Genomic DNA, 56,873 nt, shown 5'->3' with positions numbered 1-56,873 from the left:
GACGTTCCTGCTGGGCCGGATCGTCGGAGACGTCAAGGTGAGTTCGACGGGCTTCGAGGCGTCTCTGCGGGACGGCGCGGGGGAGAGGGCTCTCGCCGGGCTCGAACGCGTCGCGTCGGAGAACTCGGCATTGCTCGAGGTCACGCCCGGCACCGAAGCCGCGCTCCGCCTCGGACGACGCGCGGTTCCGGCGACGCAGGGGATCCATGTTCCCTTCGTCGATCTGCACATCCTCGCGGATGAGCTGGCGTCCTACGGCCCAGAGGTCCGCGTGGTCGAGCCCGCCCCGCTCCGCGATGCGGTGATCTCCCGGCTCGAAGCAGTCGTCGATGCGCATGCTGATGCGGAGGACGCAGGATGAATCCGAAGCCCAAGCCGCTTCTCGCCGCCGAACGGGTGCGGCTCTATCTGACGCTCGTTCCTTATCTCCTCGAACACGGCCAGGTCTCGCTCGCCGAAGCGGCGGAGGAGTTCGGCGTCACGCCGCACGAGATGCGCGGGATGGTGGAGAAACTCACCGTCATCGGGCTTCCCGGGGAGTCCGGGTACTGGCAGCAGCCCCAGGAGATGTTCGACATCAACTGGGATCTGCTCGATCTCGAGGACGTCATCGAGATCACGAATGACGTCGCGCTGCGGCGAGTGCCTCGGTTCACCGCTCGTGAAGCCGCGGCCCTGCTCGCAGGCCTCCAGATGGTCGCGGCCGTGCCCGCGGTGTCGGACTCCGGACTCGTCGCGGGGCTCATCTCGAAGTTGTCCCGTGGCGCCGCCGATGCGCCCGCAGATGTCGTCGTCGCGCCGAGCGCGGTCGACGAGGTCCGCGAAGCAGTCGCGCGTGGCCTTCACGACGGTGTCGCGATCTCCTTCACCTACCAGGCCCCTGACGCCGCCCCGACCACACGCACGGTCGACCCGATGCAGATCCTGATCACCAACGGGCAGTGGTACCTGCAGGGGTGGTGCCACCTGCGTCAGGCGATGCGCACGTTCCATCTCGATCGTGTGAGCGCGCCCCAGCTGACGCAGATCCCGATCACCCACGGCGGGGATCACGTACCTGAGGCGTTCGCCGGTCTCGACGACGAGCGCGAGGTCACGGTGCGCGTGCCGGAACGCCTCGCCCCGCTGCTGGCCGGATTCGTCCCCACGGGGGAGCTCGAGGTGGTAGACGGTTTCGTGGCCACGCAACTGCACCTCGCCGACCCGCGCGGGATCAAGCGGCTCGCGGCGCGCTTCGGCGGGGCGATGGAGGTCATCGATCCCGGTGTCGCACGCACGGCCACCAGGGAGTGGGCCGCCTCGGGACTCGCGCTGTATCACCAGCCCGATGCGAAGAATTGATCTGTAGACTGAATCGAACGCTCACCGACGACGGGAATCCTGACATGTTCGCTGGAATGCAAGGCTGGCACCTGCTTATCGTGCTCGCCGTGATCCTCCTTCTGTTCGGTGCCGCCAAGCTGCCGGCGCTCGCGAAGAGCATGGGCCAGTCCGCTCGCGTGTTCAAGGGCGAGATGAAGGCGATGAAGGAAGAAGACGCGACCCGCGCAGATTCGACCGTCGCCGACCCCACCTCGGCCAAGGACTCGGGCGCTGACCCTGAGACTCCGCCTCGCGCCTGACCGGCCGTGGCAGCCATCGAACCGTCCGTGATGCCGAAGGCGGATCGGGATCGACGGATGTCGCTCGGCGCGCATCTCGTCGAACTGCGCAAGCGTCTGATGTACGCGGCGCTGGCACTCGTGGTCGGGATGGTCATCGCGTTCATCGTGGCGGACCCCGTGATCCACTTCATCACGGAACCGATCCGCATCATCACGGAGAAGCGCGGCGATAGCTTCAGCGCCCTGAACTTCGGTACGGTCACGTCCGCGTTCGACATGCGCATGCGTATCGCCTTCTCCATCGGTCTGTTCATCTCGGCGCCTGTCTGGCTCTGGCAGATCTGGGCGTTCATCATGCCCGGACTGACCCGCAAGGAGATCAAGTACACCGTCGGGTTCGTCGTCGCGGCGGTTCCGCTGTTCTTCGCCGGCTGCTATCTCGGCGTGATGATCATGCCGCACGTGATCGAGCTCATGTGGAGCTTCACCCCGGACGGCGCAACCAACTTCTACTACGCGCAGGAGTACTACGACTTCGTCTTCAAGCTGATGATCGTGATCGGCGTCTCCTTCGTGCTCCCCGTGTTCCTGGTGGCGCTGAATCTTTCCGGGGTCATGTCGGGCCGGGCGATCCTGAAGGGATGGCGTGTGGCCATCCTCATCGCAACCGTGTTCGCGGCCCTGGCGACGCCGGCAGCGGACGTGGTCAGCATGCTGATGCTCGCCGGAATCCTGATCGTCCTGTTCTTCGCCGCCGCCGGACTGTCCCTGATCTTCGATCGGCGCAAGCGGAAGCGTGACGATGCGTCAGGGCTCCTGCCGGACGCGGTATGAGTTCACCTTCCGAGAAGTACGCCCGGGCGCGCCAGGCGGCCGAGCACCCGGAGTCCTCCGCGTTCGCAGCGTTGCAGAAGTTCCAGCTGGATCCCTTCCAGGTGGCGGGGTGCCACGCGCTGGAGAACGGACACAGCGTGCTCGTCGCCGCACCGACCGGAGCGGGAAAGACGATCGTCGGCGAGTTCGCGATTCACCTCGCGATGCAGACGCCGACCGACAAGGCGTTCTACACGACCCCCATGAAGGCCTTGTCGAATCAGAAGTTCCGGGAGCTGGTCGACGTCTACGGTGCCGATCAGGTGGGGCTGCTCACCGGCGACACCAACATCAACGGCAACGCGCGCATCGTGGTGATGACGACCGAAGTCCTGCGCAACATGATCTACGCCGACTCCACGGCGCTCCGGGATCTCCGTTACGTGATCATGGACGAGGTCCACTACCTCGCTGACCGTTTCCGCGGCGCCGTCTGGGAAGAGGTCATCATCCACCTGCCTGCGCAGGTGCGGCTGGTCTCCCTGAGTGCCACGGTCTCGAACGCCGAGGAGTTCGGGGACTGGCTCGACACGGTGCGCGGCGACACCGAGGTGATCGTCTCCGAGATCAGGCCGGTGCCGTTGGAGCAGCATGTGCTCGTGCGGGACGACCTGCTTCCCCTGTTCGATGACCGCGCCGGCCTCGCCACGGCCCAGGTCAACCAGGAGTTGATGCGCATCCGCTCATCGACCGCGTCGACGTATGACAACAACCGACAGGCGCAGGCGTATCGGAGCAACCGGCATGCGGGCCGACAGGCGCAGCGCCCTTCCCGAGGAGGTCGCCGTCCCGTCCGTGCCGCGAATGCGCGCCGGATCGAACGGATGGATCGTCCGGATGTCGTGCGCCTTCTGGAGCGCTCGAACCTCCTCCCGGCGATCTTCTTCATCTTCAGTCGCGTGGGGTGCGACGCGGCCGTGCAGCAGGTGCGTCGCTCCGGCGTTCGTCTGACGTCGACGGAGGAGAGAGCCGAGATCCGTGCCATCGTCGAGGACCGCACCCGCACCCTCCAGGACGAAGACCTCGACGTCCTGGGCTACTGGGAGTGGCTGGACAACCTCGAACGCGGTGTCGCCTCTCATCACGCCGGTCTTCTGCCCGCCTTCAAGGAGGTCGTGGAAGAGCTGTATCAGCGCAAGCTCGTCAAGGTGGTGTTCGCGACCGAGACCCTGGCTCTCGGCATCAACATGCCGGCACGTACGGTCGTGCTCGAGAAGATGGAGAAATTCAACGGCGAGGCACGCGTCGCGATCACGTCGGGGGAGTACACACAGCTCACCGGTCGCGCCGGACGCCGTGGCATCGACGTCGAGGGCCACGCCGTCGTGCAGTGGACCGAGGGGATGGATCCCCAGGCCGTCGCTGCCCTCGCGTCCCGACGCACGTACCCCCTGAACTCGAGCTTCCGTCCGACGTACAACATGGCCGTGAATCTGATCGACATGTTCGGCAAACCCCGAGCGCGGCAGATCCTCGAGTCGTCCTTCGCGCAGTTCCAGGCGGATCGTGCCGTCGTCGGCCTCGCTCGGCAGGTGCGCGAAGCCGAGGAGTCGCTCGCCGGTTATCAGAGCGCGATGGCTTGTGAACACGGGAGCTTCCCGGAGTACGCCGCGATCCGCCGCGAACTGAGCGATCTCGAGAAGAAGAACCGCCAGGACTCCCAGGCGCCGCGAGCGTCACGGGACAAGCGGATGAAGCGCATCCAGACCCTGCGTACGCAGATGCAGCGCCACCCGTGCCACCGTTGTCCCGACCGCGAGGCTCATGCCCGCTGGGCGGAGCGCTATTGGAAGCTCAAGCGCCAGACAGACCGGATCCGGCGCCAGATCGAGACACGCACCGGAACGGTCGCGCGGGTGTTCGACCGCGTCGTCGAGGTCCTGGAGACACTCGACTACGTGACGCATGATGGTGCGGACACGACGCTGACGGATGCCGGACGCACGATGCGCCGCATCTACGGCGAGCGGGATCTGCTGGTGGCCGAGTCCCTGAGACAGGGGCTCTGGGCGGGCTTGGATGCTCCTTCGCTGGCAGCCATGGCCTGCTGCCTCGTGTACGAACCGCGACGCGATGAAGCCAACTCAGGGGAACGCGGCCTGCCGCGTGGCGCATTCCGCACCGCCTACGAGAAGACCACCACGCTCTGGGCGGAGCTGGACGACCTGGAACAGGACCACCATCTTCCCGGCAGTGAGCCTCTCGCCGCCGGTCTGGCGGGTGCCATGCATGCCTGGGCGCGCGGGGGAGCACTGGACCGGGTCCTGATCGACGCCGACATGGCAGCGGGAGACTTCGTGCGCTGGGCCAAGCAGACCATCGATCTGCTGGATCAACTCTCGATCGTCGCGGAGGATGCCGCGCTGGCGCGTACCGCGCGGAGCGCTCTCGACGGAGTCCGCCGCGGCATCGTGGCCTACTCGTCGATGTGAGGGTGGACACGATGCCCGAACGCCCCGCTCCGCAGCGCGCCCTTCTCCCGCTCTGGGCGGCCGTCCTCACCTCGGGCGTCGCCGCCGTCCTCATGGACCTGGCGTATCCGGAGGCAGCCGTCTGGGTTCTCGCTTTCCCCGCCGTGGGGCTTCTGCTCGTCGCGCTGATCGGCCGTCGCTTCGGTGGTGCTCTGCTCGTCGGACTCGTGTACGGAATTCTCTTCTTCGCGCTCATGGTGTCGTGGACGTCGCGCTATCTCGGTCCCATCCCCTGGGGTGCGCTCAGTGTCGTCGAAGGCGGACTCACCGCGTTCGCCCTCATTCCGATCGCTCTGGCCTACCGGTGGCTGCCTCGCGCCTTCCCCGGCGCCGCAGGGCGCCTCCTGGGGCTCCCGGCTGTGGTGGCCGCTCTCTGGGTCGGCAGGGAGCTCTTCGTCGGCTCCTGGCCCTACGGCGGCTTCCCATGGGCCCGGCTCGGCATGAGCCAGGCCGAGAGCCCGCTCGCCCCTGTGTCCTCCTGGCTCGGGGTCAGCGGACTCAGCTTCCTGATGGTGCTGCTGGTCGCGATGCTGGTGGAGGTGGTGCGGCTGCGCCTGTGGCGGTGGCCGCTCCGATTGTCGGCACCGGCCGTGGTCATCCTCGTGCTGCTGTTCACCCCGCTCTTCCCGACCTCGCCCTCGGGCTCGATGCGGATCGCGGCGGTGCAGGGGAACGGCCCGACGGGATACTTCGATGAGCGCGAAGCGTTCGCCGTGATCCAGGCGCAGACGGACGCCACCGCACCTCTGTATGGAGAAGACGTCGACCTGCTCGTGTGGCCGGAAGGGTCCTTGGACGCCGATCCGTTCCAGAACGACGCGATCGCCCGGCGGATGACCCTCGTCTCGAACCGCATCGATGCGCCTCTGCTCGCCAACGCGGCGACGGGGCGTGACGACGTCTACTTCAACACGTCGATGCTCTGGACGGCCGACGGCACGGCTACGCAGCTGCACGACAAGAGACATCCGGTCCCGTTCGGCGAGTACGTTCCGGATCGTCCCTTCTTCAACGCGCTGGCGCCCGATCTGATCGGTCTGATCCAACGGGAGTACACGCCCGGATCCAACCCACCGATCGTCGAGGTGGACGGCGTCACGATCGGCCTGGCCATCTGCTTCGACGTCATCTACGACGACGTCATCTGGGAAGGGCTGAACGACGGTGCCGAGGTCCTGGTGTTCCAGACCAACAACGCCGACTTCCGCGGCACCGACGAGAACCTCCAGCAGCTCGCGTTCGCACGGATGCGCGCGATCGAGACCGGTCGCAGTGTCGTGAACGTGTCGACGGTCGGCACCAGCCAGGTCATCCGCGCGGACGGCTCGACCGTCACGAGCCTCGACGCAGGAGAGGCCGGTGCGATGCTCGACGATGTCGAACTTCGCACCGGCCTCACAGCGGGTGTGGTCCTGGGCCCCGTGATCCAGCAGCTGCTGCTCTGGGGCGGTGTCGGCGCGCTCCTCTTCGGGTGGTGGCGCGCCAGGGGGCGTTAAGCCCCGATCTTCTCCCGCGTCGGGTCTTCTCCTGCACCGCGACGGGCGCGGATGAAGGCGAGGCGCTCTTCCAGGAGCTCCTCGAGCTCCGCACGCGTGCGGCGCTCCATCAGCATGTCCCAGTGGGTGCGTGCGGCCTTCTCATCGCTTGCTTCGAGCGTCACGGCCTCGCCGTCGACGTTCAGACGGGCTTCCGCGCCGCACGCACGGCACTCCCACGTCTGGGGCGGCTCGGCGTCCGCTGCGAACATCAGGTTCGTGACGTGTCCGCACGTGTCACAGGTATAGGTCGTTTCGCGGCGCTCCATGAAAACGACGCCCTCTTCGCTCTGTAGGCTCTGGGCGCCGAGCCGGATGCCGCGCAGGCTGCGATCTGCCATTTTGTGGTCCTCTCGTCGCTGTCAGGTATAACGCTCCAGCCTGTGCGCTTCATCCACGCGGGCGACTTCGCGGCGGAATTCACAGCCGAATCCCAGCGCCGGAGGTTATGGGGCGCGTCGGCGACTAATCCGCAGAGAGCGTGGCCAGTGCGACGTCGGCACGGTCGGACACGATGCCGTCCACTCCGGCCGCAACGAGTCGGAGCATGTCGATGGGGTCGTTCACGGTCCAGACGTGGATCTCGACGCCGCGGCGGCGGGCGGCGCGGAGCAGGGCCGGGGTGAGTACGGTCAGCTTCCCGTGGCGCTCCGGGATCTGAAGCGCATCGATGTCTTCGAGCACACGACCGGGGGAGAGGTGCAGTGCGGAGAGTGCTCGGAGAGCGGCGATGGTGCGGCTCCCTGCGGAGGTGGCCGGTCGGAGCGCGGCGCCCGCCTTCAGCACGGACGCGACCGTTTCACGGCGGTTGGCGTCGGAGAAGCTCGTCACCAGCACGCGGTGAGTGTGGTCGGCGAGGATCGGCCCGAGTGGCTCGACAGCGGCGGACGTCTTCACGTCGACATTGAAACGGACCTCGGGAAACGAATCGAGTGCCTCCGAGACGGTGAGCAACCCGCCATGGTCGGCGAACATCTCGCGCAGTTCGCGCGTGCGCACGTCGCGGACGGCTCGCTTGTCGCCCAGGAGGCGATCGAGTGTCGAATCGTGGAACAGCACGACGTCACCGTCGGCGGTCACCTGGCAGTCGGTCTCGACGTACTCGGCGCCGGCGGCATGGGCGGCGGCGATGGCTGCGGCCGAGTTCTCCCAGACGCCCGAGTCCTCGCCGGCCGCGGTGATCAGACCGCGGTGGGCGAGGACTCGGGGGTGCCGTGCCTTCGAGAAGTACGGGTGCGTCACGCGCCCGGCAGTGTGTTGGTCGGGCCCTGGCCCGGCTTCGGCGTGAATGCGCTGCCGATGCCCTTGAGCGCCTCGGTGAGTTCGCTCGGGATGATCCACAGCTTGTTGGACTGGCCTTCGCTGATCTTCGGGAGCATCTGCAGGTACTGGTACGCGAGCAGCTTGTCGTCCGGCGCACCCTGATGAATGGCGCTGAAGACGTTCTGGATCGCTTCGGCTTCACCCTGGGCACGGAGCACCGCAGCCTGCTTGTCGCCCTCTGCCCGGAGGATCTCGGCTTGACGGGAGCCCTCCGCTTCGAGGATCGCCGACTGCTTGGTGCCCTCGGCGGTGAGGATCGCCGCGCGACGGTCACGCTCGGCGCGCATCTGCTTCTCCATGGAGTCCTGGATCGAGATGGGCGGGTCGATCGCCTTCAGCTCGACGCGTCCGACACGGATGCCCCACTTGCCCGTCGCCTCGTCCAGCACGACGCGCAACTGGCCGTTGATGTTGTCGCGACTGGTGAGTGCCTCTTCGAGGTTGAGCCCACCCACGACGTTACGCAGGGTGGTGGTGGTCAGCTGCTCGACGGCACCGAGGTAGTTCGCGATCTCGTAGGTGGCGGCGCGGGCATCGGTGACCTGGAAGTACACGACGGTGTCGATCGAGACGACGAGGTTGTCCTCGGTGATCACCGGTTGCGGCGGGAACGAGACGACCTGCTCGCGCATGTCGATGAGCGGACGAAGACGGTCGATGAAGGGGACCAGGATGTTCAGTCCTGGCGTGAGGGTCTTGTGGTAGCGCCCGAGGCGCTCGACCACGCCGGCAGTCGCCTGGGGAATGATGCGGATGGCCCGTGCGACGGTGACCACCACGAAGATGATCACGGCGATGGCGAGGATCCATCCGATCGCTGCGGGGATGAACGATGCGTCGTCCACGGGAACTCCTAGTCGTTGACGGGTCGGACGATGGCGGTGGCGCCGTTGATCACGCTCACGGCGATCGGCGCCCCCGAGGGAATGGGAACGGGGGTCGAAGTCCGCGCGGTCCAGGTGTCGCCGTTCGCGAGCTTCACTTGCCCGGAGATCTGGGTGACCTCACTCAGGGCCACACCGCGCAGGTCGAGAAGGGCATCGACGTTCGATTTCGTCGGATCCTCCCCGCGGTGCAGACGCTTGAGCAACGGGGGGCGCAGGAAAAGGATGAAGACCGCCGCAGCGGCCGCTGCGATGATCACCTGCACCCACACCGGCACACCCAGCAGATCGGTCACGAGACCGACGACGCTGCCGAAGGCGAGCATGAGGAACGTGAAGTCCAGCGAGAGCATCTCGATGACGAGGAAGACGGCGATCAGGACCAGCCAGCCGATCCAGGCCCATTGGTCGATGAACGTGACGAATGTCGTGAAGTTGTCCATGCGGCCTCCTTTCTGGTCAACGTACCACGCGGAGGCCCGCCCATCGGGGTGCCCCGGCGCGCGCTTGATAGTGTGAGAGGGCCGTGCGATCACGGCTTTTTCACGCATCATGAGGAGTCACCGTGACCGACGTTCTTCCCGCAGGATCCCTCGAAGGCAAGGTCGCGCTTGTCACCGGTTCATCACGCGGGATCGGCGCCGACACCGTGCGCTACCTCGCGGAGGCCGGCGCCGATGTGGTCATCAACTACCGCAACAAGGCGCCGCGAGCAGAGAAGCTCGCCACGCAGCTGCGCGAGCTCGGTCGCCGCGCGCTCGTCGTCGGCGCGGATCTCACCGATCCGGCCTCGGTCGCCGAGATGTTCGAGGCGGTCCGCGCTGAGTACGGACGCCTCGACGTGCTGGTGCTCAACGCGTCCGGTGGCATGGAGTCGGGGATGGCGGAGGACTACGCGCTCACGTTGAACCGTGACGCGCAGCTGAACGTGCTCGAGGCTGCGACGCCGCTGCTCGGAGACGGTGCACGGGTGGTCTTCGTCACCAGCCACCAGGCCCACTTCATCCGCACCACGCCCACGATGCCGGAGTACGAGCCGGTCGCGCTGTCGAAGCGAGCCGGGGAAGACGCGCTTCGTGAGCTCATCCCGAGCCTTGCCGAGAAGGGGATCGGCTTCACGGTCGTCTCCGGAGACATGATCGAGGGAACGATCACTGCGACCCTGTTGGAGCGGGCGAACCCCGGCGCGATCGCCGAGCGGCGGGAGTCGGCAGGCAAGCTCTACAACGTCTCCGAGTTCGCTGCCGAGGTGGCCAAGGCCACGGTCGATCCTGTGCCGGCTGACAACACACGCCTGGTCGGCGATGTGAGCGCGTTCGCCGCGGAGTGACCTCCGACCTACGGAACGGCCCCGTCCTGCTGGATGCAGGACGGGGCCGTTCTGTTCGCGGGGGAGATCAGCTGGCCGTGCCTCCCTGAACGGCGGCCACATACTCCTTCTCGTCCTTGCCGAGCGTGAAAGCACGCACGATCTGGATGATGCCGAGAACGATCAGCGAGATGCCGAGCAGCAGCCAGAATGCGAAGCCGGCGATCAGCGGCGAGAACAGGACGATGATTCCGGCGACGATGCTCAGGAGTGCGTAGAGAACGGTCCAGACGCGCGAGCCATCGCTGCCCAGAAGCGTCAAGGCCACGACGCCATCGACGATCCAGCTGATGCCGATGAAGATCACGACCACGAACGCGAGCGTGGCCGCGGCTGCATTCAAGTTGAAGAACGCGATGATGCCCGCCGCGACGTAGAGCAGTCCGAGGACGATGTGCCCCACGCGGGCCCATCCGCCCTTGGCGCTCGAGAAGATGCCCAGCCCGATGTAGACGAGTCCGGCGACGACCAGGTAGGAGGCGAAGATCGCCGTCACGATGACCGCGGACTTCACCGGCCAGACGAGGAGGACGATTCCGGCGACGAGCGCGAGAACACCGGCGACGGCGAGCGAGATGCGAATCGATTTGAACAGTGACTTCGCCTCGGTGAGTGGTTCAGACATGGTGGGGGACCCCTTTCTGAGAAGATCCTGTGAGGATGCTTCCTCAGGGTAGCGCCCTCGCCGCCCCAGATGGGGAGGAGTCGCCGTTCGCGTTTCATTCCGTCACACCAGGACACCCGGCGTCATGGCACTATCGACTTCGTGACGGGTCCGGATGATGCGCGCTTGCGCGAGCTCACAGTGATGCGAAGAGTGCGGGATCGCATCGATCGCGAGTATGCCCGGCCGCTCGATGTCGAGGCGCTGGCCCGGGGTGTGCACATGTCGGCGGGGCATCTGAGTCGGTGCTTCCGGGACGCATACGGCGAATCGCCGTACTCGTACCTGATGACGAGACGGATCGAGCGGGCCATGGCGCTTCTGCGCCGTGGCGACCTCACGGTCACCGAGGTCTGCTTCGAAGTCGGCTGCTCATCGCTCGGCACGTTCAGCACCCGGTTCACCGAGCTGGTCGGTGTCTCACCCCGCGTGTACCGTGAACGAGCAGCGCACGTCGAAGGGATTCCCTCGTTCCAGGCAAAGCAGGTCACACGACCGATCAGGAATCAAGAAGCACCCCGCATCGATGCCCATCTAACGTGAACACCATGAACATCAGCATCCACTACGCCTTCCTGCCTCACACCGACGCCGAAGCCGCGCTCGGGTTCTACCGCGATGCGCTCGGCTTCGAGGTGCGCAACGACGTCGGGTACGACGGTCTCCGCTGGCTCACGGTCGGACCGGAGGGACAGCCCGAGACATCGATCGTGCTTCACCCGCCGGCAACCGACCCCGGCATCACCGACGCCGAGCGGCAGACGATCCTCGAGCTGATCGCCAAGGGCAGCTATGCCGCGCTCACCCTCGCGAGCGACGACCTCGACGGGCTCTTCGAACGGCTCGTCGAAGGTGGGGCAGACGTCGTGCAGGAACCCATGGACCAGCCGTACGGCGTCCGCGACTGTGCTTTCCGGGATCCGGCAGGCAACCTGCTCCGTATCAACCAGACCGCCTGAGCCCTCCACCGAATCGACGAAGGACGCTGATGACCACCGAGCACCCCGCCGACACCCACGACCTGATCCGTGTTCAGGGCGCGCGCGAGAACAATCTGAAGGATGTCAGCGTAGAGATCCCGAAGCGACGTCTCACCGTGTTCACCGGAGTCTCGGGGTCAGGCAAGAGCTCCCTCGTCTTCGACACGATCGCCGCGGAATCCCGCCGGATGATCGATGAGACGTACAGCGCTTTCGTGCAGGGGTTCATGCCGTCGGTGCCGCGTCCCGACGTCGACGTCCTGGAGGGACTGACCACGGCGATCATCGTCGATCAGGAACGACTCGGAGCGAATCCGCGCTCGACCGTCGGCACGGTCACCGATGCCAACGCGATGCTGCGCATCCTGTTCAGCAAGCTCGGGCAGCCCTACATCGGCGGACCGACCGCGTTCTCGTTCAACATCCCGACGCAGAAGGCCAGCGGCGTCATGACCGGTCCCGGCGGCGAGAAGAAGATCGTGAAGGATGCGATCTATCTGGGCGGCATGTGTCCGCGTTGCGAGGGGAGGGGAGCGGTGTCGGACCTCGATCTCACGCAGATCGTCGACGAGTCCAAGTCGCTCGATGAGGGCGCCATCATGGTCCCCGGCTACACCGCCGACGGGTGGATGGTGAAGGGCTTCTCCCAGTCGGGGTTCTATCCGTCCGACAAACCGATCGCGGAGTTCACGGACAAGCAGCGGCATCTGTTCCTCTACGGCGAGGTCACGAAGGTGAAGATCTCGGGGATCAACATGACCTACGAAGGTCTGATCCCCAAGATCACGAAGGCGATGCTCTCGAAGGATCTCGACGCACTCCAGCCGCATATCCGAGCCTTCGTCGAACGCGTCGCCACCTTCGCGGTCTGCCCGGAGTGTGACGGCACGCGGCTCACTGAAGGTGCGCGCTCTTCGAAGATCGAGGGCATCAGCATCGCGGATGCGTGCCGAATGCAGGTGACCGACCTGGCTGAGTGGGTGCGCGGCCTGGATCTTCCCGGCGCCGGACCGCTGTTGCAGGCGCTCAGCGCCAACCTGGACGCATTCGTCACGCTGGGACTGGGATATCTCAGCCTCGAGCGGCCGTCGGGCACGCTGTCCGGGGGAGAGGCGCAACGCATCAAGATGCTGCGGCACCTCGGCTCCTCGCTCACGGACATCACCTACGTGTTCGACGAGCCGACGATCGGCCTGCACCCGCACGACATCCAGCGGATGAACGGCCTGCTGCTGCAACTGCGCGACAAGGGGAACACCGTCCTCGTCGTCGAGCACAAGCCTGAGACCATCGCGATCGGCGATCACGTCGTGGATCTGGGGCCGGGAGCCGGCAGCGCGGGCGGAGAGATCTGCTACGAGGGATCGGTCGAGGGGCTGAAAGCGAGCGGAACGAAGACCGGAGATCATCTCGAAGACCGCGCGACGTTGAAGGACGAGGTGCGAACGGGGTCGGGAACGATCGAAGTGCGCGGCGCATCGGCGAACAATCTGCAGGACGTCGATGTCGATATCCCCACCGGAGTCCTCACCGTCGTGACCGGCGTCGCCGGGTCGGGCAAGAGCTCACTCATCCATGGATCGGTGTCCAATCAGGATGGCGTCGTCGCGATCGACCAGGCCGCCATCAAGGGGTCCCGCCGCAGCAACCCTGCCACCTACACAGGACTCCTCGAACCGATCCGGAAGGCGTTCGCGAAGGCGAACGGCGTGAAGCCGGCGCTGTTCAGCGCGAACTCGGAAGGCGCCTGTCCGTCATGCAAGGGGGCGGGCGTCATCATCACCGAACTCGGTTTCATGGACACGATCGAGACGCCGTGCGAGGACTGCGGAGGTAAGCGCTTCCAGGCAGGCGTGCTGGAGTACAAGCTCGCGGGCAAGGACATCACCGAGGTCCTCGATCTGCCGGTCGCCGAGGCCCGGCTCTTCTTCGGTGACGGCGAGGCGAAGCTGCCCGCCGCAGCGGCGATCCTCGGTCGCATGGAAGACGTGGGACTCGGATATCTGTCGCTCGGGCAACCGCTGTCGACGCTGTCGGGCGGCGAACGCCAGCGCCTCAAGCTCGCGATCCAGATGGGGGAGAAGGGCGACGTCTACGTGCTCGATGAGCCCACGACAGGATTGCACCTCGCGGATGTCGACAAGATCCTGGGCCTGCTGGATCGACTCGTCGACGCGGGGAAGACCGTGATCGTCATCGAACACCATCAAGCAGTCATGGCGCACGCGGACTGGATCATCGACATCGGCCCGGGCGCCGGTCACGACGGCGGGAAGATCGTCTTCGAGGGAACTCCGAGAGATTTGGTATCCCAAAAGGCGACGCTCACGGGGGAGCACCTCGCGGAGTACGTCAGAGCGTGAGTCGGGCAGGGGGATAGTCCGCCCGGAGTTGCGCCCCGCTTCGTCGCGGTCTCAGTCCCGGCGGGCGATGATCGTGTACGTGCACGGCAGCTTGTCGCGCTCTGCATCGGGCCAGGCATAGCCGCCGGGAACCTCCACCATGCGGTCGCTGAAGCGCCACGGCAGCGTTCGGCCTTCGTCGAAGTGGATGAGTCGGAGACCAGCGCGCAACAGAGCGCCGAGGATCTCGGACAGGGGGTGCGGCCACTCGTACGTACGCGTGTGAGCGAGGCGTCCGTCGCCGACGTAGGTGCTGTCGTCATCCCACTGCTGCGCATGCCCGGTCGCGAAGTAGGAATAGCGGGTGGTGAGCTCAGCAGCGTTCTCATCGAGTGCGTAGAGCGCGGGATGGCCGTCTCGGATGAAGAACATGCCGCCTGGGCGCAGCAGGGCCACGATCTGAGCGGCCCACCGCTCCAGGTCGCTGAGCCAGGTGATTGTCCCGATGCTCGTGTAGACGACATCGAAGTCGCCGTCGACTGCGGCACGCGCATCGAGAACGTCGGTTTCCACCCAGGTGGCGTCGATACCCAGGCGCGCAGCAAGCTGGGCGGCAGCACGGAGCGCGGACGGCGAGAAGTCGACGCCGGTGACTGTGGCGCCCGCGCGAGCCAGCGAGACCGTGTCGGTGCCGATGTGGCACTGCAGGTGGCACAGGTCGAGCCCGGAGAGCGAACCGGACGGAAGGAACGACTTCATCGCGACCAGATCGTCGCGCACGACGTCGCTGAGATGAGCCGGGTCGTCGAACGCGTCGAGTCCGTACGCTTCTTCGTGCACAGGCACGCGATCTTCCCAGTTCTCCTGGTTCGCCAGCCGCGCAGATTCCCAGTCGATGTCGACGTTTCTCCCGTTCACGCAGTGAGCCTATCGAGCCCCACGCTCTCGCTCGAGTGATGTCCGATAATGCACATTATGTCAGTTTGTCTCGATCAGGTCGCTCCTCCTCCCGCTGCGGGAGGAACTGCGAGGATAGGTTCGATGACTCCCACCGGCAGTGACTCCACGTGTCTCGTCATCCTGCGCGGCGACGCCATTGAAAAGGGGAGACACACGACAGCCAGCGGAAGCCGCTCGGCGTGAACCGCCTCTAAGTCTCGTAGGGGCTGGCCTTCACCCTGCCTCGTAGCCATTGGACCGGCCACACGAAATGCGCAACGGAGAGGGCAAACACGCCCCAAGCAATGGCCAAGAGTCCCCAAAGTACCGCGGCTGCGGACGCGCCGCCCTCCCCCGGGCTCACGGCCAGCGCCGCGGTGATTCCGATTAGAGCGATGAATCCAACGACCGCACCGGCCACCGTGATCGCGCCGTTCGCGAGCCACCGAGACCGAAGCGCCGGAACGAGTCGAATCGGCAGTCCGATGACCATTGCGAGGACCATCGATGGTGCGGCGACCAACACGCCACTGAAGACGATTCCGATGAGCGACATGGCTCCGTCATACTCGTTGCCGCCGGCCCCTGAGGTGATCATGCCGGTCCCCACGATCACCGCCGCGACGAACAAGACGAACCCACCCACAAAGAACTGAGCGATCGTCAATGTCCGAAGGTCGATCTCTGGCCGCGAAGTGCCCTCATCGCCAGCGGTTGACACGTTCGCGGCCCCGTTTGTGCTCACGTCTCGATCTTACGAGTTCGCCCCGCGGAGGCGGAGAAGCCGCCCATCACCTTCGCGCTCCCCATTGCACCGCGTTGCTGCTGGGGGCTGCGGACGCTCCCGATCCTCCCGAACCGGGGCGCCCACCGAGCCGCCTCCGCGTTGCACGACGTCATCGAAACGCCACCAAGTGACTACGAGCTGTTGGAAAGCGGCGACACAGGATCGCCAGCAGTCTCGATCAGGTCTCTCCTCCTCTCGCTGCGGCAGGAACTGCGAGGATAGGTTCGATGACTCCCACCGGCTGTGATTCCACGTGTCTCGTCATCCTGCGCGGCGACGCCGCGTCAGGCAAGACGACGACGGCGACGGCACTACGGAAGAATCTCCTCGGGCGGCGGGTGGCTCTCATCTCTCAGGATCGCTTTCGCCGTGAGGTGCTGCACGACACCGATTCGGCGTCATGCGGGAAGACCGCTCGCGACCGCCTTCGGAGAGGACGAGCTCCGCGAATGGTACGACGGATGGCAGCCCCTCCCCTGGTTCGAAGAGACGCGAGTGGGCCGCGAGGTGTCGACCGACGAGCTGGTGTCAGCGATCCTGCAGAACCTCAGGCTTAGGGGTCCGCACAGCCCGACAAGCGGGAGCGCATAGTCCGAAGTCGGCATCGACGAATGAACTTCGGCGATAGGCTCCGATCGTGGACAGAGTGAAAGATGACGTGGATGGGTTCCTGGTTGCGGCGTCACGCGCCGATGAACTCGTGCGCTTGGACGAGATCATCCGTGAAGCGCTGCCTGGTGTGGAGCGCGTGCTGTGGCGAGGCAAGATGTGGGGCGGTACGGACCAGGCGATCGTGGGCTACGGCACGATCGCTCAGCCCCGCCCTCGGGGCGGAAGCGTCGACTGGTTCCTCGTGGGGCTCGCGGAGCAGAAGAGCCACTTGTCGGTCTACGTGAACGCGGCTGAGAACGGCGAGTACCTCGTGCGTGCGCGCGCTCATCAGCTCGGGAAGGTCAAGGTCGGCGCTGCGGCGATCACCTTCCGGTCCGTCGACGACCTTGACCTCGCGGAGTTCCGCTCGTTGCTCCAAAGGGCGCGGGAGCTCGAACTCCCCGGATAGCGCGCCCCCGTCACGCTTCGTAGCGCCTGGGCCGCGGTGAGATGAGAGCCCCGGCGGGACTCCTACTGTGTGGACCAGACGCCGAGCTCGTTGCCCGTCGGGTCTGCGAAATGGAGGCGTCGCCCACCGGGGAACTCGTACGGCGCCTGGAGGATCGTGCCGCCGGCCTTCTCGATTGCAGCCTGCGTGGCGTCGAGGTCATCGGAGTAGAGGAGCACGAGAGGACCGCCGACCGGCCGCGGCTCATCCGCCCACCGGATTCATTGCCGTCGTCGCGCGGTGAAACGATCCCTGCGTATCCGGGGCCGTAGTCATGGAAGCCCCAACCGAACGCCTCACGGAAGAAGTCCTTCGACTTCTCCAGATCGGTGACGACGAGCTCGATGTAGTCCAGTGAGTGGTGCAGAGGTGAACCTGTCATGACGCCACCGTAGCCACCGTCACCGACAACGCTCCGAGGGCACTGAAGCCCGGTGGCAGAGGAGTAGCGTTGAGGCGTGCCGCCGGTCTCCCCCTCCCCCGTGTCGACCCCGGGGTTGCGCGCATGGATCATCTGGTCGGTCGGTGTCGCGGCCTACGTCCTCGCCATCACGAACCGCACGTCCCTCGGCGCGGTCGGCGTCGAAGCGGCGGACCGGTTCCAGGCGGATGCGTCGACGCTGGCCCTGTTCGCCGTGGTCCAGCTCGCCGTCTACGGCGGGATGCAGATTCCTGTCGGGGTGCTCCTCGATCGCTTCGGATCACGACCGATCATGACGGTCGGCATGCTGCTCATGGCGGCTGGTCAGCTGACGATGGCGCTGTCTCCGAACATCGGCATCGCGATCTTCGCGCGTGTGCTGCTCGGCGCCGGCGACGCCGCGATCTTCCCTGCCGTGCTTCGACTCGTCGCGACCTGGTTCCCCGCGCAGCGCGGACCGCTGATGGTGCAGTTCACCGGAATCATCGGCCAGGCCGGCCAGCTGATCGCGCTGGTCCCGCTTGCGGCGCTGCTCCACGCGACGACCTGGAGCATCACGTTCGGAAGCATCGCGGGACTCGGTCTGCTGTTCGCGATCCTCGTGGCGCTGGTCATCCGCAACCATCCCCCGGAGCAGGGCGCGGACGTCACCGTCAACACGGATACGGGTGTGGTCCGCGTCGTCACGTCTGCGATAGACACCGGTGTCGGCATACGAGCGGCGTGGGCCCACCCCGGCACCAGGCTCGCCTTCTGGTCGCACTTCACCACTCCCTTTGCGGGTACTGCTTTCGTGCTGCTGTGGGGAATGCCGTTCCTCACAGCCGGCGAGGGTCTCGACACCGCGCACGCCGCCGGCATCATCTCTGTATATGTCGTTGCGGGAATGTTTCTCGGGCCGATCATCGGCGACCTCTCCCGCCGACACCCGAATCACCGCTCGCTCGCGCTCGTGCTCCCCGCCGTCGGCGTGCAGATGGCAGCGTGGATCGCTGTCATCGCTCTCCCCGAAACGGCGCCGATCTGGCTCCTCTACGTGCTGGCGATCGCTCTCGCCACCGGTGGCCCCGCTTCGATGATCGCCTTCGACCACGCTCGGACGCACAACCCGAGTCATCGTCTGAGCACCGCGACCGGCGTCACGAACGCGGGTGGCTTCATCGCCGCATTGATCGCGATCTTCCTCATCGGACTCGCGCTCGACCTGCAGGGCGCGGGGACCCCCGAGACCTATTCGCTGGAGGCCTTCAGGATCGCCTTCCTCATGCCCATCCCGCTGTGGATCCTCGGGGTGACCTTCATCCTGATCGAACGCAAACGCACTCGGATCCGCATCGGCCTCGATCCGGAACGTCGGCGCTGAGGGACGCTCAGCGGAGCAGGTGCTGGAGTGTCTCCACGATCAACTCGACGCTGACGCGCTCCGGCACCTCCGCATCGCCTGCTTCGAACTCCGCGAGTTCGATCCCCCGCACGGAGTCCGGCGGTAGCGCAGCGAAGATCGCGGCGATCTGGTGAGGCAGCAATCCTCCCCCGACGCGGTACGCGGCAGGGATGTAGCCAGGCTCGAGGACATCCCAATCGACGTGGATCCACACCGGGCGACCCGCGACCGACTCGAGGACGCGCTCGGGCGTACTCTCCGACGGCGGGATGACGGTGACGCCGGCATCGGCGAGCAGCTGCTCCTCAGCGGTGTCGATGTCCCGGCCACCGACCACCACCACCTGTCTCGGATCGAGGCCCGCCCCGTGTCCGCTGTCCCAGAGCCCACACGCAGCGGCCAGGACCATACCTCCCAGATACCCGGAATCGGTCGTCTCCGGTGTGTTGAAGTCGCCGTGCGCGTCGATCCAGAGCACGACGGCCTCGGGGTGATGCGCTGCCGCCGTGGGCAAGGTGCCGAGGCTCGCCGCGCAGGTGTTGGTGATCAGGAGAGGGGTCGTGCCGTCCGCGATGGCGTCGCTCACCGCGGTGCGCAGCCCTCTCAGCGTCGTCTCTGCTTCGGGAAGTGCGACGGACCAATCATCGATCTCGCTCGGCGTCGGCGTGCCGATGATCAGCGGGTCGACGGCGAGAAGTGAAGAGACCGCCTCGCCGACGCGTCGTGCACCCGCGAGCGCCCCATCGGTGCGGTCGGCGACGCGGCCCTGGGAGACGATGAGCGAATATTCCGATGCCATGGAACCAGCTTTCCACCCGTGCTGCTCCCCGCCAAAACCGTCGGACAGCGAGCCTTCCCTCTGCGGACTTCGGAGACTGCGAGAGAGACGTCACCGTCGACGCGGCGTCCAACCCGACGGAAGCGGCCCGTCCTGCACAGCACGCTCGCGGTCGGCTCGAGCCGACCACCCCTGCGCCTGTTCGAGCGTGTCGAACGCCCCTCGAGCAAGCCGGAGGCCGACGTCTTCGTGATGCATCCGCGGCGCTCCCCCTCGGCGGACGGAGGCGCGGACACTCCATGCATCGTCAGCGAATCCTCCCCCGCGGAATACGCGGTAGTCGTCGTAGCGGGCAGGATCCAGGAGGTCCCAGCACCACTCCCATACGTTGCCGAGGGTGTCGAAGAGACCGTGGAGGTTCGGGAGCTTCCCCCCGACATCTTGCGGAGACGAGACGCCGTCCGCGCTCGTCCACGCCGCGTCGGCCAGAGGCGCATAGTGCGGCCCGGTCGACCCCGCCCGACACGCGAACTCCCATTCCGCCTCGGTGGGCAGTCGGTAGCCGTCGGCCGTCGTGTCCCAGGCGACCTCCTCGCCGTCGAACAGATAGACCCGGTCCAGCCCTTCCCACTCGGAGGCGGCGTTGCAGAAGTGGACGGCGCGCAACCAGCTCAGGTCGGCTGCGGGGCGACGCGGGTGGCGCATCGGAATGCCCAGTACCTCGGTGAGCTGCGCCTCCGTCACCGGGTACACGCCGATCTCGTACGGCTCGAGCGTCACCTCACGCTGCTCGCCCCGTCGCGCATCGCGGAGGGTCACGACCCCGGCGGGGATTCGCGCGAGCTCGATGTCGGTCACTTCGCGTCACTCCGCGGCATCACGACGGGACCCGTTCGACCCAGGCCGGGTATTTCGCCGCACGACCGTCGCCCGACGAGGTACGCGTCACTCGTCGGCGCACCCAGGGCCCGACGAACTCGCGGTAGTACGCGAGGCCCGATGGTCCTCCGCCTATGCGGTCGCTCGGCGCCCACCAGGTCTCCGGAGGCTCGAACCCGAGCGCGTGGAGCACCCTGGCAGCGACACGGTGATGGCCAGCCGCGTTCATGTGCAGACGATCGTCGGCCCAGTACGCGCCGCGAGAGAGTTCGCGATCGGGCCAGTTGAGCGCCCGGATGACGTCGGGGCGTCCTTCGATGCGTCGGAGCACCGCCTCGGAGAGCAGGTCTCCCCTGCGCTGGACGAGGGAACCCATCGGCAGCTGCCCGCTCGGGTTCGCACCGGAGAGCAGGATCATGGTCACGCCCTCCTCGTCGCAGCGACGCAGCACCCGGCTGAAGGCGTCGGCGATGTGCTCGACGTCGGTACGCGGTCGCAGCATGTCGTTGCCACCGCCGTTGAAGGAGAGGTGGGTCGGGCGCAGCGCGAGCGCCGGTTCCAACTGCTGCTCGACGATCGGCCAGGCCAGCTTGCCCCGGATCGCGAGGTTCGCATACTGGATCGGGTGTCCGGCTGCATCGGCCCATCCTTGAGCTGCGAGGTCCGCCCAACCGCGTTCCCGCCCATCCGGAAGGACGTCACCGACCCCCTCCGTGAAGGAGTCGCCGATCGCCACGAACCGCACATCTGCCATCGCCCCAGCCTATTGCGGGTCGGCGACAACGGGGATCAGCGATCGTCGAGCGCTCGCCCGCGCCGATCGACGAGCCCCCAGGCGGCGGCGGCAGCTCCGAGGAAGCATGCCCCGAAGACCGCGAACAGCAGCGGCGCTCCCCCGGCGACCAGCAGCACGGGAACCGACAGCGGAGCCACGATCGACGCGATACGGCCCACTCCGGCAGCCCAGCCCGCTCCTGTCCCCCGCAGCGACGTCGGATAGATCTCCGGCGTCACGGCGTAGAGCGCACCCCACGCACCGAGGTTGAAGAACGACAGCGCCATGCCCGCCGCGATGATCGCACCCTCTGTCGTCGCGGTGCCGAAGACCACGGCGGAGACCGCCGAGCCGAGAAGGAACACCGACAGCGTCACACGGCGCCCCCACACCTCGATCAACCACGCGGCGACCGCATAGCCCGGAAGCTGCGCCAACGTGATGATCAACGTGAAACCGAATGAACGCACCAGATCGAACCCGGCGTCGACGAGGATGCTCGGGATCCAGATGAACGCTCCGTAGTAGGCGAAGTTCACCCCCAGCCACACCACCCACAGGCACAGGGTGCGCAGCCGGAACTCCGGGTTCCAGAGTGTCGCCAGCCGCGCCCTCGCCGTGACCGCGATCGCACGGGAGGCGGGTTCCTTCCGGATCGCGGGTGCGACTTCCACACCGGCATCGGTCTCGAACGCCGACACGATGCGGTCTGCCTCCGCGATGCGTCCTCGTGAGGCGAGCCAGCGGGGTGACTCCGGCATGCGCCAACGTACGAAGAGTGCGTACGCCGCGGGGATCGCGCCCAGCGCGAACGCCCAGCGCCAGCCGTCGTCCGAAGCCGGGATGACCAGGAAGCCGATCACCGCGGCGGCGGTCCATCCGAGCGCCCAGAAAGCCTCCAGCACCACGATCAGGCGGCCGCGGATCCGCGCGGGTGCGAACTCGCTCACATACGTCGACGCCACCGGGAGCTCTGCGCCGAGGCCGAGTCCCACCAGGAACCGCAGGACCAGGAGCGCCACCAGTCCTCCGACCAGGGCGCTGGCACCGGTCGCGATGCCGTACACGAGCAGCGTGAGGGCGAAGACCTGCCGCCGGCCGAAACGATCGGCGAGGAGCCCACCGAGTGTGGCCCCGACGGCCATGCCGATGAATCCGACCGAGGCGATCCAGCCGGCCTCGCCTTTCGTCAGCCCCCACTGCTGCGTGAGCGCCGCGAGGATGAACGAGATGAGGCCGACATCCATCGCGTCCAGCGCCCAACCGACCCCTGACCCTGTCAGCAGGCGGAGGTGTCGACGTGTGAACGGCAGGACGTCCAGGCGCTCAGCCAGCGATGAGCGGCCCGGCAGGGCGGAGTTGGCCATGTTCTTCATCGTAGAGCCGAGCGCCCGACGTCCTGCGCGGGATGTCGTCAGTCCTGCGCGTCGAGGATCCGCTTCACGCGCGGGATCACTTCGGTCCCGTACAGCTCGATGCTGCGCATCATCGACTCGTGCGACAGGGTGCCGGTGGCGTACTTCAGGTCGAACCGCCCGAGCCCGAGGGTCGTGATCGTGTCTGCGATCTTCGCGGCGACGCGGTCCGGTGAACCCGCGTAGATCGCGCCTTCCGGCCCGACGTCGTTCTGGAAGCGCGCGCGACTGTACGCCGGCCATCCGCGCTCCCGGCCGATGGTGTTGTTCATCGCTTCGAACCCGGAGTAGGCGGCGTCCCAGGCTTCCGCATCCGTCTCGGCGATGTGGCCGGGCGAATGCACCGAGACAGGGTGCGAGGTGGTTCCGAAAGACGCGACAGAGCGGTGGTACAGATCGACGAAGGGCTTGAACCGCGCCGCCGGCCCGCCGATGATCGCGAGCATCAGCCCCAGGCCATGGCGCGCGACCCGTACGACGGACTCCGGGCTGCCACCCACCCCCACCCAGGTACGAAGGCCCTTCTCGGTCTTGGGGAACACGTTCGCATTCTCCAGCGAGGCGCGCATGGTGCCGGACCATGTCACGGGCTCCTCCTTGAGGAGTTCGACGAACAGCTCGAGCTTCTGCTCGAACAGCGCGTCGTAGTCCCGCAGGTCGTAGCCGAAGAGCGGAAAGGACTCGATGAAGGAGCCGCGGCCGAGGACGACCTCGGCTCGGCCGTTCGAGAGGGCGTCCAACGTCGAGAAGCGCTCGAACACGCGGACCGGATCATCCGACGACAGCACGGTCACCGCCGTGCCGAGACGGATGTGTTCGGTGCGCGCAGCGATCGCGGCGAGCACCATCTCCGGCGCGGACACGGCGAACTCTTCGCGGTGGTGCTCCCCCACCCCGAAGAAGTCCACCCCGACCGTGTCTGCGAGCTCAGCCTGCTCCACGACGTTGCGGATCGTCTGCGCTCCGGTCAGGAGCGTCCCGCCCGCGTCCCTCGTGATGTCGCCGAAGGTGTCCAGTCCGAATTCGATGCCCATGTCATCCCTCTCTATTCAGGTGAATGAACACTCGTGGACCGGATCCCATTCCCGTCAGCGGGGGAGCAGAGCGCTGCGCAGTGTGTCGAGGCCGACGCCGCCCAGGTCGAGCGCCTTCTTGTGGAAGTCCTTGAAGGAGAAGGCATCTCCCTCTGCGGCACGGACTCCGTCGCGCACCTGCTCCCAGATGCGCTGACCGACCTTGTACGACGGCGCCTGGCCCGGCCAGCCGAGGTAGCGGTTCACCTCGAACTGCACGAACTGATCCGACATGTTCACGTTCTGGCGCATGAAGTCGAGTGCGTACTCCGCATCCCACACTCCGGTGCCGTCGAGACGCGGCTTGCCCAGGTGCACACCGATGTCGAGGACCACGCGGGCGGCCCGCATCCGCTGTCCGTCGAGCATGCCGAGCCGGTCGGCGGGGTCGTCCAGGTAGCCGAGCTGCTCCATCAGACGCTCCGCGTACAGGGCCCAGCCCTCGGCATGACCCGAGGTGCCCGCGAGCAGCCGACGCCAGGAGTTGAGCTCGGCCCGGTTGTACACCGCCTGAGCGATCTGCAGATGGTGACCCGGGACGCCCTCATGGAACACGGTGGTGAGCTCCCGCCACGTGTCGAACTCCGTGACGCCCTCGGGGACGGACCACCACATGCGACCGGGGCGTGAGAAGTCGTCGGTCGGGCCGGTGTAGTAGATGCCGCCCTCCTGCGTGGGGGCGATCATGCACTCGAGCGTGCGAATGGCTTCGGGGATGTCGAAATGCGAGACGCCGAGTTCAGCGACCGCGCGGTCGCTCGTCTCCTGCATCCACTTCTGGAGAGCGTCGGTGCCGACGAGCTTGCGCGCGGGGTCGGCTTTCAGGTGGGCGACCGCTTCCTCGACGGACGCACCGGGGAGGATCTCGTTCGCGATCGCGGTCTGCTCCTCGACCATACGCGCGAGCTCCTCGCGCCCCCACTCATAGGTCTCGTCGAGATCGATGGTCGCCCCGAGGAAGCGACGCGAGTTGAGCGCATAGAGGTCACGCCCCACTGCGTCGTCGTCGCCTGCGGCAGGAGCGAGCTCCTCCGCGAGGAAACGGCGCAGCTCGTCGTAGGCGACACGGGCCGAGGCCGAATTGTCGGCGAGAGTGCGGGCGAGAGACGCGGGCAGCTGTCCCTCCTCGGGGTCCGCATTCGCGACGAACGCGGCGAAGAAGCCGTCATCGGCGGTGTAGCGATCGATCTGCGTCGCCACCTCGGTCACCTGCCTGCGCGCCGGCACGATGCCCTCCGCGATACCCGTCCTGAGGGTCTCGACGTAGCCGCGAAGGGCATCGGGCACCGCGGCGAGGCGGGTCGCGATCACGTCCCAGTCCTGCACCGTCGCCGTGGGCATCAGGTCGAACGCCGCGCGCACATCCTGTGCGGCAGAAGCGATCACGTTGAGATCGCGCAGGTGCCACTTCGCGTCGTGCAGCTCGAGGTCGAGCCGGAGCTCGGCACCGAGGTCGGTCTTCGTCACCTCGTCGATCGCGTCCACGGGCTCGAGCGCGGAGAGCTTGTCCAACGTCGCACGCGTCGCCGCAGCGATCTCCTCATGCCCGGCGGGGCTCAGGTCGCCGAAGCGGTCGTTCACCTCGTCGCGCCCGATGTAGGTGCCGAGAGTGGGTGCCAGAACCGCGATCGTGTCGACCCATTCATCGGCGACGGCGTCGATGGCGGAAGGGGTGCGGGGAGCTGAAGTCATAACTGCCAGCCTAGCCCCGGCCCCTCCCACGGCGGAGGTCAGTGCGCGGCTTCGTTCCAGTCACGGCCGCGGCCGACCTGAACATCGAGCGGCACCGACAACTGTGCGGCATCGCCCATTCGAGCGCGAACGATCTGCTCCGTGGCATCCCACTCCCCCGGGGCGACCTCGACGACGAGTTCGTCATGGATCTGGAGCAGCACGCGCGAGGACAGCTGCTGGGAGCGAAGGTCGTCGTGGATGTGAAGCAGCGCGATCTTCATGATGTCGGCGGCGCTCCCCTGGATCGGCGCGTTGAGGGCAGCGCGCTCGGCGTTCTCACGCAGTACCCGGTTCGGGCTCGCGAGGTCGGGGAACGGCCGACGACGCCCGAAGATCGTCTCGGTGTAGCCGACCTCTTTCGCCTTCATGACCGAGGCGCGCAGATAGTCGCGCACCGCGCCGAATCGTGCGAAATACTCCACCATCAGCTGCTTGGCCTCGGACTGCTCGATGCGCAGCTGCTTCGAGAGCCCGAACGCCGAGAGTCCGTAGACGAGGCCGTAGGACATCGCCTTCACCTTCGTGCGCATCGCCGGAGACACCTCGCTGGGCTCGACCCCGAACACGCGGGCGCCGACGAACCGGTGCAGGTCCTCGCCACTGTTGAAGGCCTCGATCAGCCCCTCGTCGCCGGACAGATGGGCCATGATGCGCATCTCGATCTGCGAATAGTCGGCCGTCAAGAGAGCGTCGTACCCCGCGCCGACCTCGAATGCGCTCCGGATACGGCGCGATTCCTCCGTACGCACCGGGATGTTCTGCAGATTGGGATCGGTACTGGACAGTCGCCCGGTCTGGCTCCCAGTCTGCACATACGTCGTGTGCACGCGGTGGTCGTCGCCGATTGCCGTGTCGAGGGACTCGATGATCTGCCGGAGCTTGGTGGCCTCACGGTGCTGCAGCAACAGGCTGAGGAACGGGTGCGGGTTGCTCTCCTGCAGGTCTGCGAGCACCGCGGCGTCGGTGGAGTAGCCGGTCTTGGTCTTGCGGGTCTTCGGCAACTGCAGGTCTTCGAACAAGACCTCCTGCAGCTGCTTGGGCGAACCGAGATTGAATTCACGACCGACGACCGAGAACGCCTCCTGCGCGAGCCCCTCGGCGCGAGCGGCGAGCTCGCCGGAGAACGTGGAGAGCACCTCGTGCGAGACCGCGACGCCCGCGACCTCCATGTCGGCGAGGGTGAGCAGGGTCGGCAGTTCGATGTCGACCAGGACAGCGGCGACCGACTCGGGGATGTCTTCACGCAGCGCATCGGCGACGCGCAACGCGAACCATGCCTCCTGCGACGGTGTGGCTCCCTCGGTCTCGGGCACCAGCTGGGATGGGTCGGCCTCGGGCAGCTTCTCGCCGAGATAGCGCTCGACCAAGTCGGACAGGGTCTTGTCCGGGAAGCTCGGCCGCAGGAGCCAGCCGGCCAGGCTCGTGTCATAGGCGAGACCGCGGAGGCGGATACCCTGACGGATCAGGGCCTTCACCTGCGGCTTCGCATCGTGCAGCACCTTCGGCGCGTCGGACTCGATCCATTCGCGCAGAGCCTCTGCGGCGCTCTCCGTCCAATCCGACTCGCGGAGGTCGGTGAGAGTCGCGGCGCCGATCCGTGTGGGGGAACCTCCCTGCGTCATGATCCGCAGGGAGACATCGCCGTCCTGCGCGGCAGCCCAGGCCGCCAGCTCCGCCGGTGACGTCTCGACCGGTGCGGGCACCACGACGACCGACGCCGGGTCATCGGCGACCTCCCCGGCTCCGACGGCCTCGAACACCCGCGGCAGCAGAGTGCGGAACTCGAGCCGGGCGAAGATGTCGCGCACGGCCTGCGCATCGATCGGTGCCACGGCCAGGTCGGAGGGTCCGACCGGGAGCTCGACATCGGTGAGGAGACGGTTGAGCTTGCGGTTGCGTCGGACATCGTCGATGTGGTCGCGGAGGTTGCCGCCGACCACTCCCTTGATCTCGTCGGCACGGGCGATCAGCTCATCGAGCGATCCGAACTGCGTGAGCCACTTGACCGCCGTCTTCTCTCCGACCTTCGGCACGCCGGGCAGGTTGTCGCTGGTCTCGCCGACCAGGGCCGCGATGTCGGGGTACTGCTCGGGACGCACACCGTAGCGCTCCTGCACCGTTGTCGGGTCGTAGCGCTTGAGTTGCGAGACGCCTTGCACCGACGGGTAGAGCAGCGTGACGTCGTCGTTCACGAGCTGGATGGTGTCACGGTCTCCGGAGACGACGAGCACGTCGAAGCCCTGCTCGGCGCCCTGTGAAGCGAGCGTCGCGAGGATGTCGTCGGCCTCGATCCCCTCCTTCGTCAGGACAGGGATCGACATGGCGGCGAGGCAGTCCTGCAGAAGCGGGATCTGACCCTTGAACTCCTGCGGCGACTCGGAACGCGTGGCCTTGTACTCCGAGTACTCCTCCGTGCGGAACGAGTGACGCGAGGTGTCGAAGGCGATCGCCAAGTGCGTCGGCTGCTCGGCTTTGATGAGGTTCACCAGCATCGAGAGGAAGCCGTAGATGCCGTTGGTGTGCTGATTGTCCTTGGTCGTGAAATTGTCGACCGGGAGCGCGAAGAAAGCGCGGTAGGCGAGCGAGTGGCCGTCGACGACCATGAGGGTAGGCTTTGCGGAGTCCGTCACCCTGTCAGCCTAACGAGGACGACAGACACCCGCTGAGGAGGATGCATGAGCGACGTCGCGACGAGCGAGGGACTCGACTGGGCCACGGCCCGCGGAATGGGTGCCCTGGCCGAGAAGATGGGCATGGAGTTCGTCGAGTTCGGCATCGACCGTTGTGTCGCGACGATGCCTGTCGAAGGCAACACCCAGCCGGTCGGCCTCATGCACGGTGGCGCGTACGTGGTGCTCGGCGAATCGCTCGGTTCGATGGCGGCGAACCTGCATGCCGGTGCCGGCCGTCTCGCCGTCGGCGTCGACATCAACGCGACGCACACTCGATCGGCCACGTCAGGCGTCGTCACCGGCGTGTGCACACCGGTGCACCTGGGACGGAGCATCACCGTGCACGAGATCGTGGTGACCGACGATCAGGGACGCCGCTGCTCCACGATCCGCATCACCAACATGATCAAGGACCTTCCCGCCGCCAGCTGAGCGGTTGCTCGAGCAGTCGCTGGAACAGCAGGTGGTCCTGCCACTCCCCCGCGATGCGGAGGTACTTCGGCGCCATGCCGATGCGCTCGAAGCCGTTGCCGACCAGCACGCGTTGGGAACCGAGGTTGTGCAGCAGGGTGGCGGCCTGGAGCCGGTGAAGGCGGACCTGCGTCCGTGAATACTCGATGAGCTGAGCGACCGCGCGACTCGCGAGGCCGCGGCGCAGCCGCGTGGCATCGACCCAGTAGCCGAGGTCAGCGCTCCAGAACGCACCCCGGACGATGTTGTTGATGTTCATCCGACCGCGGATCTCCCCGTCATCGGATTCGATGACGAAGCGGAGACTCCGCCCGGCGTCCGCGTCTTCCACGCAGAGCTGTGCGTGCTGCTCCTGCGCGGCGACGGTGAAGAACGCCTCCGAGCGCGTCGGCTCCCACGGCGCGAGATGTTCGCGATTCGCGACATACGCACGGGCGAGCGCAACTCCATCCCCCCGCCTCACCGGCCGCAGGATGTGCTCGGTATCGAGCCGGATCGCGCCGGCGCTCACCGCTACTTCTTGGGGGCGAGCTGCTCGATGATCGCCTTGGCGACGTCCTGCATCGTCAGACGGCGGTCCATCGACGCCTTCTGGATCCAGCGGAACGCCTCAGGTTCGCTCAGGCCCATCTTCTCGTTGAGCAGACCCTTGGCCCGATCGACGAGCTTGCGGGTCTCGAAGCGCTCGACCATGTCGGCGACCTCGGCCTCGAGCGTGATGATCTGCTCGTGGCGAGCCAGCGCGATCTCGATCGCGGGCAGGAGGTCGTTCGGGGTGAACGGCTTCACGACGTACGCGAGAGCACCGGCCTCGCTCGCGCGCTCGACGAGCTCCTTCTGGCTGAACGCCGTGAGCAGGACGACCGGCGCGATGTTGCCCTTGTGCAGCTTCTCCGCAGCGCTGATGCCGTCGAGCTGTGGCATCTTGACGTCCATGATGACGAGGTCCGGTCGGAGCTCGGTCGCCAGAGCGACCGCGGTCTCTCCATCCCCCGCCTCGCCCACGACATCGAAGCCGTTGTCGCGAAGGATCTCGACGATGTCGAGACGGATCAGCGACTCGTCTTCAGCGACGACGACGCGTCGGGGTGCGGATGACGTGGGCTGCTCAGCCTGCTCTTCTTGCTCTGTCACACAACCATCCTAGTGGAGAGCCCCTGTTCGCAGGCCCCAGGCGGTCGGCGCGGAGAATCCGGGTCTCATGCTGCGCTAAAGTCGTAGACGCGACACACGAGCCGGCGTGGCGGAATGGCAGACGCGGAGCACTCAAAATGCTTTGTCCGAAAGGGCGTGTGGGTTCGAGTCCCACCGCCGGCACCGTTTGATGAAGAGAGCCCTCAGGGCTCCTCGGCGAGGACAGCCAGCTCGGCGAGCACCCGGGGATGCGCGAGGATCCGGAAATGCCCCCCGGTGTCGAGGCGGACGTTCTTGGCACCGACGAGTTCGCTGCCCTCCGGGATGTGCGGGTCGAATTCCGCGTAGATCGAGACGATCCGATCGTTCACCGACCGTCTCTGTGTGAGGCTCACGATTCCCGGGTCATCGGGGGCGAACTCCCGCAGCGTCCGCGAGAGCATCAAACGGGCATAGCTCGAACCGCCGAACGGTGTCGCGATCGCCAGCATCGAGCGCACACGGCCGGCCGCCGGTCCCGTCATGACCAGCTTGCCCGCGAGCCCGCCCTTGCTGTGGGCGACCAGGATCACATCCGTGAGGTCATGGCGCTCCAGGAAGTCCCCGACGCTCTGCGCCATCTCCACCACCGGACGTCGATTGCGATGGAGGGTGTCGACGACCTGGACCGGGTGGCCTCGCTCATGCATCGCCGCGACGAGCGGCTGCATGAACTTCCACGTTTCGTAGACGCCGGGAAGGACGACGATCCGTGCACCGCTCCCGGAGGTGAACGACGCAGGATCCGTGCGGTCGAACATCGCGCGCAGCTGCCAGAACCCCGCGTACGCGTAGTCCGCGCACCACCACCCCGCCTTCCTCAGCGCGCCGATGACGTGCTCCTCAGAAGACGATGCGGACCCATGAGGGAAAACTACCGGATCGCACGGCAGAGGGGGCGAAGCCGAAGCTCCGCCCCCTCGATGCGCGATGTCAGACGCCGGCCTTGTAGATCGGTGCCGCGCCGCGGATCGCATCGCCCACCTTGTGCACGCGCAGGTCGTTGGTCGATCCGACGATTCCGGGAGGGGAACCGGAGATCACGACGACCTTGTCCCCCTCCTGTGCGAGACCGTTGCCGAGCAGATACTCGTCCACCTGGTGATACATCAGGTCGGTGTGCTGGACCATGTCGACCAGGGTGGAGCGGATGCCCCAGGTCAGAGCCATGCGGCGACGGATTCCCGGCTCCGGGGTGAACGCGATCATCGGGATGCGCGAACGCAGACGCGACAGACGACGCGCGGAATCCCCGGACTGCGTGAACACGCAGAGGAACTTCGCCTCGACGAACTCCGCCACCTCGAGAGCGGCGAGCGTGATCGCGCCTCCCTGCGTGCGGGGCTTGGTCGTCAGCGGCAGGATGCGCTCCAAGCCGTGCTCTTCCGTGGAGGCGATGATCCGTGCCATGGTCTCGACGACCACGACCGGGTAGTCGCCGACACTGGTCTCACCGGAGAGCATGACGGCATCCGCACCGTCGAGGACGGCGTTCGCGACGTCCGAGGTCTCGGCACGCGTGGGAACCGGGCTGCTGATCATCGACTCGAGCATCTGCGTCGCGACGATCACCGGCTTGGCCATCCGGCGAGCGATCTCGACGGCGCGCTTCTGCACGATCGGCACGGCCTCGAGCGGAAGCTCGACGCCCAGGTCACCACGGGCGACCATGATCGCATCGAACGCGTCGACGATCTCTTCCAGCGCATCGACGGCCTGCGGCTTCTCGACCTTGGCGATGACGGGAACCTTGACGCCCTCTTCCGCCATGATCTCGTGAACGCGGGTCACATCGGCGGCGTTGCGCACGAACGACAGCGCGATCAGATCGGCGCCGATGCGCAGTCCCCAGCGCAGGTCGTCTTCGTCCTTCTCGCTGAGAGCAGGGACGTTGACGGCGACGCCGGGAAGGTTGATGCCCTTGTTGTTGGAGACGGCACCGGCGACGATGACCTTGGTGGTCACCGTGACGCCGTCGGTCTCGACGACCTCGACGCGCACCTTGCCGTCGTCGATCAGGAGGAAGTCACCCGGCTTGACGTCTTGCGGGAGGCCCTTGAAGGTCGTTCCGCAGATCTCCTTGTTGCCGATGATGTCTTCGGTCGTGATCTTGAAGATGTCGCCCTTGGCGAGTTCGTACGGCCCGTCCTCGAACTTGCCGAGGCGGATCTTCGGCCCCTGCAGGTCGACGAGGATCGCGACGGGACGACCGGCATCCTCTGCGGCACGACGCACGTTCGCGTAGTTGTTCTCGTGAACCGAGTAGTCGCCGTGGCTGAGGTTCAGTCGCGCGACGTCCACCCCCGCATCGATCAGTGCGCGCACCGTCTCATACGTGGAAGTTGCGGGGCCCAAGGTGGCGACGATTTTCGCGCGTCTCAACAGATACTCCAGGGTAGAAATGGGGGATGTAAATCAGGCGACGGTGCCGGCCTCAGCCTACGCGGGCTGGAGACCGATCGCGACATCACTCGGTCGCACCGGCTCGGGAAGCACGGTGGTGCCCATCAGGAAGCGATCGACGTTCGCGGCAGCGGCGCGACCCTCGGCGATGGCCCATACGATGAGCGACTGACCGCGACCGGCGTCTCCGGCGACGAACACTCCGGGAACCGTCGACTCGTACGACGAGTCGCGACGGAAGGCGCCACGGTCGGTGACCTGCGGAAGCGTGTCTTCGGTGTATCCCTCCTGCTCGGGTCCGGTGAAGCCCATCGCGATCAGGACCAGATCCGCGGGGATCTCTCGCTCGGTGCCGCTCTTGGGGACGCGGCGGCCGTCGACGTACTCGGTCTCGGCCACGCGCAGCGCACGCACCTCACCGACGTCGTTTCCGAGGAACTCGACGGTGGACGCGAGGTACACCCGCTCTCCACCCTCCTCGTGGGCGGACGACACCTCGAAGATCGTCGGCATCATCGGCCACGGCTGGTGGTCCGGACGGACGTCGCCCGGCTGCATGCCGATCGCCAGGTTGGTGACGCTGAGAGCGCCCTGACGGTGCGCGGTGCCGATGCAGTCCGCTCCGGTGTCTCCACCGCCGATGACGATGACGTGCTTGCCCTCCGCGCTGATCTGGTCGGTGACCTTGTCGCCCGCGACCGCGTGATTGGACTCGACGAGGTACTCCATGGCGAAGTGCACGCCGTCGAGGTCACGGCCGGGGATGGCGAGGTCACGTGGAACCGTGGACCCCGTCGCGATGACGACGGCGTCGTAGCGGGCACGCAGGTCGGGCCAGGAGATGTCCTTGCCGATCTCCACACCGGCACGGAAGCGCGTGCCCTCCTCCTGCATCTGGCGAAGGCGCGATTCGAGCTGCGTCTTCTCCATCTTGAAGTCCGGGATGCCGTAGCGCAGCAGACCGCCGATGCGGTCGTCCCGCTCGAAGACCGCGACCGTGTGCCCGGCGCGGGTGAGCTGCTGGGCGGCAGCGAGACCCGCGGGGCCCGATCCGACCACGGCGACCGTCTTTCCTGTGAGGCGCTCGGGCGGCTCCGGCTCGACCCACCCCTTCGCGAAGGCCTCATCGATGATCGAGACCTCGATCTGCTTGATCGTGACCGCCGGCTGGTTGATGCCGAGCACGCAAGAGCTCTCGCAGGGCGCGGGGCACAGCCGCCCCGTGAACTCCGGGAAGTTGTTCGTGGCGTGCAGGCGCTCGATCGCCGCGCGGCCCTCACCGCGCCAGGTGAGGTCGTTCCACTCGGGGATCAGGTTGCCGAGCGGGCATCCCTGATGACAGAACGGCACGCCGCAGTCCATGCAGCGTCCGGCTTGACGACGCAGGACCTGCTTGTCGCCCGGCTCGTAGACCTCTTTCCAGTCCATGATGCGCACAGGCACCGGACGACGTGCGGGAAGTTCCCGCTCGGTCACCTTCAGAAAGCCTTTGGGGTCAGCCACCGGTCACCTCCAGGATGCGGTTCCAAACGATGTCGCCGTCGGGGTCGATCCCCTCGGCCAGTGCTTCTTCGCGCATGCTCCGCACCGCGGCGAAGTCGCGAGGAAGCACCTTCACGAACTCCGCGGCGACGTCATCGAAGTTCTCGAGGAGCGCGGAGGCCCGCGGTGAGGCCGTGCGCTCGGCATGCGCGACCAACAGGCTTCGCAGCACCTCGAGATCTGCGCGATCGAGTGGTTCGAGCAGCAGTTCTCCACTCCCGAGCGACTGCGCGTTCACCTTGCTGGTGTCGAGGGCGTGCACGTAGGCCACTCCCCCGGACATACCGGCGCCGAAGTTGCGGCCGGTCGAGCCGAGGATCACAGCCAGGCCACCCGTCATGTACTCGAGCGCGTGGTCGCCCACTCCCTCGACGACGGCGGTCGCGCCCGAGTTGCGGACGAGGAAGCGTTCACCGACGACACCGGAGATGAACATCGTCCCCGACGTCGCGCCATAGCCGATCACGTTGCCGGCGATCACGTTGTCCTCCGGAGCAATGGAGGACCCGCGCGGCGGGCGGATGGTGATGTCTCCACCGGACAGCCCCTTGCCGACGTAGTCGTTCGCGTCGCCCTCAAGTCGGAGCACGATGCCCGGCGGCAGGAACGCGCCGAGCGACTGCCCCGCGGTGCCGTGCAGTGTGACGTCGATGGTTCCCTCAGGCAAGCCGGCGGCGCCGTGGCGCGAAGTGACCTGATGTCCCAGCATCGTCCCCACGGCACGCTCGGTGTTCGCGATGGGCAGCTCCGCCACGACGGGTTCGCCGTTGAGCAGCGCCCCCTTCGCGATGTCGATGAGCTGCACGTCGAAGTGCTTCTCGAGTTCGTGATCCTGCGCGCGGCCGCTGCGACGCGGCTCGCCCGCCGGGAAGGCCGGGCCTTCGAGCACGGGCGTCAGGTCGAGACCCTCTGCCTTCCAGTGCTCCACGGCAGCGTTCACCTCGATGAGATCGGCGCGCCCGATCACCTCGTCGAGAGAGCGGTATCCCAGCTCGGCGAGGAGTTCGCGCACCTCTTCGGCGATGAACTCCATGAAGTTCACGACGAACTCGGGCTTTCCCGTGAAGCGCTCGCGCAGCACCGGGTTCTGGGTCGCGACGCCGACCGGGCAGGTGTCGAGGTGGCAGACCCGCATCATGATGCAGCCGCTGACCACGAGGGGCGCCGTCGCGAAACCGAACTCCTCCGCTCCCAGCAGCGCACCGATGATCACGTCACGACCGGTCTTGAGCTGACCGTCGACCTGCACGACGACACGGTCCCGCATGCCGTTGAGCATGAGCGTCTGCTGGGTCTCGGCGAGACCGAGCTCCCACGGCGTGCCGGCGTGCTTGAGCGAGTTCAACGGGCTCGCTCCTGTTCCACCGTCGTGGCCGGAGACGAGGATCACGTCGCTCAAAGCCTTGGCGACACCCGCCGACACCGCACCGATGCCCGACTGGCTCACCAGCTTGGTGTGGATACGCGCCTCGGGGTTCGCCCGCTTCAGGTCGAAGATGAGCTGCTTGAGGTCTTCGATCGAGTAGATGTCATGGTGCGGCGGTGGCGAGATGAGACCGACACCGGCCGTCGCGTGACGGGTGCGGGCGACCCAGGGGTAGACCTTGGTCGGCGGCAGCTGTCCTCCCTCGCCGGGCTTGGCCCCCTGAGCGAGCTTGATCTGGATGTCGTCCGCCTCGGTGAGGTAGAGGCTGGTCACACCGAAACGACCGGAGGCGACCTGCTTGATCGCGCTGCGGCGTTCCGGGTCGACCAGGCGATCCGGGTCCTCGCCGCCTTCACCGGTGTTCGACTTCCCGCCGATCCTGTTCATGGCGATCGCGAGCGTCTCGTGCGCCTCCCGGGAGATCGAGCCATAGCTCATCGCCCCCGTCGAGAACCTCTTGACGATCGCGGACACCGGCTCGACCTCGTCCAGCGGGACGGGCTTGCGGGTGCCGGTGCGCAGCGTGAACAGCCCGCGCAGCGTCTTCAGCTCCGCCGCCTGCTCGTCGACGAGCTTCGTGTATTCCCGGAAGATGTCGTAGCGACGCGTGCGGGTCGAGTGCTGAAGCTTGAACACCGTCTCCGGGTTGAACAGGTGCGGAGAGCCGTCACGGCGCCACTGGTACTCGCCACCGGTCCACAGACGCTCGTGCGCGCGCGCCGCCGCATCCTCCGGGTAGGCGTAGTCGTGACGCGCCTGGTTCTCGGCGAAGATCTCCTCGATGCCGACGCCGCCGAGCTTGGACTCGGTGCGCGTGAAGTAGGCGTCGATGAACTCCTGGCTGAGGCCGACGGCCTCGAACACCTGAGCGCCCGCGTAGGACGACACGGTGGAGATGCCCATCTTCGACATGATCTTGAGCACGCCCTTGCCGAGGGCGTAGATCAGGTTCTTGACCGCCTTCTCGGGCGTGATGCCGTTGATGTAGCCGGTGCGTACGAGGTGCTCGACCGTCTCCATCGCGAGATACGGGTTCACCGCAGATGCGCCGTAACCGATCAGCGTCGCGACGTGGTGCACTTCACGCACGTCACCGGCCTCGACGATGAGCCCGACCTTCATGCGGTTCTCACGCCGGATGAGGTGGTGGTGGATCGCCGACACCATCAGCAGGGACGGGATCGGGGTGAGGTCCTTGTTCGAGTCACGGTCCGACAGGATGATGAACTCGGCGCCGTTCTCGATCGCCTCGTCGACCTCCGCGCACATCTCGGTGAGACGGTCCTGCAGGGTCTGGGGGCCCGCGTCGAAATGGTAGAGGCCGCGGATGGTCACACTCGACCGGCCGGGCATCGCCTTGTCGATGTGACGGATCTTCGCGAGCTCGTCGTTGTCGATCACGGGGAAGTCGAGCGACACGGTGCGGGTGTGCTCCGGCCCCCAGGAGAGCAGATTGCTCTCGGGCCCGAGACCCAGCTTGAGACTCGTGACGACCTCTTCACGGATCGAGTCGAGCGGCGGGTTCGTCACCTGTGCGAACTGCTGCGTGAAGTAGTCGAAGAGCAGTCGCGGACGCTTGCTGAGCACCGCGATAGGCGTGTCGGAGCCCATGGCACCGAGGGGCTCGACGCCGGTCTGACCCATCGGGGTGAGCAGGATGCGGACTTCTTCCTCGGTGTATCCGAAGGTCCGCTGACGGCGGGTGATCGAGGCCGGAGGGTGCACGATGTGCTCGCGCTCCGGCAGCTCGGCGAGACGCACGGCGCCGGCATCCAGCCACTCCTGCCACGGGTGCATGGTGGCGAGGTCGCGCTTGATCTCGCTGTCCTCGACGATGCGACGCTGTGCCGTGTCGACGAGGAACATCTTTCCTGGCTGCAGTCGGCCGCGACGCTTGATGCGCTCCGGCTCGAACTGCAGCACACCGGTCTCGGAGCCGATCACGACCAGACCGTCGGTCGTCTCCGTCCACCGTCCCGGGCGGAGACCGTTGCGGTCGAGTGTGGCGCCGACGAGCGTGCCGTCGGTGAAGATGAGGGCAGCGGGACCGTCCCACGGCTCCATCTGGTTCGAGTGGTACTCGTAGAACGAACGCAGCTCCGGCGAGATGTCGGTCTGCTTCTCATAAGCCTCCGGAACCATCATCATGATGGCGTGCGGCAGGCTCCGTCCGGTGAGTGTGAGCAGCTCGAGCACCTCGTCGAAAGAGGCGGAGTCGCTCGCGCCATCGGTGCAGATCGGCAGCAGCGGATCGATGTCGCCGAGCAACTCCGATTCCAACTGCGACTGGCGTGCACGCATCCAGTTGCGGTTCCCGCCGACGGTGTTGATCTCACCGTTGTGCGCGAGCATCCGCAGCGGCTGCGCGAGCGGCCACGACGGGAAGGTGTTCGTGGAGTACCGGGAGTGCACCACTGCGAGCTCGGAGGCGAAACGCTCGTCCTGCAGGTCGGGGTAGAACGGCTCGAGCTGCAGCGTCGTGACCATGCCCTTGTAGCCGAGCGTGCGGGCCGAGAGCGAGACGAAGTACGCGCCGAGTTCGTGTCCTGCACGCTTGCGCAGGCGGTAGGCGACACGGTCGAGGGCGATGCCCGTGAGCGGCGCATCGGCGTGGGTCGCTCCCCCGGCGCTCACGAAGAGCTGCTCGAAGGCGGGACGCGCCTCATCGGCGAGCTTGCCGAGGTTCTCGTTGGCTGTGGGGACATCGCGCCACCCGAGGACACGGAGTCCTTCCGAGCGGGCGATCTTCTCGATCCCGGCCTTCTGCTGACGGCGCTCGCTCGAATCGCGAGGCAGGAACGCCAGCCCCGCGGCATACTCGCCCACCGGCGGCAGCTCGAAGCCGACCACAGCGCGGAGGAACGCATCGGGCATCTGCGTCAGGATGCCCGCACCGTCTCCGGTTCCGGCGTCGGAACCGATGGCACCACGGTGCTCCAGATTGCGAAGAGCCTGAAGGGCCAACGCGATGATGTCGTGCCCGGCTTCGCCGCGCAGCGTGGCGACCATGGCCAGGCCGCAGGCGTCCTTCTCGAACGCCGGGTTGTACATGCCCTGCTTCGGGGGGTATGCGCCGGAGGCGCCGTAAGGGGGCTGGAAGTACACCAGTTACCGTCCTCAGATCGTCGAGTGAAACCCGGGGACGACGTCGGCCCGCTCGTTCAGTGCAATGGTTCTCCCGCCACGAGGCGGCGTTATCGAGAGCCGTCCTCGCTCGTGGGAGCAGTGCTTGTGGCGGTGGCTCCTGCGGTGACTTCTTCGGTCGGAGGCTCGCTCACGTCTACGAAGTCAGAGGGATTGTTCTGCGATTGTACATCAGCGTCCGCGTCGGTCCGTTCGCGGCCCGGCTGATACGGCGAGGGCTCGAGACCGGGGTGGCGACGCGTCTGCACGATGAGGATCGCGAGACCCACGAGGACGCCGATGATGGCCGCGAGGACGTTGCTGCGCAGCCCCAGGATGATCTCGCTCGGGTCGATGCGGATCGACTCCCAGACGATGCGTCCCGCGCTGTACCAGATGAGGTACATCGCGAACAGGCGACCCCACTGGAAGAAGAGCTTGCGGCCGAGCCAGAGCAGGACGATGACGCCCAGCCCGTTCCACAGCACCTCGTAGAGGAAGGTCGGGTGGAACAGCGTGCCCTCGGGAAGACCGGGAGGGAACGCGGAGTTCGTGGACTCGATCTCCAGTCCCCACGGCAGGTCGGTGGGGAGGCCGAAGAGTTCGTGGTTGAACCAGTTGCCGAAGCGACCCATGGCCTGCGCGAGCAGCAGCCCCGGCGCCAGAGCGTCGGCGAACGTCCAGAACCGGATGCCGGTCCAGCGGCAGCCGAGATACGCACCGATCGCGCCACCGATGAGCGCACCGAAGATCGCGATACCGCCCTCCCAGATGGCCCACACCGAGCCCGGTTGGAAGGGGTTCCAGGTGTTGATGCCCTCGCCGAAGTAGTCGTTCGGGTGGGTGAGCACGTGGAAGATCCGGGCGCCGATGATCGCCAGGGGCACCGCCAGGATCGAGATGTCGATCACGACCCACGGCTCCGCACCGCGCTTGGTGAGACGGTGGTTGGTCAGCAGCGTCGCGGCGATGATGCCCGCGATGATGCACAGCGCATAGAAGTGGATCCGTATGGGCCCGAGGTCGAAGTAGGACACCGGGGGGCTCGGGATGCTGGCGAGCACACCGGTGAAGGTGCTGTGGAGCGCGAGTGACATGAGTGCGATTCTAGTTCTCGTGATCGGGGCGCGCCGACGAGGTGCCGGCGGCCAGGTTGCGGGTGACCTCGGCGAGGGCGGGGACGCCGCCGTCGCGCAGGGCACGGACGAGGGCTGTGCCGACGATGGCACCGTCGGCGTACTCCGACACCCCGGCGATCTGTTCGGCCGTGGAGATGCCGATGCCCACGCACGCGCGTCGGGCGCCGTGCGCGCGCAGACGTCCGACGAGGGTGCGTGCGGCGCGGTCGAGTTCGGCGCGTTCGCCCGTGATACCCATCGTCGAGACGGTGTACACGAACCCGGTGGACGACGTCACGACGAGGTCGAGCCGCTCGTCGGAGGAGGTGGGCGCAGCCAGGAACACGCGGTCGAGGCCCGTCCGCGCGCTCGCGGCGATCCACTCCCCCGCGGCATCGGGCGTGATGTCGGGCGTGATGAGTCCGGCGCCGCCCGCGGCGAGCAGGTCATCCGCATAGCGGTCGACGCCGTACTGCATGACCGGGTTCCAGTACGTCATGACGAGGACCGGCACATCGGTCGCAGCCGTGATGGCGCGGATCGCCGTGAAGAGGTCGGCCATCCGGAAGCCCGCGGCCAGAGCCGTGGTGGTCGCCTCCTGGATGATCGCGCCGTCCATCACCGGGTCGCTGTACGGCGGCCCCAGCTCGATGATGTCGACACCGTTCTCGGCGAGGGCGATGGCCGCCTGGATGCTCGTCTCGAGGTCGGGGAATCCGACGGGCAGGTAGCCGACGAACGCGCTGCGGCCGGCGTCCTGGGCGCGCTGGATCGCCTGTTCGACTCGGCTCATAGCTGGGGCTCCCCCTTCGATGCGAGCTCTTCCTCGGCGCTCTCCTCCGCGACCTCGTGGGCCAGAGCGGCCTGGTCGTAGAGCTCGAAATAGCGGGCTGCGGTGTCCATGTCCTTGTCGCCACGACCCGAGAGACACACCGCGATGACTCCGTCGGGACCGAGCTCGCGCCCGACGCGCAGCGCACCGGCGAGGGCATGGGCGGATTCGATGGCGGGGATGATCCCCTCCGTCCGACTCAGCAGACGCAGAGCCTGCATGGCTTCGTCGTCGGTCGCCGGGATGTACTCCGCGCGGCCGATGTCCGCGAGCCAGGCGTGCTCCGGGCCGACACCGGGATAGTCGAGCCCCGCGGAGATCGAGTGCGACTCGATCGTCTGGCCGTCCTCATCCTGGAGCACGTAGGTCTTGGCACCGTGCAGCACACCGGGTCGCCCACGCTCGATCGATGCCGCGTGCTTCTCGGTGTCGACGCCGTCGCCCGCCGCCTCCACGCCGTAGAGCGCGACGCCCTCATCGTCGAGGAACGCATCGAACATGCCGATCGCATTCGATCCGCCGCCCACGCACGCGAGGACCGCATCGGGGAGCCGTCCGACCTCGTCGAGGAGTTGCGCACGCGCCTCCTCGCCGATGATCTTCTGGAAGTCGCGGACCATCGCCGGGAAGGGGTGCGGTCCTGCGGCGGTGCCGAAGATGTAGTTGGTGGTCTCGACCGACGCCACCCAGTCGCGGTAGGCATCGTTGATCGCGTCCTTGAGCGTGCGGGAACCGGACGTCACCGGAACGACCTCCGCACCGAGCAGGCGCATGCGGGCCACGTTGAGCGCCTGACGCTCGGTGTCGACCTCACCCATGTAGATCGTGCAGTCCAAGCCGAACAGCGCCGCAGCGGTGGCGGTCGCGACGCCGTGCTGTCCGGCGCCCGTCTCGGCGATCACGCGGGTCTTGCCGAGCCGTTTGGTCAGCAGCGCCTGTCCGAGGACGTTGTTGATCTTGTGCGAACCCGTGTGGTTGAGGTCTTCCCGCTTGAGGAAGACGCGTGCCCCACCGGCGTGCTCGGCGAACCGCGGCACCTCGGTGATCGCGGACGGCCTCCCGGCGTACGAGCTCAGCAGGTGCGCGAGCTCAGCCCGGAAATCGGGGTCGACGATCGCCGCCTCGTACGCCACGGTCAACTCGTCGATCGCGGCGATGAGCGACTCGGGCATGTAACGCCCGCCGAATTCGCCGAAGAAAGGACCGTGCTGGTCGCGCAGGCTCATCATGCCTCCAGGAAACGCGTGAGAGTGGCGACGGGGTCGCCGGTGACGAGAGCCTCGCCGATCAGGACGACGTCGGCGCCGGCGGAGCGGTAGTGCGCGACGTCTTCGGGGGTGAGCACTGCGGACTCGGCGATCTTCACCGCCGTGTCCGGGATCCGATCCACCAGGCGACCGAACAGGTCGCGGTCGAGTTCGAGTGTCTTCAGATCACGCGCGTTCACACCGATCAGCGGAGAACCGAGGTCGATGGCGGCTTCGAGCTCCTCGGCCGAATGCGTCTCGACGAGAGGCGTCATGCCGAGTTCGGTGATGAACCCGAAGAGGTCTCGAAGCACCTCGGCGTCGAGACCGGCGACGATGAGGAGGACGAGATCAGCGCCCGCGGCACGGGCCTCGAGGACCTGGTAGCGGGTCGCGATGAAGTCCTTGCGCAGCACCGGCAACGAGACCCTGGCGGTGACCGCCTCGAGGTCGGCGAGGCTCCCCCCGAATCGACGTTCCTCGGTCAGCACGCTGATCGCCGAGGCGCCTCCCTCTTCGTAGAGAGATGCCTGGAGCGCCGGGTCGGGGATCTCCGCGAGAGCGCCGCGCGAGGGGCTCGCGCGCTTGACCTCGGCGATGATCTTCACACGATCGGCCGGCGCGAGGAACGCCAGCGCGTCCTTCGCGGCGGGACGCGCGAGCGCATCGCGCTCCACGGCGGCCAACGGGCGCGATGAGGCGCGACGCTCAGCGTCTGCGACAGCGCCGGCCGTCAGGTCGGCGAGGACCATTAGTGCGCCTTCGGAGCGTACTTCGGACCCTTCACGCCATAGCCGGCCTTGGCCAGCACCCAGCCCATGATCGCGCCGATGGGAACGAGAGCGATCGAGATCATCACGAGGACCGGCTGCTCGAAGCAGAACGCGACAGTGGCGGCGGCGACGCCGACCAGCATGATGACGACGGCGGTCCAGGCGGCAGGCGAATGTCCGTGGCCGGGATCGGCGATCGGGTTGGTCATGTTCTCCTCCGGGGGACGACGTGCAGTTCGGAATCAGTCTATCTGGGTCAACGAGTCGGATCGGTCCCGCGGGACAGCTCGTCCCACGAATCGACGGCATCCACAGGCCCATCGTGGGCGACGTCGACGCGATCGGTGCGGTACCGACGTCCGCCCGTCTTCCATCCGCGCCAGGTCACGAGGACGACGACGGACGCGACCAGCAGGATCGCCCAGCCGACCAGCGCGATGTACGGCCACGCGGAAGGCACGATGCTCAGGACCGTCTCGTGGACCGCCGCGCCGCCGGCCAGACCCGTCACCTCGGTCACGGTGGCGGCGACGGCGCCGAACGGCTCGGTGAGCAGGAGCTGGAGTGTCGACCAGCCGAGGAACAGTGCTGTCGCGGCCGCCAGCACTCCGAAGACGAGGCGGACCGCCTTGCCGGCGATCGAGAGCGCCGCGCCGAGGGCGAGAACCGCAAGGCTGAGCGGGGCGAGGAGAACGAGGGCGGACGCGCCGGGCACGAGGATCGCTTCTCCCGCATCCGCGCGCTCGACCGTGAACCAGGTCTGGGTCGAGGAGATGATGCCGATCGCGCCGGCGAGCAGGAAGCCGGACACCGAGATCGAACGACCGCGCTTCGCGAGAGTCACGACTGCTCCTCCCCTACCACGGCCCCGAGGTCGGTCGTGTCGAAACAAGTGCGGGTACCCGTGTGGCAGGCCGGACCGTGCTGCGCCACGAGGAGCAGGATGGCGTCCCCGTCGCAGTCCAGCCGCGCTTCGCGCACGACCTGGATGTGACCCGAGGTGTCGCCCTTCCGCCAGTACTCCTGTCGTGAACGCGACCAGTACGTGGCGCGGCCGGAGGTCAGGGTGCGTCGCAGGGCCTCCGCGTCGACCCACGCGAGCATGAGGACCTCTCGCGTGTCCCACTGCTGCACGATCACCGGGGCGAGACCGTCCGCATTGAAGTCGACCTGCGCGATGCGCTCGTCCACGGTGGTCATCTGATCACCATTCCCTCTGCGCGGAGCGCATCCTTGACGTCGCCGACCGTGAGTGCGCCGGTGTGGAACACGCTCGCCGCCAGGACCGCATCGGCTCCCGCTTTGATGGCCGGAGCGAAGTCGGCGGCCTTCCCCGCACCGCCCGAGGCGATCACGGGCACCGACGCGACCTCACGCATCAGGCGCACCAGCTCGAGATCGAAACCGTCTCGCGTGCCGTCGGCGTCGATGGAGTTCACGAGGAGCTCCCCGGCTCCTCGATCGACGGCTTCACGAGCCCAGTCGAGTGCATCGAGCGTCGTCTCCGTGCGACCGCCGTGCGTCGTGACGACGAACCCGGAGGACGTGGTCGGGGCACGCTTCACGTCGAGGGACAGGACGAGCACCTGGGCGCCGAAGCGGTCCGCGATCTCTCCGATGAGGTCTGGGCGCGAGATCGCGGCGGAGTTCACGCCCACCTTGTCGGCACCGACCGAGAGCAGTCGGGCCACGTCTTCCACGGTGCGCACTCCCCCGCCCACGGTCAACGGCACGAAGACCTGCTCGGCGGTGCGCTGCACCACGTCGTAAGTGGTCGCCCGGGCGTCGACCGTCGCGGTCACATCGAGGAAGGTGATCTCGTCAGCACCCTGTGCCGCATAGTGCCGTGCCAGCTCGACAGGGTCACCCATGTCCCGCAGGTTCTCGAAGTTGACGCCCTTGACGACGCGACCGGCGGCGACATCGAGGCACGGGATGACACGACTGGCGAGAGTCATCACAGCCTCGCGTTGTGGATGGCCGTCACCAGGATCGCGCGCGCGCCCAGGGCGTAGAGCGCATCCATGACGGGGTTAACGCGCGAGCGCGCGACCATGACGCGCACGGCCACCCACTCGGGGTCGCGGAGCGGGGAGACGGTCGGCGATTCCACGCCTCCGGCGATCTTCACGGCGTCGTCGAGGAGCGCGACCGGGAGGTCGTAGTCGATCATCACGAACCGTCGTGCGACCATCACGCCACGCAGGCGGCGGAGCAGCGTCTCCGCACCGTCCGCATCGACCGGTCCGGCGATGAGCACCGCCTCCGACTCCAGGATGACGGGGCCGAACACATCGAGACCCGCCTGACGCAGTGTGGTCCCGGTCTCGACGACGTCGGCGACCGCATCGGCGACCCCGAGTCGGACCGCGGACTCGACTGCGCCGTCGAGCGGCACCAGGTCGACCGCGATGTCGCGCTCGTCGAGGAACGCATCCACCAGGCCCGGGTAGGAGGTGGCGACGCGCAGCCCGTCGAGCTCCGACACGTCGGTGTAACGCCCCGTCGGTGCAGCGAAGCGGAACGTGGAGCCGGCGAACCCGAGCGCCTCGATCTCGCGCGCGCCGGGCATCCGCGCATCGAGCAGGAGGTCGCGTCCGGTGATGCCGACGTCGATGGCGCCGGAACCCACGTAGGTCGCGATGTCCTTGGGACGGAGGAAGAAGAACTCGACGTCGTTCTCGGCGTCGACGACATGGAGGGTCTTGGGATCACGACGCCCGGCGTAGCCCGCTTCGGCGAGCATCTCGGCGGCGGTCTCGGAGAGGGAGCCCTTGTTGGGAACAGCGATGCGCAGCATGGATGGCTTTCAGTTCGAGGAGGTCGGAACGGAGCGCATCACAGATGTCGGTAGACGTCCTGCAGGCTGAGCCCCTTCGCGAGCATCATCACCTGGACGTGGTACAGCAGCTGGGAGATCTCCTCGGCGGCAGCGTCGTCGGACTCGTACTCCGACGCCATCCACACCTCGGCGGCTTCTTCCACGATCTTCTTGCCGATCGTGTGCACGCCGCCGTCGAGTTCGGCGACCGTGCCCGATCCTTCAGGGCGGGTCTCTGCCTTGACGCTGAGCTCGGCGAACAGCTCGTCGAAAGTCTTCACGCTTCCAGGCTAGCGGCTCGGGCGAGGTCTCTCAGCCGGGTGACGGCCGCCTCGACGTCATCGGCTCCGTACACGGCCGATCCGGCGACGAAGGTGTCGGCGCCGGCCGCCGCGGCGATCTCGATCGTGCGATCGGAGATGCCCCCGTCGACCTGGAGCCAGACCCGGGAGCCCCGCCGACGCGCCTCTGCCGCCAGCGCCTCGAGCTTGGGCATCGTCTCCGGCATGAAGCTCTGCCCGCCGAAGCCCGGTTCGACCGTCATCACGAGGATCTGGTCGAACTCATCGAGGATCTCGAACAACGAGTCGACGGGCGTGGCCGGCTTCACCGCGACACCCGCACGGGATCCGATGTCACGCAGTCGGCGAGCGAGCGCCACGGGGTCGGACGCGGCCTCCAGATGGAACGTGACACTCGCGGCGCCGATCTCGGCGTACTCCGGTGCCCACCGCTCCGGCTCCGTGATCATCAGGTGGACATCGAGCGGGATGGAGCTGGTCGCCTGGATCCGCTCGACCATCTGCGGGCCGAACGTCAGGTTCGGCACGAAGTGGTTGTCCATCACGTCGACATGGGCGAAGTCCGCGGTGGCGATCCGGGCGAGATCCGCCTGCATGTTCACGAAATCGGCGGCGAGGATACTCGGGTTGATGCGCGGGGCGCGGGGCAGATCCACGGTCCTAGTCTTCCTTCCCGGATGAGGTGTTCTCGGTCGATGGGCGCTGCAGGAGCGCGAGGAACATGGCGTCGGTGCCGTGTCGGTGCGGCCAGAGCTGGGCGCTGCCGGAGCCGGAACGGCCCTCGACCGCGAGATCGATCGGCGACATCGAGACATCCGCGATCGCCGCACGCGCATCGAGCTCCACGATGTCCGTGCGCGCCCGCAGCACCTCCTGCACGACGCCGGTGGTCTCCGCGAGATGCGGCGAGCACGTCGCATAAGCGACGACGCCACCGGGAGCGAGCGCATCGACCGCAGCGGACAGCAACTCGACCTGCAGCGGGACGAGTTCGGCGACATCCGCCGGCGATTTCCGCCAGCGTGCCTCGGGGCGGCGACGAAGCGCGCCGAGACCCGTGCAGGGCGCATCGACGAGGATCCGGTCGAACTCCCCCGGTCGGGACGCGGCGAGAGCCCGCCCATCCTGCTCGTGGACGACGATGTCGGCCGGTACGGCCCGGAGAGCCTTGCGGACGAGTCGCGCACGGACGGGGACGACCTCGTTCGCCTCCAGAGTGGCGTCATGCTCGAGCGCGATCGCGGCGAGGAGCGCGGTCTTTCCTCCCGGACCCGCGCAGAGGTCGAGCCAGCGCTCCCCCGAGGCGATGGGCGCAGCGCCCGCCAGCGCGAGGGCCACGAGCTGGGAGCCCTCGTCCTGCACGCGCACGGTGCCGCCGGAGGCTTCGACCGAGCGCCGGGGGTCGCCCCCGGGGGACGCGAAAGCGGTCGGCGCGTAGGGAAGACGAGGCTCGGCAGGCTCGGCCAGCCCCGGCAACGCGACGAGGGTCACCTCGGGCGAGATGTTATCGGACTCCAGAAGCGCCTCGAGCTCGTCGCCGCGCCCTTCGGCTGCGAGGGCCCGACGGAGCGCCCTGATGACCCAGACCGGATGCGCGGTGCGCAGGGCGAGCCGCTCGTCATCGGAGCGCGCCTGCTCCTCGATGCGCGCCTGCCAGACCTCTCCCGAGTCGCGGGTGATACGACGGAGGACGGCGTTCGCGAAGCTCGACGCCCCACGCCCTGATGTCGTCGCCACGAGGTTCACCGATTCGTTCACAGCCGCGTGCGAAGCGACGCGGGTGGCGAGCAGCTGATGCACCGCGAGCCGCAGTGCGTCGAGCACCGCAGGGTCGATGCCGTCCGTCGGGCGGTCGGCCGCCGATGCGATGATCGCGTCATACGTGCCGAGCCTTCGCAACGTTCCGTACGTGAGCTCCGTCGCGAGCGCCGCGTCCTGCGGCGTGAGCCCCGCGTCGGCGATCGCGGTCGGGAGCACGAGGTTCGCATAGGCATCGGTCTCGGACACCGCGCGCAGCACGTCGTAGGCGACCCGACGAGCGGGTTGAACAGCGCGCACAGGACCGCGCCGCTCCGTGCCCCGTCCCTCGCGGGAAGAGTGCCCGGACGGACGTCGTCCCTGCGGTCTCGGGGTGCGACGATCCCGTCCTTCGCCGCTCATGATCCTGCCTGCAGCTCATCGCCGCCGCGCTGCCCGCGCCACCAGTCGACCGCGTTCATCGCTCCCTTGCCGGCCGGCTGCACGCGAGTCACCGCCAGCGCCCCCGAGCCCGTTCCGATGAGGAGCGCCTTCTTCGTGCCACGAAAACGTCCGGGAGCGAGGGGCTCCGCATCCGCAGCGGGCACCGCTTCGAGCACCTTGAGCGCCTGACCGCCGACCGTCGTGTGCGCGCCGGGTTCGGGAGTCGCACCTCGGAAACGTGCGAACACCGTGTCGAGCGGCGCGTTCCAATCGAGGAGGCCGTCGGCGTGTGACAGCTTGGCCGCGAAACTCGGCTCCCCCACCTGCGGTCGCGCGTCAGCTGTGCCGTCAGCGATCGCGTCGACCACCTGGGCCGTGAGGTCGGCGCCGTCATGGGCGAGGGTCTCGAGCGCCTCGCCCGCGGTCGCCGTCTCCGCGACCTCGATCTCCCGCGTCGCATAGACGTCGCCCGCATCCAGCTCGGCGACCAGCTGGAAGACACTCGCGCCGAGAACGTCGTCTCCCGCGATGAGCGCTCGTTGCACCGGGGCGGCTCCGCGCCATGCCGGAAGGAGGGAGAAATGCAGGTTGATCCATCCCCTCGTCGGCATGGACAGGAGCGGCTCGCGGACCAGGCCCCCGTAGGCCACGATCACGCCGAGTTCCACCTCCAGGGCCGCGATCTCCGCGGTCGCGGCGTCGTCGAGCCGAGCGGCCTTGATCACGGGGAGTCCGAGTTCGAGGGCCGCCTGCGCGACCGGAGACGGCGTGAGCACACGCCGACGCCCGAGTGCGGCATCGGGCCGCGTCACGACCGCGGCGATGTCGTGCGAGGTCGCGAGACGACGCAGGGTGGGCACAGCAGCAGCGGGTGTGCCGGCGAAGACGAGGCGCATGAAGGTTCTCCGGAAGGGTCAGAGCTCTGGATCGAGGATATCGAGACGGACCGAGAGTGTGCTCTTCGTCGACCGCCCCTTGCGTCGGCGGCCGCTCACGGCTTCGGCGACCACTGCCGCGCGCAGGGCCGTGGCGACCCGGCTGCCGGCGCTGTAGTCGAAACGCACGAGGGCACGTACGCGGGGAGGCACCTCGTCGGACTCGACGGGAACAGGTCCGAGGACGGCATCGCTGGGGAGGGCGAGTTCCTTGAGCGCGGCGAGAGCGTCACCGACGGCAGAAGCCGACCCCTGCACGAGTGCCACGCGCGTCGTGGGCGGCATGTGCAGGGGCGCCCGACTCTCCAGCTCGGCGCGCGCATGGGCCGCGTGGTTCCAGGTCGCGAGCGCCTTGGCCGCTGCGCCGTTCACTCCGACCAGGTGGACGGGTGCTCCGGGCGCGGCGAGGGCCGCGGCGTTCGACCACCAGCGCAGACACGATTCCGCGACACGCAGGTCGGGGGCCTGGAGCATGCGCGGCCCGTCCAGCAGGACGACCGCTCGGTAGCCGCCGTCGGCGATCGGCTCCGCTCCACGGGTCGCGACCACGAGTGCGGGTCTGTCCGTGACGCGTTCGACCGGATGCGCACTGTCGGCGACGATCACGCGGACACCCGGAAAGGCGCGTCCGAGCTCATCGGCGGTGCGTTCGCTCCCGGACGACGCGAGGCGCAGCTTCGTCGAGGAGCACGACGGGCACGTCCACGCGCTCGCACCCCGCCCACACCAGCCGCACACCGGCACGGCCCCACGATGCCGCGCACCGAGTGGTCCCCCGCAGTGCGGGCAGCGTGCGGGTGCTCGGCAGTCGGCGCACACCAAGGATGGGGAGAATCCCGGGCGCGAAACCTGGACGAGGACGGGTCCTTCGGCCGTGGCGTTGCGCGCAGCGAGGAACGCCGATGACGGCATGCGTTGAGCCGTCGGCTGCTCCATCTCCTGTGCCGTGCTGAGGACGACCCGCGGAAGCACGCGACGCGTGGCCCGGACATCCTGCAGCCAACCGAGTACGACGAGGCGCTCGACGTCGGTCGTACGCGAGTGCCCCGCGAACAGCAGTGCGGAGCCCTCGAGCTCTTGTCGGAGGAGCGCCGCGTCACGGGAATTGACGTACGGCGACAGCGGTTCTCCGAGCAATGGGTCGCCATCGTCCCAGATCGCCACCAGCCCGGCGGCCACAGGCGAGTAGACCGCGGAGCGATTGCCGACGACGATGCAGGGAGCGTCCTCGAGTGTGCGCAGAAAGGCCCGATAGCGGTCGGGGTTGGTCTGCCGGGAGTCGTGACGCACCACCGTGCCAGCGGGCACGAGCGGCTCGAGCGCGGCGAGCAGACGATCGAGATCGCGATGGTCCGGAACGACGATGATCGAGGACCGACCCGACGACAATGTCCGCGCTGCAGCCGAGGCCAGGAGTTTCGCCCACCCCTGCACGCCGTCGAGGAGCTGCGGGATCGCTTCGACCGCGGCGCGTCCTCCGGTATCGAGGACGGCGCCGAGGCCGTCGTAGGCCGCGATGGCTTCCTCCGCGATCTCGCGAGCGGCGGCATCAGGCTGCATTTCGGGCGAGTCCGCCGTCCAGGCCTTCTCGACCCGCACCTGACGCTTGGGGATCACGAGGCGCAGCACGTCCGAGGCCGACCCGGCAGCACGATCGGCGACTCGACGTGCCAGCGTGTAGAGGCGCTCGGGAAGGACGGGCACGGCCGAGACAACGCTCTCGACCTCGGACAGCGGGCGGTCGGCGTCGTCTTCGGTGTCGATCTCGACGATGTATCCGTCGATCACCCGCCCCGCGGTGCGCAACGGCACGCGGACCCGGACGCCGAGCGGTACGTCGCCGAGCTCTGCGGGAAGCGCGTAGTCGAAGAGCCGGTCGAGTTGAGGCAGCGGCGAATCGAGGAGCACGCGCGCGATGCGCCGGCTCTCCGGAGGCATCAGGACCGTGGTCCCATCAGAGCCCGGCAGCGCGGCGAAGCTCTTCGGCGCGGTCGGTGCGCTCCCAGGTGAAGTCGGCGAGCTCTCGACCGAAGTGACCGTACGCCGCGGTCTGGGCGTAGATCGGCCGCAGAAGGTCGAGCTGCTCGATGATCGCCTGCGGGCGCAGATCGAACACGTCGGTGATGGCCCGGGTGATCACCTCGTCCGAGACCTTTCCGGTGCCGAAGGTCTCGACGTACAGGCCGACCGGACGCGCGACGCCGATCGCGTAGGCCACCTGCACTTCGAGACGGTCGGCGAGTCCTGCCGCCACCGCGTTCTTGGCCACCCAACGCGTGGCGTAGGCACCGGAGCGGTCGACCTTCGACGGGTCTTTCCCGCTGAACGCTCCACCGCCGTGTCGCGCTGCCCCGCCGTAGGTGTCGATGATGATCTTGCGTCCGGTGAGTCCGGCGTCGCCCTTCGGGCCTCCTGTGACGAACGGGCCCGCGGGGTTGATGTAGAGCGTGACGTCGTCGAGGTCGAGGCCCGTCGTGGCGAGGACCGGGTCGATGACGTGCCGGCGCACCTGATCCTGCAGCTCGTCCTGGGAGATCTCCGGGTGGTGCTGCGTGGAGACGACGACCGCGTCGACGGTCTTCGGCGTGAAGCCGTCGTAGCCCAGCGTGACCTGAGTCTTGCCGTCGGGGCGCAGGAACGGCAGCACTCCGCTGCGACGGACCTCGGTGAGACGTTCCGCCAGGCGGTGTGCGGTCCAGGCAGCCATCGGCATCAGCTGGGGCGTCTCGTTCGTCGCGAAGCCGAACATGATGCCCTGGTCGCCGGCGCCGAGCCCGTCGAGCGGATCGACGGACGACCCGTCGCGGTGCTCCTGCGCGCTGTCGACGCCGTGGGCGATGTCGGTGGACTGCTCCCCCACCGAGACGCTCACGCCGCAGGACGCGCCGTCGAAGCCGGTCTCGCTGGAGGTGTAGCCGATACCGTTCACGACCTGGCGGACGATCGTCGGGATATCGACGTAGGCCTCGGTGCGGATCTCACCGGCGACGTGGACGAGGCCGGTCGTGACGAGCGTCTCGACGGCCACGCGAGAACCGCGGTCCTTCGCGATCAGACCATCGAGGATGCTGTCCGAGATCTGGTCGCAGATCTTGTCCGGATGCCCTTCGGTGACGGACTCGGACGTGAACAGACGCAGCGCGCTCATCGATTCTCCAGAACGGGACGGACAGAAGGGGGTGTGGCACCCATTCTGGACTGCGCCTCCGACAGACGGGAGGCGCAGTCTCGAATATCACTCCGCGTGACGCAGGCGGAGCTTGTCCTCGTTGATCTCGTGCAGCGCGATGGTGAGCGGCTTGTCCTCGACGGAGGAATCGACCAGCGGGCCCACGTTGTCGAAGAGGTTGCCCTCGTGCAGGTCCGAGTAGTAGTCGTTGATCTGGCGCGCGCGCTTTGCGGCGTAGATCACGAGCTCGTACTTGGAGTCGACGCGGTCGAGCAGGTTGTCGATGGGGGGATCGATGATGCCGTTGTTGTGTCCGGCCATGGTGAGACCTCCTGATCAGGCGACGGGATCGTCGCGAAGACGGTGCGAAAGGCGCGCGAAGACGCTCAGCGCGCAGAGCTTGAAGACAATTCTACGACCTCGCGGGCCGCGGTGGCGACGTCCTCGTTCACGATCAGGTGATCGAACTCGTTCTGGGCGGCCAGTTCGACCTTCGCGGTACGCAATCGGCGGGCCCTCTCTTCGGCCTCTTCGGTGCCGCGCCCGACCAGTCGATGCACCAGCTCATCCCAGCTCGGCGGCAGCAGGAAGATGAGCGTCGCGGCGGGTTCCGCTCGCCGCACCTGACGCGCCCCCTGCAGGTCGATCTCGAGGAGGACCGTCTTGCCCTCGGCCAAAGCGGCATCGATCGGTGCGCGCGGGGTGCCGTATCGGGAGCGGTTGTGCACCACCGCGTATTCGAGGAGCTCGTCGTCGGCGATCAGCCGGTCGAACTCCGCGTCGTCCACGAAGTAGTAGTGGACACCGTCGATCTCGCCCGGACGAGGCGGCCGCGTGGTCGCCGAGACCGACAGATGGATCTCCGGGTTGTGCTCACGGATATGCGCGGCCACCGTTCCCTTGCCCACGGCAGTCGGGCCGGCGAGCACGAGCAGGCGACTCCGCTCTCCACGCGGCTCCGGTACCGGGAAGCGTGTGTCGAGCCACGTCTCCAGTGCACGGCGCTGACGTGCGCCGAGGCCTCCGAGACGTTTGACCGGCGAGATGTGGAGCTCCTCCAGGATCCGGTCGCGCTTGCCCGCACCGATGGCGGGGAGAGCCAGCAGGAAGTCGGTGATGCGCATCGACCCCTCGACGGAGTCGGCGTCCGCTGTGGCGCGACGCAGCACCGCCTGCGGCGTGACCACCCGCATCGTCAGGTCGCGCTTGACGGAGGCTCTGGCACGGCGACGTTCGACCGCACGGCGGGCGGCCGCAGCTCGATCGACCTCCGGAACGGTCCGCTGGGCGTCAGACACCGGCCACCTCGAGATACTCGGCCGCGCGTGCGGCGACAGTCCGGGCCAGGTCGACCGGGCCTGCGGAGAGGATGCTGCGGCTCTCGCTCGCGATCACGGCGTCCGACAGCGCACCGAAGCGCGGCCGCAGGTCGGAGGGAGCAGCACCCTGCGCACCGAAGCCCGGAGCCAGGATGGGGGCGACGGGCTCGAAGGGTTCGATACCCGCCGGGGCCCACTCCACGGTGGCACCGATGACGAAGCCGAAGCTCCCCCACTCCCCTGCCCCGACCTGCTCGGCGTTGCGCCCCGAGACCTCGGAGATGATCGATGCCGACACGGTCGCGCCGTCGGACGCCGTGGACCGCTGGAGTCCCTCGGCCTGGGGGTTGCTGGTCGCCGCGAGGACGAAGAGCCCCTTGTGGTGCTCTCCGGCGAGGGCGAAGGCCCCGTCGAGGGCTCCGACACCGAGGAAAGGACTCACCGTGAGTGCGTCCGCCTCCAACGGCGAACCCGGCGTGAGCCAGGCGCGTGCGTAGTCATCCATGGTCGACCCGATGTCGCCCCGCTTGGCGTCGGCGATCACGATGAGGCCGGCCGCGCGCGCTGCGGCGAGGACGTCTTCGAGCGCGGCGATGCCCCGGGAGCCGAAGCGCTCGAAGAACGACACCTGCGGCTTCACGAAGCCGACTCTCCCGGTGGCAGCCTCGACGGTCCGCAGGCCGAATTCCCGCACGCCCTGCGCGTCGTCCGACAGTCCCCATGACGCGAGCAGCGCGGCGTGGGGGTCGATGCCGACGCAGAGGGGTCCTCGTGCGCCGAGCACGGAGCGGACCCGCTCGCCGAAGCGTGCGCTCACAGTGCCGCCTTCCGGTCCAGTGCGTACTCCTGGAGGCTCTTGACCTGGAAGCCCTCGTGGGCGGCGTCCATTCCGCTCACGGCCGCCCCGAGCACCGCCATCGTGGTGAACAGGGCCTTGTCGGCGGCGACTGCTGCGGCACGGATCTCGTAGCCGTCCGCGCGGGCTGTGCCACCGGAGGGAGTGTTCACGACGATGTCGATCTCGCCCTCGTTGATGAGGTCGACGATGTTCTTCGCGCCCGTCTCCTGCGTCGAGCTGTACTTCTCGACGACGGTGACCGCGATGCCGTTGCGCGAGAGGATCTCTGCGGTCCCCTCGGTCGCGACGATCGTGAAGCCGAGCTGTCGCAGACGGTGCGCGGGAAGGATGACGGCCCGCTTGTCCGAGTCGGCGACCGAGATGAACACCGTCCCCGACGTGGGCATGCCCCCGTAGGCCGCGGCCTGACTCTTCGCGAATGCGGTCGGGAAGTCGCGGTCGATCCCCATGACCTCACCGGTGGATCGCATCTCCGGTCCGAGCACGGAGTCGACCGTCTTGCCGTCGGCGGTGCGGAATCGCTTGAACGGAAGCACCGCTTCCTTCACGGACACCGGCGCGTCGAGCGGGACCCGCGAGCCGTCCTGCTCGGGGAGCATGCCTTCGGCGCGCAGCTCGGCGATCGTCGAACCGGTCATCACGCGGCTCGCCGCCTTGGCCATCGGGATGCCGAGCGCCTTCGAGACGAAGGGCACGGTACGGCTGGCGCGCGGGTTCGCCTCGATGACGTAGAGCACTCCGGCGCTGATGGCGAACTGCACGTTGAGCAGTCCGCGTACGCCCACGCCCTTCGCGATGGCGAGCGTGGCCTCCCGCACGCGATCCACGTCGGTGCGGCCGAGCGAGACGGGCGGTAACGTGCAACTGGAGTCGCCGGAGTGGATCCCGGCCTCTTCGAGGTGCTCCATGACACCACCGACGAACAGGTCGGTGCCGTCGTAGAGGGCGTCCACATCGAGCTCGATCGCGTCGTCGAGGAATCGGTCGACCAGGAGCGGCTTGCCCTCTTCGATCACGACTTCACCCGCGGTGCGCACGAAGTAGTCCCGGAGCGACGCGGTGTCGTAGACGATCTCCATACCGCGGCCGCCGAGCACGAAACTCGGACGCACCAGCACCGGATAGCCGATCTCCTCGGCGATGCGCACAGCGCCCTCGACGTCGATCGCGGTGCCGTTGCGCGGGGCGACCAGACCGGCCTCATCGAGCAGGCGGGAGAAGAGCTCGCGCTCCTCCGCCAGGTCGATCGCCTCGGGGCTGGTGCCGAGCACGGTGTAGCCTGCGGCTTCGATACCCTTCGCGAGGCCGAGCGGCGTTTGACCGCCGAGCTGGCAGACGACACCGAGGATCGTCCCGCTCGCGGCCTCCGCGTCCAGCACCTCCAGCACGTCCTCGAGCGTCAGCGGCTCGAAGTACAGGCGATCCGAGGTGTCGTAGTCGGTCGAGACCGTCTCCGGGTTGCAGTTGACCATGACGGTCTCGAAGCCTGCATCCGACAGCGCGAACGAGGCATGCACGCACGAGTAGTCGAACTCGACACCCTGACCGATGCGGTTGGGACCGGAGCCGATGATGACGACCTTGGTCCGATCGGACGGAGCGACCTCGGTCTCGAAGTCATAGCTCGAGTAGTGGTACGGAGTCAGCGCCGGGAACTCGCCGGCACAGGTGTCCACCGTCTTGTAGACCGGTCGGATCCCGAGGCCATGGCGCACCCCGCGCATCTCCGCCTCCGAGGTTCCGCGGAGCTCGGCAAGCTGAGCGTCCGAGAAGCCGTGCTCCTTGGCGTAGCGGAGAGTGGCCGCATCGAGCTCGGGCGCCGTGCGCACGATCTCCGCGACCTCGTTGATGAGCACGATCTGGTCGAGGAACCAGGGGTCCATCGCCGTCGCCTCGAAGGCCTGCTCGACCGTTGCACCCTTGCGCAATGCCTGCTGCAGCGTGACGATACGACCGTCGGTCGGCGTCTTTGAGATCTCGAGCAGCTCCTCCACGGAACGCTCCTCTGCGCCCCAGTGGAAGCTCGAACCGCGCTTCTCCAACGAACGGAGCGCCTTCTGCAGGGCGGTCGCGTAGTTGCGACCGATCGCCATCGCCTCGCCCACGGACTTCATGGTCGTGGTCAGCGTCGCGTCCGCAGCCGGGAACTTCTCGAAGGCGAAGCGCGGGACCTTGACGACCACGTAGTCGAGCGTCGGCTCGAAGCTCGCCGGCGTCACACCGGTGATGTCGTTCGGGATCTCATCGAGGCGGTAGCCCAGGGCCAGCTTGGCTGCGAGCTTCGCGATCGGGAAGCCCGTGGCCTTCGAGGCCAGAGCGCTCGAGCGCGAGACACGCGGGTTCATCTCGATGACGATGATCCGGCCGTTCTTCGGATCGACCGCGAACTGGATGTTGCAGCCTCCGGTGTCGACGCCCACGGCGCGGATGATGTCGATGCCGATGTCGCGCATCTTCTGGTACTCGCGGTCGGTGAGGGTCAGTGCCGGCGCGACCGTGATCGAGTCACCCGTGTGCACGCCGACCGGATCGACGTTCTCGATCGAACAGACGACGACCGTGTTGTCGGCCGTGTCGCGCATGAGCTCGAGCTCGTACTCCTTCCACCCGAGGATCGACTCCTCGAGGAGCACCTCGGTGGTGGGCGAGTCGCGCAGGCCCGCTCCGGCGATGCGACGGAGGTCTTCCTCGTCGTAGGCGAAGCCGGAGCCCAGGCCCCCCATCGTGAAGCTGGGACGGACCACCATCGGGTAGCCGAGCTCGTCCGCGGCGGCTAGCACCTCCTCCATCGTGTGCGCGATGCGGGAGTCTGCCACGTCGGCGCCGGCGTCGAGGACCAGCTGCTTGAAGATCTGGCGGTCCTCGCCCTTGTTGATCGCCTCGAAGTTGGCGCCGATGAGCTCGACGTCGTACTTCTCGAGGATGCCGTGGTTGTGGAGCTCGATCGCGGCGTTGAGCGCGGTCTGTCCACCGAGGGTCGGCAGGATCGCGTCGGGGCGCTCCTTGGCGATGATCGTCTCGATGACCTCCCACGTGATCGGCTCGATGTAGGTCGCATCGGCGAAGTCGGGGTCGGTCATGATCGTGGCGGGGTTGGAGTTGACCAGGATGACCCGGACTCCCTCCTCGCGCAGCACACGACAGGCCTGAGTACCGGAGTAGTCGAACTCGCAGGCCT

Annotated in this window: 53 protein-coding genes, 1 tRNA gene and 1 pseudogene (2 of these 55 only partly in view); 14 read left to right on the top strand and 41 right to left on the bottom strand. The window is 67.4% G+C overall.

Going from position 1 to position 56,873, the window contains the following annotated elements; genetic code table 11:
• The 6 genes in view from ACLF6J_RS02465 to lnt are tightly spaced (at most 57 nt apart) and all read left to right on the top strand, a layout consistent with a single transcriptional unit that may run on beyond the window.
• On the top strand, positions 1-361 hold the 3' portion of the coding sequence (locus ACLF6J_RS02465) for a helix-turn-helix transcriptional regulator (protein WP_134353703.1). The gene continues 632 nt to the left of window position 1, outside the view; 361 of the gene's 993 nt are visible here — the last part of the coding sequence; the start codon falls outside the window, past its left edge; its stop codon occupies positions 359-361.
• Positions 358-1,341, top strand: a complete 984-nt coding sequence (locus ACLF6J_RS02460; RefSeq protein WP_134353704.1) for a helix-turn-helix transcriptional regulator — start codon at positions 358-360, stop codon at positions 1,339-1,341. The genes ACLF6J_RS02465 and ACLF6J_RS02460 overlap by 4 nt, the downstream gene beginning before the upstream one ends.
• Before the next feature lie 44 nt (positions 1,342-1,385).
• Complete coding sequence (tatA, locus tag ACLF6J_RS02455; RefSeq protein ID WP_047519604.1) at positions 1,386-1,622, top strand: twin-arginine translocase TatA/TatE family subunit; 237 nt, start codon at positions 1,386-1,388, stop codon at positions 1,620-1,622.
• A 57-nt stretch (positions 1,623-1,679) separates the two neighbouring features.
• Positions 1,680-2,438, top strand: coding sequence for a twin-arginine translocase subunit TatC (gene tatC, locus ACLF6J_RS02450; protein ID WP_047519723.1), 759 nt, complete (start codon positions 1,680-1,682; stop codon positions 2,436-2,438).
• Positions 2,435-4,909, top strand: coding sequence for a DEAD/DEAH box helicase (locus tag ACLF6J_RS02445; protein ID WP_134353705.1), 2,475 nt, complete (start codon positions 2,435-2,437; stop codon positions 4,907-4,909). The genes tatC and ACLF6J_RS02445 overlap by 4 nt, the downstream gene beginning before the upstream one ends.
• Positions 4,910-4,920: 11 nt before the next feature.
• A complete protein-coding gene (lnt, locus tag ACLF6J_RS02440; protein WP_134353706.1) occupies positions 4,921-6,444 on the top strand; it encodes an apolipoprotein N-acyltransferase in 1,524 nt (507 codons plus the stop codon).
• On the opposite strand, the gene ACLF6J_RS02435 is transcribed toward lnt, so the two are convergent.
• From ACLF6J_RS02435 to ACLF6J_RS02420, 4 genes are all read right to left on the bottom strand, one after another.
• Positions 6,441-6,824, bottom strand: a complete 384-nt coding sequence (locus ACLF6J_RS02435; protein WP_047519600.1) for an RNA polymerase-binding protein RbpA — start codon at positions 6,822-6,824, stop codon at positions 6,441-6,443. The two genes, lnt and ACLF6J_RS02435, sit on opposite strands and share 4 nt — an antisense overlap.
• Positions 6,825-6,948: 124 nt before the next feature.
• Positions 6,949-7,725, bottom strand: a complete 777-nt coding sequence (locus tag ACLF6J_RS02430) for a glycerophosphodiester phosphodiesterase family protein (RefSeq protein WP_134353707.1) — start codon at positions 7,723-7,725, stop codon at positions 6,949-6,951.
• Entirely contained in the window at positions 7,722-8,651 is a 930-nt protein-coding gene (locus tag ACLF6J_RS02425) for an SPFH domain-containing protein (protein ID WP_052193254.1), read from the bottom strand. The genes ACLF6J_RS02430 and ACLF6J_RS02425 overlap by 4 nt, the downstream gene beginning before the upstream one ends.
• Before the next feature lie 8 nt (positions 8,652-8,659).
• A complete protein-coding gene (locus ACLF6J_RS02420) occupies positions 8,660-9,133 on the bottom strand; it encodes an NfeD family protein (RefSeq protein WP_134353708.1) in 474 nt (157 codons plus the stop codon).
• 122 nt (positions 9,134-9,255) lie between these two features.
• Between ACLF6J_RS02420 and ACLF6J_RS02415 the strand changes: the two genes are divergently transcribed.
• Complete coding sequence (locus ACLF6J_RS02415; RefSeq protein ID WP_047519594.1) at positions 9,256-10,020, top strand: SDR family oxidoreductase; 765 nt, start codon at positions 9,256-9,258, stop codon at positions 10,018-10,020.
• Between the two features lie 67 nt (positions 10,021-10,087).
• Here ACLF6J_RS02415 and ACLF6J_RS02410 read toward each other — a convergent pair whose 3' ends face one another.
• Positions 10,088-10,684 carry an HdeD family acid-resistance protein gene (locus tag ACLF6J_RS02410; RefSeq protein ID WP_134353709.1) on the bottom strand — a complete coding sequence of 199 codons (597 nt, stop codon included), beginning with the start codon at positions 10,682-10,684 and terminating at the stop codon, positions 10,088-10,090.
• A 183-nt stretch (positions 10,685-10,867) separates the two neighbouring features.
• On the opposite strand from ACLF6J_RS02410, the gene ACLF6J_RS02405 reads away from it, so the two are divergent.
• From ACLF6J_RS02405 to ACLF6J_RS02395, 3 genes are read left to right on the top strand one after another with little or no spacing between them, the layout of a single operon-like run.
• Positions 10,868-11,266 carry a helix-turn-helix transcriptional regulator gene (locus ACLF6J_RS02405; protein ID WP_131491104.1) on the top strand — a complete coding sequence of 133 codons (399 nt, stop codon included), beginning with the start codon at positions 10,868-10,870 and terminating at the stop codon, positions 11,264-11,266.
• A 5-nt stretch (positions 11,267-11,271) separates the two neighbouring features.
• Positions 11,272-11,682: a VOC family protein gene (locus ACLF6J_RS02400; RefSeq protein ID WP_134353710.1), complete on the top strand. Its 411-nt coding sequence runs from the start codon at positions 11,272-11,274 to the stop codon at positions 11,680-11,682.
• 29 nt (positions 11,683-11,711) lie between these two features.
• Entirely contained in the window at positions 11,712-14,066 is a 2,355-nt protein-coding gene (locus tag ACLF6J_RS02395; protein ID WP_134353711.1) for an ATP-binding cassette domain-containing protein, read from the top strand.
• Between the two features lie 51 nt (positions 14,067-14,117).
• Here the strand turns inward: ACLF6J_RS02395 and ACLF6J_RS02390 are convergent, their stop codons facing one another.
• Together ACLF6J_RS02390 and ACLF6J_RS02385 are read right to left on the bottom strand one after the other, a co-directional pair.
• Entirely contained in the window at positions 14,118-14,963 is an 846-nt protein-coding gene (locus ACLF6J_RS02390) for a class I SAM-dependent methyltransferase (protein WP_134353712.1), read from the bottom strand.
• Between the two features lie 232 nt (positions 14,964-15,195).
• Complete coding sequence (locus ACLF6J_RS02385) at positions 15,196-15,729, bottom strand: hypothetical protein (protein WP_134353713.1); 534 nt, start codon at positions 15,727-15,729, stop codon at positions 15,196-15,198.
• 679 nt (positions 15,730-16,408) lie between these two features.
• Here ACLF6J_RS02385 and ACLF6J_RS02380 point away from each other — a divergent pair.
• Positions 16,409-16,831 carry a DUF1801 domain-containing protein gene (locus tag ACLF6J_RS02380; protein ID WP_166804722.1) on the top strand — a complete coding sequence of 141 codons (423 nt, stop codon included), beginning with the start codon at positions 16,409-16,411 and terminating at the stop codon, positions 16,829-16,831.
• Positions 16,832-16,893: 62 nt separating this feature from the next.
• Here ACLF6J_RS02380 and ACLF6J_RS02375 read toward each other — a convergent pair whose 3' ends face one another.
• Positions 16,894-17,049 carry a VOC family protein gene (locus tag ACLF6J_RS02375; protein ID WP_244093656.1) on the bottom strand — a complete coding sequence of 52 codons (156 nt, stop codon included), beginning with the start codon at positions 17,047-17,049 and terminating at the stop codon, positions 16,894-16,896.
• 80 nt (positions 17,050-17,129) lie between these two features.
• Positions 17,130-17,252: pseudogene (locus ACLF6J_RS02370) on the bottom strand (VOC family protein); the annotation flags it as partial.
• Between the two features lie 76 nt (positions 17,253-17,328).
• Here ACLF6J_RS02370 and ACLF6J_RS02365 point away from each other — a divergent pair.
• Complete coding sequence (locus tag ACLF6J_RS02365) at positions 17,329-18,654, top strand: MFS transporter (protein WP_134353715.1); 1,326 nt, start codon at positions 17,329-17,331, stop codon at positions 18,652-18,654.
• A 7-nt stretch (positions 18,655-18,661) separates the two neighbouring features.
• Here ACLF6J_RS02365 and ACLF6J_RS02360 read toward each other — a convergent pair whose 3' ends face one another.
• From ACLF6J_RS02360 to polA, 7 genes are all read right to left on the bottom strand, one after another.
• The gene (locus tag ACLF6J_RS02360; RefSeq protein WP_134353716.1) at positions 18,662-19,474 is read right to left on the bottom strand and encodes an arginase family protein; all 813 of its coding nucleotides are present in this window, start codon (positions 19,472-19,474) and stop codon (positions 18,662-18,664) included.
• Positions 19,475-19,564: 90 nt separating this feature from the next.
• Positions 19,565-20,311, bottom strand: a complete 747-nt coding sequence (locus ACLF6J_RS02355; protein ID WP_134353717.1) for a formylglycine-generating enzyme family protein — start codon at positions 20,309-20,311, stop codon at positions 19,565-19,567.
• A gap of 19 nt (positions 20,312-20,330) precedes the next feature.
• Complete coding sequence (locus ACLF6J_RS02350; RefSeq protein WP_208526546.1) at positions 20,331-21,086, bottom strand: SGNH/GDSL hydrolase family protein; 756 nt, start codon at positions 21,084-21,086, stop codon at positions 20,331-20,333.
• Between the two features lie 35 nt (positions 21,087-21,121).
• A complete protein-coding gene (locus ACLF6J_RS02345) occupies positions 21,122-22,474 on the bottom strand; it encodes an MFS transporter (RefSeq protein ID WP_134353718.1) in 1,353 nt (450 codons plus the stop codon).
• Positions 22,475-22,521: 47 nt separating this feature from the next.
• Positions 22,522-23,556: an LLM class flavin-dependent oxidoreductase gene (locus tag ACLF6J_RS02340; protein WP_134353719.1), complete on the bottom strand. Its 1,035-nt coding sequence runs from the start codon at positions 23,554-23,556 to the stop codon at positions 22,522-22,524.
• Positions 23,557-23,610: 54 nt separating this feature from the next.
• Positions 23,611-25,287, bottom strand: coding sequence for a DUF885 domain-containing protein (locus ACLF6J_RS02335; RefSeq protein ID WP_134353720.1), 1,677 nt, complete (start codon positions 25,285-25,287; stop codon positions 23,611-23,613).
• Positions 25,288-25,325: 38 nt separating this feature from the next.
• On the bottom strand, positions 25,326-27,959 hold the full coding sequence (polA, locus tag ACLF6J_RS02330) for a DNA polymerase I (RefSeq protein ID WP_421076815.1): 2,634 nt from the start codon (positions 27,957-27,959) through the stop codon (positions 25,326-25,328).
• A 45-nt stretch (positions 27,960-28,004) separates the two neighbouring features.
• Here polA and ACLF6J_RS02325 point away from each other — a divergent pair, with 45 nt between their 5' ends.
• On the top strand, positions 28,005-28,433 hold the full coding sequence (locus tag ACLF6J_RS02325) for a hotdog fold thioesterase (protein WP_134353721.1): 429 nt from the start codon (positions 28,005-28,007) through the stop codon (positions 28,431-28,433).
• Here ACLF6J_RS02325 and ACLF6J_RS02320 read toward each other — a convergent pair.
• Together ACLF6J_RS02320 and ACLF6J_RS02315 are read right to left on the bottom strand one after the other, a co-directional pair.
• On the bottom strand, positions 28,408-28,983 hold the full coding sequence (locus ACLF6J_RS02320) for a GNAT family N-acetyltransferase (RefSeq protein ID WP_134353722.1): 576 nt from the start codon (positions 28,981-28,983) through the stop codon (positions 28,408-28,410). The genes ACLF6J_RS02325 and ACLF6J_RS02320 overlap by 26 nt on opposite strands.
• A gap of 2 nt (positions 28,984-28,985) precedes the next feature.
• Positions 28,986-29,606: an ANTAR domain-containing response regulator gene (locus ACLF6J_RS02315; RefSeq protein WP_017830602.1), complete on the bottom strand. Its 621-nt coding sequence runs from the start codon at positions 29,604-29,606 to the stop codon at positions 28,986-28,988.
• 100 nt (positions 29,607-29,706) lie between these two features.
• On the opposite strand from ACLF6J_RS02315, the gene ACLF6J_RS02310 reads away from it, so the two are divergent.
• A tRNA-Leu gene (locus ACLF6J_RS02310) sits at positions 29,707-29,789 on the top strand.
• Between the two features lie 20 nt (positions 29,790-29,809).
• Here ACLF6J_RS02310 and ACLF6J_RS02305 read toward each other — a convergent pair.
• The 23 genes from ACLF6J_RS02305 to carB all read right to left on the bottom strand — a co-directional run.
• Positions 29,810-30,406, bottom strand: a complete 597-nt coding sequence (locus ACLF6J_RS02305) for an esterase/lipase family protein (RefSeq protein WP_194239370.1) — start codon at positions 30,404-30,406, stop codon at positions 29,810-29,812.
• A gap of 172 nt (positions 30,407-30,578) precedes the next feature.
• Entirely contained in the window at positions 30,579-32,027 is a 1,449-nt protein-coding gene (gene pyk / locus ACLF6J_RS02300; protein ID WP_047519565.1) for a pyruvate kinase, read from the bottom strand.
• Between the two features lie 57 nt (positions 32,028-32,084).
• Complete coding sequence (locus ACLF6J_RS02295; RefSeq protein WP_134353723.1) at positions 32,085-33,551, bottom strand: glutamate synthase subunit beta; 1,467 nt, start codon at positions 33,549-33,551, stop codon at positions 32,085-32,087.
• Complete coding sequence (gene gltB / locus ACLF6J_RS02290; RefSeq protein ID WP_134354014.1) at positions 33,544-38,067, bottom strand: glutamate synthase large subunit; 4,524 nt, start codon at positions 38,065-38,067, stop codon at positions 33,544-33,546. Before gltB ends, ACLF6J_RS02295 begins: the two co-directional genes overlap by 8 nt.
• A gap of 143 nt (positions 38,068-38,210) precedes the next feature.
• Positions 38,211-39,236: a prolipoprotein diacylglyceryl transferase gene (gene lgt, locus ACLF6J_RS02285; protein ID WP_047519559.1), complete on the bottom strand. Its 1,026-nt coding sequence runs from the start codon at positions 39,234-39,236 to the stop codon at positions 38,211-38,213.
• Positions 39,237-39,246: 10 nt separating this feature from the next.
• Positions 39,247-40,050, bottom strand: coding sequence for a tryptophan synthase subunit alpha (gene trpA / locus ACLF6J_RS02280; protein WP_134353724.1), 804 nt, complete (start codon positions 40,048-40,050; stop codon positions 39,247-39,249).
• A complete protein-coding gene (trpB, locus tag ACLF6J_RS02275) occupies positions 40,047-41,315 on the bottom strand; it encodes a tryptophan synthase subunit beta (protein ID WP_134354015.1) in 1,269 nt (422 codons plus the stop codon). The genes trpA and trpB overlap by 4 nt, the downstream gene beginning before the upstream one ends.
• On the bottom strand, positions 41,315-42,088 hold the full coding sequence (gene trpC, locus ACLF6J_RS02270) for an indole-3-glycerol phosphate synthase TrpC (protein ID WP_047519553.1): 774 nt from the start codon (positions 42,086-42,088) through the stop codon (positions 41,315-41,317). The genes trpB and trpC overlap by 1 nt, the downstream gene beginning before the upstream one ends.
• Positions 42,088-42,318, bottom strand: coding sequence for an HGxxPAAW family protein (locus tag ACLF6J_RS02265; RefSeq protein ID WP_047519551.1), 231 nt, complete (start codon positions 42,316-42,318; stop codon positions 42,088-42,090). Before ACLF6J_RS02265 ends, trpC begins: the two co-directional genes overlap by 1 nt.
• Before the next feature lie 47 nt (positions 42,319-42,365).
• A complete protein-coding gene (locus ACLF6J_RS02260; RefSeq protein WP_134353725.1) occupies positions 42,366-42,953 on the bottom strand; it encodes a Trp biosynthesis-associated membrane protein in 588 nt (195 codons plus the stop codon).
• A complete protein-coding gene (gene hisI / locus ACLF6J_RS02255) occupies positions 42,950-43,309 on the bottom strand; it encodes a phosphoribosyl-AMP cyclohydrolase (protein ID WP_134353726.1) in 360 nt (119 codons plus the stop codon). The genes ACLF6J_RS02260 and hisI overlap by 4 nt, the downstream gene beginning before the upstream one ends.
• On the bottom strand, positions 43,306-44,067 hold the full coding sequence (hisF, locus tag ACLF6J_RS02250) for an imidazole glycerol phosphate synthase subunit HisF (protein WP_134353727.1): 762 nt from the start codon (positions 44,065-44,067) through the stop codon (positions 43,306-43,308). Before hisF ends, hisI begins: the two co-directional genes overlap by 4 nt.
• On the bottom strand, positions 44,067-44,909 hold the full coding sequence (gene hisG / locus ACLF6J_RS02245) for an ATP phosphoribosyltransferase (RefSeq protein WP_047519543.1): 843 nt from the start codon (positions 44,907-44,909) through the stop codon (positions 44,067-44,069). Before hisG ends, hisF begins: the two co-directional genes overlap by 1 nt.
• Positions 44,910-44,947: 38 nt before the next feature.
• Positions 44,948-45,211 carry a phosphoribosyl-ATP diphosphatase gene (locus ACLF6J_RS02240; RefSeq protein ID WP_047519541.1) on the bottom strand — a complete coding sequence of 88 codons (264 nt, stop codon included), beginning with the start codon at positions 45,209-45,211 and terminating at the stop codon, positions 44,948-44,950.
• Entirely contained in the window at positions 45,208-45,888 is a 681-nt protein-coding gene (rpe, locus tag ACLF6J_RS02235; RefSeq protein WP_134353728.1) for a ribulose-phosphate 3-epimerase, read from the bottom strand. The genes ACLF6J_RS02240 and rpe overlap by 4 nt, the downstream gene beginning before the upstream one ends.
• 4 nt (positions 45,889-45,892) lie before the next feature.
• On the bottom strand, positions 45,893-47,392 hold the full coding sequence (locus tag ACLF6J_RS02230; protein ID WP_134353729.1) for an RsmB/NOP family class I SAM-dependent RNA methyltransferase: 1,500 nt from the start codon (positions 47,390-47,392) through the stop codon (positions 45,893-45,895).
• Positions 47,389-48,309: a methionyl-tRNA formyltransferase gene (gene fmt / locus ACLF6J_RS02225; RefSeq protein WP_134353730.1), complete on the bottom strand. Its 921-nt coding sequence runs from the start codon at positions 48,307-48,309 to the stop codon at positions 47,389-47,391. The genes ACLF6J_RS02230 and fmt overlap by 4 nt, the downstream gene beginning before the upstream one ends.
• 18 nt (positions 48,310-48,327) lie before the next feature.
• On the bottom strand, positions 48,328-50,286 hold the full coding sequence (locus ACLF6J_RS02220) for a primosomal protein N' (protein WP_134353731.1): 1,959 nt from the start codon (positions 50,284-50,286) through the stop codon (positions 48,328-48,330).
• A gap of 16 nt (positions 50,287-50,302) precedes the next feature.
• Complete coding sequence (gene metK, locus ACLF6J_RS02215; protein WP_134353732.1) at positions 50,303-51,496, bottom strand: methionine adenosyltransferase; 1,194 nt, start codon at positions 51,494-51,496, stop codon at positions 50,303-50,305.
• Between the two features lie 87 nt (positions 51,497-51,583).
• The gene (gene rpoZ / locus ACLF6J_RS02210; protein ID WP_017204385.1) at positions 51,584-51,838 is read right to left on the bottom strand and encodes a DNA-directed RNA polymerase subunit omega; all 255 of its coding nucleotides are present in this window, start codon (positions 51,836-51,838) and stop codon (positions 51,584-51,586) included.
• Positions 51,839-51,903: 65 nt separating this feature from the next.
• Entirely contained in the window at positions 51,904-52,815 is a 912-nt protein-coding gene (gmk, locus tag ACLF6J_RS02205; protein WP_131491044.1) for a guanylate kinase, read from the bottom strand.
• Positions 52,808-53,653: an orotidine-5'-phosphate decarboxylase gene (pyrF, locus tag ACLF6J_RS02200; RefSeq protein WP_134353733.1), complete on the bottom strand. Its 846-nt coding sequence runs from the start codon at positions 53,651-53,653 to the stop codon at positions 52,808-52,810. Before pyrF ends, gmk begins: the two co-directional genes overlap by 8 nt.
• Positions 53,650-56,873, bottom strand: partial view of a carbamoyl-phosphate synthase large subunit gene (gene carB / locus ACLF6J_RS02195; protein ID WP_047519528.1) — the 3' portion only. Its footprint extends 64 nt past the window's final position; the window shows 3,224 of its 3,288 coding nt (coding positions 65-3,288); the start codon falls outside the window, past its right edge — the gene reads right to left on this strand; its stop codon occupies positions 53,650-53,652. Before carB ends, pyrF begins: the two co-directional genes overlap by 4 nt.

Origin of the sequence: Microbacterium sp. IO18 (assembly GCF_049099505.1) — a bacterium.
GTDB classification, from domain to species: Bacteria; Actinomycetota; Actinomycetes; order Actinomycetales; family Microbacteriaceae; genus Microbacterium; species Microbacterium aurugineum.
This window is presented reverse-complemented; position numbering and strand designations above follow the sequence as displayed.

What these genes read in the sequence shown, in the direction of transcription:
- trpA (WP_134353724.1), bottom strand. Translation starts at nt 40,050, where the DNA reads ATGAGCCGAGTCGAACAGGCGATCCAGCGCGCCCAGGACGCCGGCCGC.
- ACLF6J_RS02335 (WP_134353720.1), bottom strand. Translation starts at nt 25,287, where the DNA reads ATGACTTCAGCTCCCCGCACCCCTTCCGCCATCGACGCCGTCGCCGAT.
- ACLF6J_RS02435 (WP_047519600.1), bottom strand. Translation starts at nt 6,824, where the DNA reads ATGGCAGATCGCAGCCTGCGCGGCATCCGGCTCGGCGCCCAGAGCCTA.
- rpoZ (WP_017204385.1), bottom strand. Translation starts at nt 51,838, where the DNA reads ATGGCCGGACACAACAACGGCATCATCGATCCCCCCATCGACAACCTG.
- lnt (WP_134353706.1), top strand. Translation starts at nt 4,921, where the DNA reads ATGCCCGAACGCCCCGCTCCGCAGCGCGCCCTTCTCCCGCTCTGGGCG.
- ACLF6J_RS02400 (WP_134353710.1), top strand. Translation starts at nt 11,272, where the DNA reads ATGAACATCAGCATCCACTACGCCTTCCTGCCTCACACCGACGCCGAA.
- lgt (WP_047519559.1), bottom strand. Translation starts at nt 39,236, where the DNA reads ATGTCACTCGCGCTCCACAGCACCTTCACCGGTGTGCTCGCCAGCATC.
- ACLF6J_RS02350 (WP_208526546.1), bottom strand. Translation starts at nt 21,086, where the DNA reads ATGGCAGATGTGCGGTTCGTGGCGATCGGCGACTCCTTCACGGAGGGG.
- ACLF6J_RS02420 (WP_134353708.1), bottom strand. Translation starts at nt 9,133, where the DNA reads ATGGACAACTTCACGACATTCGTCACGTTCATCGACCAATGGGCCTGG.
- ACLF6J_RS02230 (WP_134353729.1), bottom strand. Translation starts at nt 47,392, where the DNA reads ATGAGCGGCGAAGGACGGGATCGTCGCACCCCGAGACCGCAGGGACGA.
- ACLF6J_RS02360 (WP_134353716.1), bottom strand. Translation starts at nt 19,474, where the DNA reads ATGGCATCGGAATATTCGCTCATCGTCTCCCAGGGCCGCGTCGCCGAC.
- fmt (WP_134353730.1), bottom strand. Translation starts at nt 48,309, where the DNA reads ATGCGCCTCGTCTTCGCCGGCACACCCGCTGCTGCTGTGCCCACCCTG.
- hisI (WP_134353726.1), bottom strand. Translation starts at nt 43,309, where the DNA reads ATGACCACCGTGGACGAGCGCATCGCGCAGGTCGACTTCAATGCGGAC.
- ACLF6J_RS02325 (WP_134353721.1), top strand. Translation starts at nt 28,005, where the DNA reads ATGAGCGACGTCGCGACGAGCGAGGGACTCGACTGGGCCACGGCCCGC.
- ACLF6J_RS02345 (WP_134353718.1), bottom strand. Translation starts at nt 22,474, where the DNA reads ATGGCCAACTCCGCCCTGCCGGGCCGCTCATCGCTGGCTGAGCGCCTG.
- tatA (WP_047519604.1), top strand. Translation starts at nt 1,386, where the DNA reads ATGTTCGCTGGAATGCAAGGCTGGCACCTGCTTATCGTGCTCGCCGTG.
- trpB (WP_134354015.1), bottom strand. Translation starts at nt 41,315, where the DNA reads ATGAGCCTGCGCGACCAGCACGGTCCTTTCTTCGGCGAATTCGGCGGG.
- ACLF6J_RS02305 (WP_194239370.1), bottom strand. Translation starts at nt 30,406, where the DNA reads ATGTTCGACCGCACGGATCCTGCGTCGTTCACCTCCGGGAGCGGTGCA.
- hisG (WP_047519543.1), bottom strand. Translation starts at nt 44,909, where the DNA reads ATGCTGCGCATCGCTGTTCCCAACAAGGGCTCCCTCTCCGAGACCGCC.
- ACLF6J_RS02340 (WP_134353719.1), bottom strand. Translation starts at nt 23,556, where the DNA reads ATGGGCATCGAATTCGGACTGGACACCTTCGGCGACATCACGAGGGAC.
- ACLF6J_RS02405 (WP_131491104.1), top strand. Translation starts at nt 10,868, where the DNA reads ATGCGAAGAGTGCGGGATCGCATCGATCGCGAGTATGCCCGGCCGCTC.
- ACLF6J_RS02220 (WP_134353731.1), bottom strand. Translation starts at nt 50,286, where the DNA reads ATGCCTCCGGAGAGCCGGCGCATCGCGCGCGTGCTCCTCGATTCGCCG.
- ACLF6J_RS02445 (WP_134353705.1), top strand. Translation starts at nt 2,435, where the DNA reads ATGAGTTCACCTTCCGAGAAGTACGCCCGGGCGCGCCAGGCGGCCGAG.
- ACLF6J_RS02460 (WP_134353704.1), top strand. Translation starts at nt 358, where the DNA reads ATGAATCCGAAGCCCAAGCCGCTTCTCGCCGCCGAACGGGTGCGGCTC.
- ACLF6J_RS02395 (WP_134353711.1), top strand. Translation starts at nt 11,712, where the DNA reads ATGACCACCGAGCACCCCGCCGACACCCACGACCTGATCCGTGTTCAG.
- metK (WP_134353732.1), bottom strand. Translation starts at nt 51,496, where the DNA reads ATGAGCGCGCTGCGTCTGTTCACGTCCGAGTCCGTCACCGAAGGGCAT.
- trpC (WP_047519553.1), bottom strand. Translation starts at nt 42,088, where the DNA reads ATGGTCCTCGCCGACCTGACGGCCGGCGCTGTCGCAGACGCTGAGCGT.
- tatC (WP_047519723.1), top strand. Translation starts at nt 1,680, where the DNA reads ATGTCGCTCGGCGCGCATCTCGTCGAACTGCGCAAGCGTCTGATGTAC.
- ACLF6J_RS02410 (WP_134353709.1), bottom strand. Translation starts at nt 10,684, where the DNA reads ATGTCTGAACCACTCACCGAGGCGAAGTCACTGTTCAAATCGATTCGC.
- ACLF6J_RS02265 (WP_047519551.1), bottom strand. Translation starts at nt 42,318, where the DNA reads ATGACCAACCCGATCGCCGATCCCGGCCACGGACATTCGCCTGCCGCC.
- hisF (WP_134353727.1), bottom strand. Translation starts at nt 44,067, where the DNA reads ATGACTCTCGCCAGTCGTGTCATCCCGTGCCTCGATGTCGCCGCCGGT.
- gltB (WP_134354014.1), bottom strand. Translation starts at nt 38,067, where the DNA reads ATGTACAACCCGGCGTTCGAGAAGGACGCCTGCGGCCTGGCCATGGTC.